Below are 53,616 nucleotides of genomic sequence, written 5' to 3' on the forward strand. Positions count from 1 at the left end.
GCGCCCGTGTACTCGCGGCCGGCCCCCGTCTACTACGAGCCGGCGCCGCCGGTGCGCTACCAGCCGCCCGCCTACGTTGCACCGGCACCCGTCTACTACGAGCCGGGACCGAGCTGGGAAGAACGGCGCGCAGCGCGCCGTGAATGGCGCCGCCGCGAATGGGAGCGCCGCGAGCACTACCGCCACTATCGCGAAGACCGGGACTGATCGCAGCCGCGCGAGCGGCTACAGTCGCCCTCGATGCCATTCAATTCCCGAGGAGCGGATATGCAGATTCGCGCTGCTGCGGCTTCCGATGCCGATGCGGTCCATCGCCTTCTTTCCGCCAGCGGATGGGCGCACCGGATCGCCGATGCCGCACACCTCGGCCGGCTGATCTCGGCATCGCGGCAGGCGGTGGTCGCGTTGTCGGCGGACGGCGAGATCGTCGGCTTTGCGCGCGCCATCGGCGATGGCATCTCCAACGGCTACCTGTCGATGGTGGTGGTCGCCGAGCCGTTGCGCCGGCAGGGCATCGGGCAAGCGCTGGTCCGGCACATCCTGGGTTCGGAGAAGGGCATCACATGGGTGCTGCGGGCCGGCCGGCCGGGTGCCGCCGAGTTCTTTGCCAGGCTGGGCTTCAGCCCCTCGTCGGCCGCGATGGAACGGCCGCGGGAGCAACAACTGCGGACGGCGCCTTGAGCCGAGGAATCACGCGCATGGCGAAACCGATGCTGATTGTTCTCGGCGGATTGCCCGGCACCGGCAAGACCACCATTGCGCGCGAACTCGCTGCCGGCTTCCCCTGCGCCTATCTGCGCATCGACACCATCGAGCAAGCGCTCATCCGATCGAGGGCGCTCGATGAACCGGGCCCCGCCGGCTACGCTGTTGCCTGCGAGCTTGCCCGGTCCAATCTCGCGCTTGGCATGTCGGTGATCGCTGATTGCGTCAATCCGCTCCCGGTCACCCGCGAAGCATGGCGTGCGGTGGCAGCCGACACATCCTCGGGCTTGCTCGAGCTCGAGATCGTGTGTTCCGACCCCGCAGCGCACCGCAGGCGCGTGGAGGGCCGGAAGGCCGACATTCCGGGCCACGTTCCGCCGACCTGGGAGGCGGTCGCGCGCCATGAATACGCGGCCTGGACCACAAGTCGCCTCGTCATCGATTCGGCATTCGTCAGCGCGAGCGAGGCGGCCACCCTGATCCTGGAACGGTTGCGCAGCGAGGCCGCAGGCGAGTAAGTAAACGGCCTACATCCGGCTGCGGACGAGGCTGATCAGCACGGGCTTCGCGAGGGATACGGTGCTTCTCGAAGGAGCACGCACCCATGGCCCGCGAATCCACGCTTTCGATCGATGGCTTGACCCTTTCCTACCGCTGTGCCGGCGACCCGCGCTCGCCGTGGCTCGTGCTGCTGCACGGCTGGCCGCAATCGAAGTCGATCTACGACCCGGTGCTGGACGAACTGGGAAGTGATGCCCACGCCATTGCCTTCGACCTGCCCGGCATCGGCGGATCGCTTGGCATGCCGCCAGCCGCATCGCCGTGCGAACTGCATGTGCTCGCCGGCCTCCTGCTCCGCGCGGCCGAATCGCTGGGTGCGCATTCGATCGTGTTCGCGGGCGTGGACATCGGCGGCATGCTCGCCTTTGCGGCGGCCCGCGAGCATGGCGCACGCATTGCCGGCGCGGTGGTCATGAACACCGTCATCCCGGGCGTTGCGCCGTGGTCGAGGCTCATCGCCGAGCCGCGCATCTGGCACTTCGCGTTCCATGCGATACCGCAGCTGCCCGAACTGCTGGTGAGCGGACGCGAACGCGCCTATTTCGACTACTTCTACGACCTGCTCGCGGGCGACAAGCATGCGCTGACGAACGAGATCCGGAACGACTGGACGCGCGCCTACCAGCGGCCCGAAGCGTTGAAGGCCGGCTTCGACTGGTACCGGGCACTCGAGAGCGCCGCGCAACGCAATGCGAGCCCCGTTCGCATCGACACGCCCATCCTGTACCTGCGCGGCGACGCCGGCGGCCGCGACATCGACGACTATGCCGACGGCCTGCGCAAGGCCGGCGCCGCGAATCTTCGATCGCAGCTCATCAGCGGCAGCGGCGAGTTCCTTCCCATTGAGGCGCCCGCCGCAACCTGCGAGGCACTGCGCGCATTTCGCGCAGAACTCGGGCATGCAGCCTGATCCGGGCCACATCGCCTTTTCTTCGGAGACCTCCATGCAACCAAGAATCACCGTCATCACCCTCGGCGTCGAGGACCTGGAGAGAGCCGTCGCCTTCTATCGCGACGGACTCGGCCTGCCGACCAAGGGCATCGTGGGCAGGGAGTTCGAGCATGGCGCCGTCGCCTTCTTCGAGCTGCAGGACGGGCTCAAGCTGGCCGTGTGGCCGCGCTCGAGCATCGCGGCCGATGCCGGCCTTCCGCTGCGCGCGGGCGGGTCCCTCGAATTCACGCTCGGGCACAACGTCATGTCGAAGGCCGAAGTGGACGCCGTGATGCAGCAAGCCGCGAGGGCCGGTGCCAAGGTGGTGAAAACCGCAGCGGACACCTTCTACGGCGGGTACGCCGGTTACTTCATGGACCCGGACGGGCACCTGTGGGAGGCGATCTACAACCCGCAACTGCTGCCAGGGGCTGAAGCTGCATAGGCGCTTCGGGCCGGGGCCGCGCGTCAAGGCCTGTCGGGCCTGATGTCGGGCGCAGGGGTCGAAGAGACACCCTGCGCCTCGGCCGCTCGCGATTGCACAGCCATGGCCGCCTTGAAGCCCGGTCGCGCCTGCAAGCGCTCCCAGTAGGCCGCCACCGCCGGTGTGAAGCGTTCGGCCAGGCCCAGATGCTCGGCCAGCAGCAATGCGTAGCCGACCGACACGTCCGCCGCAGTGAAGCGGCCCGCACAAAGATAGTCGCGCTCGGCGAGCAATGGCTCCAGCGTTCGCAGGCGCGCGAGGAACCACTTGGCATAGTCGTCGGCCACCTGCGGCTGCTTCCGCTGCGCCGGCTCGAAGTGCGCATACCGCAACACGAGCGTCTGCGGAAAGGTCAAGGTCGCCTCGCCGAAATGGAGGTAGTTGAGGTACGGGCCGAAGTCAGCCTCGTCGCAACCTACATCCAGCTGGCCCGCCGAGAACCGCGCAGCCAGGTACTGGCAGATCGCGGCCGACTCGGTCATTCGCATGGCGCCGTCGGACAGCATCGGCACGGTGCCAAGCGGGTTCACCTCGAGATACGGCCGCGACAGCACGCGCGGCGGAAAGGGCAGCATCCTGAGGTCGTAGGAAAGCCCGATCTCTTCAAGCATCCAGAGAGGGCGGAACGAGCGTGCGCTGAGGCAGTGGTGCAGGGTGATCATGGTTCGGCGGCTTGTGGCCCGCCATGAAGCCGAGGCCGGGGTTGGGGTCCGAACGCGTCAGCCGCGCCGGGCCGTTTCGATCGCGGCGATGTCGATCTTTGTCATTTCCATCATGGCTTCGAACGCGCGCTTGGCTGCCGCCGGGTCGGGATCGGTGATCGCGGCCGTCAGGGCGCGCGGCGTGATCTGCCACGACAGTCCCCACTTGTCCTTGCACCAGCCGCATGCGCTTGCCTGCCCGCCGTTGCCGATGACCGCGTTCCACAAGCGGTCCGTTTCGGCCTGGTCGTCGGTTGCGACCTGGAACGAGAAGGCCTCGCTGTGCTTGAACGCCGGTCCCCCATTCAGGCCCAGGCAAGGGATGCCCATCACCGTGAACTCGACCGTCAGCACATCGCCTTCCTTGCCCGAGGGATAGTCGCCGGGTGCGCGATGCACGGCGCCCACCGCGCTGTCGGGGAAGGTCTCGGCGTAGAACTTGGCGGCATCGAGGGCGGTGCCGTCGTACCAGAGGCAAATCGTGTTCTTGCTGATCATCTTGGGTCTCCTGAATTGGACAGATACGAACGCCAGTTGCGATCCCCGGCAGGATAGCGCCTCCAGCCGCTGCACGGCGCGTCCCCGATAATTTGCGATGGCCATCAACTCGATCAACCAGGATCCCGCGCTGCTGCGGCGGCTGCTGCGCGCCAAAGACCGGATGGACGCCGCATCGCACGAGGAGTGGCCGGTCGAACGGCTGGCGCAGGTGAGCGGCGTGTCGGAGGCCCACTTCGCGCGTTCGTTCAAGCAGGCCTTCGGTACGCCGCCGCACCGGTACCTGCTCACGCGCCGCATCGAGCGCGCGATGGCGCTGCTGCGCGAGACCGACCGGCCCATCACCGACATCGCCTTCGAGACGGGCTGGGCGAGCCTGGGCACCTTCGGGCGCACCTTCCGCGACATCACCGGCAGCAGCCCGAGCGCGATCCGCGCGCGCGGCAAGGCCACGCCGCGCGAGCTCGGCCGGGTGCCCGTCTGCATCGTCAATGCCGCCCACCGGCCTCATCTGACGACCGCAGTTTCGGAGAAGCGGCGCCTCGCGGCAGACGGTACAAACGAGCCCGAACAACCACAGGAGATCCCATGAATCAGGGCATTGAAGTCGCCGGTCTGTACGTGCACGATCAGGACGAGGCGCTGGCGTTCTATGTTGAGAAGCTCGGCTTCCGCGTCCACACCGACGTGGGAAACGGCGACTACCGCTGGCTCACGGTGCAGCACCCCGAGCAGCCGTCGTTTCAGCTCGGCCTGTTCAGGCCCGGGCCGCCGGTGCTCGACGCGGCCACGGCGCAGGCGGCGAGCGCTATGGTGGCCAAGGGCGCGATGCCGCCGCTGGTGCTGCGGGTGGACGACTGCCGCGCCGCCTATGAGCGGATGCGCGGCCTGGGCGTGGAGTTCACGCAGGAGCCGGTGGAGCGCTACGGCACCGTGGACGCGGGCTTTCGCGATCCGTCGGGGAATGGCTGGAAGATGATCCAGGCGCGCGGCTGAGCCGGCGCCGAGCTGGCCTCAGGCCGGCGCCATGCCGTGGCGGCGCTTGGCCTCGGCGCTGTCGGCCGAGCACATGAATTCGAGCAGCGCGCGCACCGCGGCCGGCTGCGCGCAGCCGACCACCGGCGCCGCGGAAAAGACCGTGGTGATCTGAACCTCCGGCGGCAAGGGACCGAGCAGGTCGCGACTTTCGGCTCGACGAGACGCGGCGCGAGATCGGCCTGAGCCAGCGCCTCGGCGCGTTCCCCTCGCCCGGCGCACGCGCGCTGATGCAGGAAATCCGCGCGGTGGTCGCCCGCTCGCCCGACTTCCACGCGAAGGCCGGAAACCGCGGCCCGTGAAATGCGGACGGCCGCCGGCGCTCAGCGCCGGGCCAGCAGGTCAGCCAGTTCGGGCACCAGGGCCTCGGGCGCCAGACCCTGCGCATGCTGCAGCGTCTGCAGCACCGCCGCCGCAATGTCGCGGTGCGCACCGGCATCGCCCGCCATGGTGTTGTAGTAGCCGAGGTCCTTGCTCGCATTGGCGATCGAAAAGCGCAGGCTCGATGTGTCCTTGGCCGTCAGGTAGGGCCGCAGCCGCTCCAGCGCCACGCCGCCGCCGCCGCCCTTGGCCAGGATCTCCACGAACATCTCGGGCGCCACGCCGTGCTGGCCGGCGCAGGCGGCCGCCTCGGCGATCAGCGCCACCGTGCCCAGCGAGACGAAGTTGTGCAGCAGCTTCATGCCATGGCCCGCGCCCACCGGGCCCGCGTGCAGGATGTTCTCGGCAAAGCACGACAGCAGCGGGCGGCATTCCTCGAGCAGGGCCGCATCGCCGCCCACCAGCAGGTTGAGCCGGCCTTCGGCCGCTTCCTTGGGCGTACGCGTCATCGGCGTGTCCAGGAAGCGGCTGCCCGCGGCCTGCACGGCCTGGGCCATGCGCAGCGTGGAGGCCGGAATCGCGGTGGAGCAGTCGATGACGATGCTGCCCGGGCGCAAGCCCTGCAGCACGCCGCCTTCGCCCGTGAGCACGGCCTCGACCTGGGGCGAGCCCGTGAGCACGAGGATGACGATGTCGGACTGCGCAGCCAGGTCGGCCGCCCGCGCGAAGCTGCGCGCGCCGGCGGCCTTGAGCGCGTCCAGCGGCTGGTTGCCGGCGTGCTCGAGCACGGCCAGCGGGTAGCCGTGTTTGGCGATGTTGGTGGCAATGCCATGGCCCATCATGCCGATGCCGATCATGCCGATGTTTTTTTTCAAGGGAATCTCCTGGTTGCGATGTGTAGGGGATGCAGGGGCAACCGTCCGAGTCGAGGACTGCGTTGCGCTTCGGGTCAGGCTTCCGTCGGCAAGCACCGATCGTGCGACGAAGTGGCTCGGATGGGCCTGCAGGCAGGCGCAGCGTACCAAACTCGAGTACTTCGTCCCGACAAGCGATGCCCATGCTCACCGAGCAGTTCGAGCAATCGCTCGCCTCTCTCCCGGCGCAGAAAACCACAGGATCAGGCCGCAGCCGGCGAACGGTTCTTGCGATAGGAGTTCTTCAGAAGAATCTTGCCGGCACGAAAAGTAAACAGATCGCAGCCTTGGACTTCGACGCGGGTTCCGTCGGTGCGTGTTCCCGTGAACGTCCACTCCGACACTCCGCGGTCCCCATGGACGAAATGGCGCGCGTTCCCCCAGTGGGCATCGGGAAAGACCGCCCAGACTTCTGCAAAAGCAGCTCGCACCGCCGCGCCGCCGGCGTATCGGGTGCCGCAGGCCTCGGCGCCGGCGGAGGCTTCGAAGATGCAATCGGGTGTCATGAACGACATGAGTGCATCCACATCGTGCCGATTCCACGCATCGGCAAATGCCTGCAACACTTCCGCGGTCACTTCGGGATTCGGCGTTTGCATGATCGGGCACCTCCGGCCGGCGGGCGGCTTGGATGCCGAGATTAGTCCGATCGAATCCGGCCAGCAAGCTCATCGGGGACCGGTTGGCTGCACGCCGTTGGCATCGCGCATTGCACGCGATCCCGATCCGTCCTCACTCCGCCTGGATCCCCGCCTCCTTCACCACCCTGCCCCACTTGGCAAGGTCGGACCTGATCAGCGCGGCGTATTCCTGCGGCGTGCCGCCCTGTATCTCGATGCCGGCAGCCTCCAGCCTGGTCCGCACGTCCGGCAGCTTGAGCGCCGCGTTGATCTCGGCATTCAGCTTGGCGACGATGGCCTTGGGCGTGCCGGCCGGCGCCAGGAACCCGCCGTTCGTGTTGGCGTCGTAGCCCTTCAATCCCTGCTCGTCCGCAGTCGGCACGTCGGGCAGCGAGCTTGTCCGCTTGCGCGTCGACACCGCCACGGCGCGCACGTTGCCGGCCTTCACCTGCGGCTGGATGGCACTGAGGGTGTCGATGAAGAGCGCGGTGCGTCCGGCCAGCAGGTCCGGGTGCGCGGCGGACGAGCCCTTGTAGGGCACCAGAAGCATCGGCGCGCCGCTGGCCATGCGGAACATCTCGGCCGCCATTTCCTGCGCGCTGCCGCGGCCGGAGGTGGCAACCTTGGCCTCGTCCGGATGGGCCTTCATCCACGCCACCAATTCGGGCAGCGTCCTGGCCGGAAGCTGCGGATAGATGGCGAACACCAGTGAAACCTCGTGGCTGTAGACGATGGGTTCGAAGCTTTTTTCCGGATCCCAGCCGAGGTTCTTGAACAGGAACTTGTTGATGTTGTGGCTGCCGCCGACGATGCCGATCGTGTAGCCGTCGGGCGACGACTTGGCAAGAACGTCGGTGCCGAGATTGTTGGAAGCGCCGGGCCTGTTGTCGACGATCACCGGCTGCCCCATCGACACCGCAAGCTTGTCGCCGACGACGCGGGCGATGGTGTCGATCGCACCGCCGGGCGGCGCAGGCACGATGATCTTGATGGCGCGTGCCGGATAAGCCGCCTCGGCCGATGCGGCGAACGGCATCGCCGCCAGCGACGCCGAGACGGCAAGGATCTTGACCAGGGATGCGAGCTGCATGGATGTCTCCTCTTCGGGGTGGGTCTGTGTCTCTTTTGAAAGGCCGCGCGCCGCGCTCACTCGATCGTGATCTTGCGGCTTCGGATGATCTGGGCGTAGCGGCGCTTGTCGTCGTCGATCAGCCGCGCGAACTCCTGCGGCGATGTGGCGCGCGGCACGCCGCCCAGCCCCACGAAGCGCGCCTTGACCGATTCGTCGGCCAGCACGGCGCGCAGGTCGGCGGCGATCTTCTCCACCAGTTCGGGCGGCGTGCCCGCCGGTGCGAGCAGGCCGATCCAGGAGATCGCGTTGAAGCCGGGCGCCACGCTTTCGGCGAGCGTGGGCACGTCGGGAAACGCCGGCACGCGCTTGTCGCCGGTCACGGCCAGCGCACGCAGTTTGCCCGCCTTGATGTGGCCGGAGGCCTCCAGCACGGTCATGAACGACAGCTGCACATGGCCCGCAAGCAGGTCGGCGATGGCCGGACCGCCGCCGCGGTAGGGCACATGCACGATGAAGGCACCCGTCTGGTCCTTGAACATCTCGGCCGCCAGGTGCGGCGCGCCGCCGGCGCCCGAACTGCTGTAGCTCATCTGGCCCGGCCTGGACCTGGCCAGCGCCACGAAGTCGGCCGCCGTCTTCGCGGGGACCGCCGGATTGACCATCATCGCCAGCGGCAACTCGGCCACCAGGGAGACCGGCGCAAAGGCCTTGTCGGCGTCGTAGGGCAGCTTGGAATACAGCAAGGGATTGATCGCCTGCGTCCCGATGTTGCCCAGCAGCAGCGTGTAGCCGTCCGGCCTGGACTTGGCGACGAAGTCGGCGCCGATCTGCCCGGCGGCGCCGCCCTTGTTCTCCACGATCACAGGCTGGCCCCAGCGCCGGCCCAACTGCTCGGCGATGACGCGGCCGCCGGTGTCCGTCCCGCCGCCCGGCGGGAACGGCACCACCAGCGTGACGGGGCGCGAAGGAAAAGTCTGCGCGAAGCCCGGTGTTTGGATGGCGCAGAGGGCAAGGGCCAGGGGAACGGCAAGGTGTCGAATGAACAAGGGTGTCTCCATTTATAGGTTTGATGTGCGGCCGCTGGCCGCGCGCGCAGGGACTCAGGTGGTCAGGCTCATGGCCGGGCGCTCGCCGGCCAGGGCCTGGGCGACGCTCGCCAGCACCATCTCGGCCATGGCGGTGCGGGTCTCCCAGGTGGCACTGGCACGGTGGGCCTGCAAGGTCGCGCGCTCGGACCGGCGCAGCGCCAGCGGCACGCGCGGCTCGTCGACGAACACGTCGAGCCCCGCACCCGCGATGCGGCCGTCAAGCAGCGCCTGCGTGAGATCGGCTTCGTTCACGAGCCGGCCGCGCGCCACGTTGACCAGGAAGCCGCGCGGCCCCAGCGCATCGAGCACGGCCGCATCGACGATGCCTTCGGCGCGGTCCGCGGCGGCGCACAGCACCAGCGCGTCCGACTCGCGCGCCAGGTCCACCAGGCGCGGTGTGAAGCCGTACGCGACGTCGTCCATGGCATGCAGGTCGGTGTAGCGGATGGGGCAGCCGAAAGCCGCCGCCCGCACCGCGACGGCGCGGCCCACCCGGCCCATTCCGACGATGCCGAGGCGCATGCCGCTGAACCTGCGGGCGAGCGGAATGGCACTGGGCTGCGGATGAAGTTCCCACTGGCCGTCCCGCACAAAGCGGTCGCCGGCACACAGGTTCCGGCAGGCCGCGATCAGCAGGCCGATGGCCAGGTCGGCCACGTCTTCGGTGAGCGCACCCAGCGTCGCGGTGACGGGCAGGCCGCGCTCCCGGCAGTACGCCAGGTCCACGGCGTCGGTGCCCACGCCATTGACGGCCACCACCTTCAGGCTGGGCAGCTGCTCCAGCATCGCGCGCGAGATGCCCGTGTGCCCGCCGGTGATCACGGCGTCGACCGACGCGCCATGCTGGCGCAGCCAGCCCTCCGGATCGGGCAGCTCGAAGTGCTTGTGCACGGTGTAGAGCGAGGCGAGCGTGTCGTTGATCGCGGGAATCAGGATCGGATTGAGTTGAAGGACTTGGGGTTTCATATCGCTGTTCGGGAACGCTCTTCACGGAGCTGGGCCTATGCTATGAATAGATTGATAGTACGGTCAATCTTGATACATATAATCAATAGAAATCGACTCTGACGACCTGCCCATGGCTTCCTGGATTTCAATGACCGAGGCGTGCAAGCTGCTGGGTGTGCAGCCCCAGACGATCTACGCGTACGTGAGCCGCGGCAAGCTCGAGGTCGTGCCCGACCCGGCCGACACGCGGCGCAGGCTCTACCGCGCCGAGGACGTGGCCGGCCTGGCCAGGCGCAAGCAGGCCGGCCGCAAGCACGAGACGCTGGCCGCCAACACGCTGTTCGGGTCGGAGCCCAGCATTCCCACGGCCCTGTGCGCGTTCTCCCGCGGGCGGCCGTACTACCGCGGCCGGGATGCCGTGCGCATGGCCCGCACCGCCACGCTCGAAGATGCGGCTCAGCTCCTGTGGGGCGCCGAGCATGCCGTCGATTTCGCCTGCATGGCGTCCCTGCGTTCCGGCAAGCCGGGGCGAGGCGCGGCCTTCGCCGCCTTGGCCAGCCTGGCGGCCGCCGGCCATTCCACCGGGGGCCGCCTGACCCGGGTGCTGCATGCCGAGGGCCAGGACCTGGTGGGCCGGCTGGCCAACGCGTTCGGGGCTTCACCCGGCCACGAACCGCTGCATCTGCGCTTTGCGAAAGGATGGAAGCAACCTGCCAAGGTGGCCGATCTGCTGCGAACGGCCCTGGTGCTCCTGGCCGATCACGAGCTGACCAGTTCGGCCTTTGCCGCGCGCATTGCGGCTTCGACGGGCGCCTCGTTGCCCGCATGCCTGCTGGCCGGATTGACCACCCTCTCCGGCCCCTTGCATGGCGACGCCTCGGGCCGCGTCCGCGCATTGTTCAGCGAGGTGGAGCGGCTGGGGGACGACCAGGTGCTGGCCCACCACCTCTCGAACGGCCTGTCGCTGGCCGGATTCGGCCATCACCTCTACCCCGACGGCGATCCGCGCGCGGCCGCGCTGCTGGCCTTGTTCGAGCCTCCCAAGGTGATCGCGCGCTTCATCGCAAAGGTGGCGAAGCTGACCGGCTTGCAGCCCAACATCGACGTCGCGCTGGCCGCCATGGCCGCCCACCATCGGCTGCCTGCCGATGCGGCCTTTGGCCTGTTCGCTACCGCGCGCAGCGTCGGGCTCCTGGCGCACAGCCTGGAGCAGCTGGGCACGGCGCAGGTGATCCGCCCGCGCGGGCGCTATGTGGGGCCGGCGCCAGAGCCCGTGTGAGCTGCCCGCATCGATGCAACCGTCCCGAGTCAAGCCTCGCCCGGCCAGGCGTCAAACCGGCGCGTAGCTCCCTGTGCCTCCCGGCCAGGCCGTCAGCACTTCATATCCCTCGGACGTGACGGCCACCATGTGCTCCCACTGGGCGGACAGCGACCGGTCCCTGGTCACGACGGTCCACCCGTCGGGCAATTGCCTGGTTTCGCGCTTGCCTGCGTTGAGCATCGGCTCGATGGTGAAGACCATTCCCGGTTCCAGCTTGAGACCTTCACCGCGCTGCCCGTAGTGCAGCACGTTCGGTTCGTCGTGGTAGATCCGGCCGATGCCGTGGCCGCAGTATTCGCGCACCACGCTGAACTGCTCCCGGTGAGCGACCGACTGGATGGCATGGCCGATATCGCCCAAGGTCGCTCCGGGCCTGACCTGCCGGATTCCGGCCAGCATGGCCTCGTACGTCGTCTCCACCAGGCGCCGAGCCAGCACGCTGGGCGCGCCGACGAAGTACATGCGGCTGGTGTCGCCGAACCAGCCGTCCTTGATGACGGCGACGTCGATGTTGACGATGTCGCCCTTCTTCAGGATCTTGGCCGGAGAGGGAATGCCGTGGCAGACCACCTGGTTGACGGAGGTGAGGATGGTCTTGGGATATCCCTGATATCCCACGTTGGCGGGAATGGCGCCTTGCACATTCACGATATGGTCGTGGCAGATCCGGTCGAGCGTCTCCGTGCTCACCCCGGGCACCACGTGGGGCCCGACCATGTCCAGAACCTCCGCGGCAAGCCTGCCGGCGCGCCGTGCCATCGCGAGTTCCTCGGCGGGCCTGATGGGAACGCCGTGCGCCACTAGTGCTTCCCAGTCGCGGATCCGCGGGGCTTGCCAGGCTGGCTGGTGACAGCCGCGGCAATGTCCAGCCCCCCCGCGAGTTCGGCCTGTATCAGCAGCTGGCAGATTTCCCGGTAGTCCAGTTCCGGATGCATCTCGGTCAGCATCCCGACCCGCATCCAGTGCTCTGCCTGTGCATTGATGGACCTGCTCAGGGCATTCCCCGCCACCCGCAGGTTCTCATGCATCAGGTCCGAAATCTTCACGATGCCCATTGCTTGCCCTCTATACGAAATATACCTGTATTGTATATGTTTCGTATGGTCTCGCAAATGATCCGAGCGAATGAAATCGACGACACCCGCGGGCGGCGCGCTCGCTGCGCAGCAATACCTGAAAGCCAACCTGGTCGACGAAATGCAGCTTCACCTCGTTCCGACGCTGCTCGGCGGTGGCGAGCGCCTGTTCGACGGCGTCGAAGCCCTGCATGCCCTCGCGATGGTGAAAGCGGTCGTGGCGCCGGACGTGATCCACCTGCAATTTGCGAGAAAGTAAAGGCGTGCGGTGCAGTCCCTTGCTGCAGGCAGCGCTTGGACCTCGCACTGCCGTCCGGTCTCCCGCTACAGCAGGCCCTTGGCGGACGCTTTCAGCGTTGCGGCCGCGCGGGTCGAGCAGCCAAGCTTGCGGAACACACGTTCGACATGGGTCCGTACCGTGCTCGGGCTGATGCTCAGCGCGCGAGCGACCTGCTTCGTGTTGTCGCCCCGGCTGATGCAGCGCAGGACTTCGAGTTCGCGCTGGGAAAGCGACGGGTCACCCGGCGCAGGTGCGGCGGGCTTCGCAGGCGTTCCCGACAGGGCACAGGCGAGCAGCGCGGTGACGACCTCCTGGTCGAAGCGGCCCGCCTCGACGTCCTCGTGCATGCGAGCGAGCGACTGTGCCTCGGTCAGTTCCGGCCGCCACGGACGGCGGGTGCGATGCGAAACCCACTGCTCGGCCGCCGCGACGATCTGTCCTTCGAGCGGCATCGACATGCCGGAGCGGCCGCGGAAGTAGCCGGAGCCATCGCGCCGCTCGAAGGCGAACGATGCGATCTCTGCCTCGGCCGCAAGGCCGTCGATCTGCCCGGCGGCGCGGGAAGTCCAGTACGGCACGAGCCGCAGGCGCTCCATCGACGAGGCCGGCAACGGTTCGGGCGCGTTCCAGATGGCGTTGGGAACCGCTGCGCGCCCGATGCCATGGATCAAGCCGGCCTTGTACATGCGTTGGCGCAACGGTTCGTTCATTCCCAGTTGCGTGCCGCAATCGCGCGCCAACTTCGCCACGCGGCGCGAGTACCCCGTCATCCAGGGAAGCTTGAGGTCGCTCACGTCGCCCACGAGTTCCAGCCCGACGCGCCGAAGCATCGAAGCCGGCTGGTCGGCGACGCCGGTCCACGGCGCGACGGGAGAATCCAGCAGCTTCATCCACTCCCGGGCATGCGGTGAGCTCGCCTCGACGAGGAATTCCGGGTAGAGGCTGTTCGCGCGCCCCCGCGCCAGCGCGAGGGCTTCGTCGAGCCCATAGAGGCGGCTGAAGATCTCCAGATCGCTCGCCAGGGCCACGACGTAAGTCGCAAGGGGCACGTCCTTGCCCCGGAGGACGCCGGGAATGCCGCTGCCGTCGTAGGCCTCGAAAATGGCGCGCAGCGCCGCTTCCACATCGGGACTCAGGCCGAGCATGCCCGCGATGTCGCCGGCGATCTCGCAATGAATATGGGCCATGGCAACCACTGGCCCAGGGATGGGCGCGCGGTGCGGCCGATGCAGCCGCGGCTGCGGGGACGCCAGAAGGGCTCGCCGACCGAGCACGTCGTCCTCCAGGAAGTCCGCGAACTCCTGCGCATTGGCCGTGCAACCCGACCAGCGCAGCAGCGCAACGTGCCGCGCGACCTCGACCTGTGGCGCGTTGCAACCGGCTTCCCTCGAAATCATCCCCGCCAGCCAGGCTGTACGCAGGGAATGGTCGATCGGCTGGCCCATGCTCAGATCGCCGATGAAGGCCAGCGCGCGGGCCGCGTCAAAAACGGTGATGGTCGTGTCTTCAGGCATGGGATCACTGTGGCGGGCGCACAGCATCGCACAGTCCTCGTCCGGCGCCTGTCGGTCATCCGACCGATACCGCAACCGGCGGCGCAGGACAAGAATCGTTGCATCCGCCTCGCTCGATGCGCGGAAAGCTCTCATCCCCACGACCTTCGCCCCACATCCATGTCCGACATCATCCAGCCTCATCTTCAGCGGGCCGCCTGGCTGCGCAAGCTCTACTTCATCCGTGCGGCCTTCTCCTTCGCATGGGTCGCGCTGGCCTTCGCCACGGCCGGCCAATCGGCCGTCGCGACGGCCGCCCTGCTGATCGTCTACCCTGCATGGGACGCGCTGGCGAACCTGCTGGACGCCAGGATGGCGGGCGGCACCAAAGCCAATCCGACTCAAGTGTTGAACGCCTGGATCAGCACGATCGTCGCAGCTGCGGTCACGGGCTCGCTCGTGCTCGGGCACCAGATCGTCCTGGTCATCTTCGGGATCTGGGCCATTGCTTCAGGTCTCCTGCAGCTGGCGACGGCCATTCGCCGCCGCAAGAGCGATCGTGGACAATGGGCCATGATGCTGAGCGGCGCGCAGTCTGCGCTTGCCGGCGGCTTCTTCATCGCACAGCAAGGCGCCGGTACACCGGTCGTCCGGACGCTCAGCGGCTATGCGACGGTTGGCGCCGTGTACTTCCTGATCTCCGGACTTGTGATCCTATTTCGCAAACCGGATGAGGGGCCCGTCAGCTCGCCCGGTTGATGGCCTTGTGGCTTGCCTGCACATACTTCAGGAGAATCCTCCACGCGCAGTCAAAGACCCAACCGCGTCAAGGCCCAGGCTACCGTGCCCAATTGCGCCACGTTGAGCATCATCCCGGCGACGTGGAGCCGGCGGAACCTGAAGATCGAAGTGTCGGCGACCGGGATCGTGTGCCGCAGCATGTCCATGCGCGGGATGATGATCCAGCGGCGCAGCGCAAACGCCAAGGCTGCGATGAATGCCATGCCGAGGGCAAAGGCGGGCTTGCCGGCCCACGCGTAGCTGAGTGCTGCCGCGCTCGCGGTCAGCACCACGGCAACGTAGTAGACGTTGAAAAGACCTCGGATGAAGCGCGAATCCAGCGGCGTGTCGTGCTTGAGCACCAGCAGTGGCAGCGAGCCCATCATGAAGAATCCCATCCAGACGAGCAGGACGACGGTCGCTATGAGCGCAATGACCATGGGGAGCATCTGAACCCTCCTCGGTCTCGAAGCATACGCCGGCGGCAGGCCGCGCGATGGCGCTCCCTGACGCTTTTCGCCAATCGCGCGGAGCAGTGCTGCCATTGCCGCGGGCTCCCGCGCCGCCTAGATTGCAGCCCACATGACCTCTTCTCCCGAACCCATGGCAGGCGCAGCTAAAGGCGCGCCGCTCGCCGGTGTGCGCGTGCTCGACCTGAAACATGCGCAAGGACGCAAACATCCGCCTGGCGCAGTGAGCGCGAGCCGTTGCAGCGCGGCGTCAAGTGGCGCAAGATGCCGCACGGCAGCCTCGACGCAGGCTTGAGATTCGCCGCTCCGTCGTGGCGCTCGTCGCCGTTCGCCGCCATGCGGCTGGTTCGGGACGGCGAGGTCCCTTTCATTCGCTGGACAACGCCAACAGGTACTGGAGGATTTCTATGCCGAATCGGATCAACGAAGCCATCCAGACGCATTACGGCCGCCCGGATGTGGGAAGCGTCATCCTGGCGGCCCTGGAAAAGGCGGGCAAAGACCTGGACCGCCTCACGCCGGAAGACCTGGCACCTGTCGACGAGTTTCATATCCGGGGCCGGGCAGCGACGCTTGAGCTTGCCCGGGCCGCGGGTCTCGATGCGAACAAGCGTGTGCTCGATGTCGGCAGCGGTGTTGGCGGGACTTCGCGCTGTCTTGCAAGGGAAATCGGTTGCCACGTCACTGGCATTGACCTCACGGACGAATACTGCCGTGCCGCTGCAATGCTCTCTGCCAGGGTCGGCCTCGCGGACCTGGTCGACTATCGCCAGGGTGATGCCACCAACCTGCCGTTCGACGACGGCGTGTTCGACGTCGTCTGGACGGAGCACGTGGCCATGAACATTCCAGACAAGCTCCGGCTGTACGAGGAGATGCACCGGGTTCTGAAGCCGGGCGGCACGCTCGCCATCTACGACGTGTTGGCCGGCCCTTCTGGACCGGTCCTGTTTCCCGTCCCATGGGCACGCACGCCGGATACGAGCTTCCTCGTGCAGCCGGACGAGTTGCGCAGGCTTCTCGAGAACGCGGGATTCACGATTTCTGACTGGATGGACACGACCGAGGCCGCGCGCACGTGGTTTGTGTCCCTGGTCGAGAAGATCCGCAAGGAAGGCTTTCCGCCCCTTGGATTCCATCTGCTTCTGGGGGCTGATTTTCAGGCGATGGCACAAAACCAAGGGCGAAATCTCCAGGAAGGGCGGATTGTTCTTGGACAAGTTGTCGCAAGAAAATAGGCGGCGCCCAACAATGGGTGCAGCCGCCCGGCATCCGACATACCGTCATGGCCTGGCCGGACCACTGCGAGCTGATCGAGATCGTGCGGCCTGCGGTGCACGAGACGGTCAACGGCGCGTGAACACGGCCGCTGCGGCTACGCCGGTGCCGTGCCCTTGACGGCCCAGGCCAGCGCCGCGTAGGAGCGAGTGCCATCGGCTTCGCCGTCGAGATAGGCCGCCTCGACGGCATCGCGCAGCCGTGAGCGCGCGGCCGCGTCGAGCGTGGCGACGTACTCCGCGCCGGGACCGTCCTTGCCCTCGAAGGGTGCCCAGTAATCCGCGAACGAGGCGAACTCCATCCGGATGGCGAGCGTCGTTTCTTCCACGCCCTTGAACCCGGCGTCGCGCCAGGCCCGCGCCAGTTCGCCGGGCCGCGTCAGGGGCCGCGTGTAGTTGCGGGCGCGGCGCGCCCCGGCCTCCGGGTCGAGCACGGCGGCAGTGTCGAAGAACATGCGGTTGGCGATCCAGCCGCCGCGCGCGTCCCACACCGCCGCGCCGATCACCGCGCCGGGCCTGGCGACGCGGCGCATCTCGGCAATGGCCTTGCCCGGCTCCGGCACGAAGTGCAGCACCAGCAGCGAGAGCACGCGGTCGAAGCTTTGCGCCGGGTACGGCAGCGCGCAGGCGTCGGCCACCTCGAAAACGATGCGCGCATCCTCGTTGTGGCGCCGGGCCTGTTCGATGTAGGGCTGCGCGATGTCCACGCCCCGCATTTCGCCGGCGCCGGTGCGCCGGGCCACGGCGAAAGTCAGGTGGCCGGTGCCGCAGCCGACATCGAGGATGCGGTCGCCGTCCGCGGTGCCGACGAAGTCGAGAAAAGGCAGCGCGAGGAGTCGGCTCCAGCGGCCCATCAGCCGTTCATAGCCATCGCCGTCGGCGGCGACGAAGGTCGAGGACGTGGTGCTCATGGCAATTCCTCCGCACGGCCGGGCGCATGGAAGAGTGCCGCGCAGGCAGATGCTATGCCTCGGCCGATGGCGGCGTCAACGCCGGCGCGCCTGCCGGTTTTCGGGCCGGCCGGAGTTCATGCTTCCTGGGAGCGCGTCGGCTACAACCCTTGTCGTGGCGCTTTTTGCAGCAACTCCGCAAGCTGTGCCTTCCACCACGCTGCCTGGCCTGTGGTTCCGTGCCCGGTGGTCCGGTCGCTGGCTGGAATCAGGTAGTAGCGGCCATTTTTCACGCGCTTCATTTCACGTTCCATGATGCCGGTCTCGGGCGGGTTGCGCTCGTCGTCAGCCGCGTTGATGGCGAGCACGGCAGCCTGAATGCGCTCCAGCCCGGGGGACGGGTTGTAGTCGGCGGACGCTTCCCATTGGTAGAGGATGTCGTTTGCATCCGCGGTGAAGGGCGCACCCAGTCGCGCCTCCAGCAGCTTGTCGGCCTGGGCGCGCGTCGGCGCGGCCTTGTACATCGCCAGGTTGCCGCCGTTGGTGGCGGTGGCGAAGAACACGGAGGCCAGCTGGGCGCTGCGGGGCTGGGTGGCGTAGTTGCCGTTGTTCCACTCCGGATCCCTGCGGATGGACTCGGTCAGCAGCCGGCGCATCATCCAGTTGCGGCTGGCCATCTCGGTGGGCTGGCACGCCATCGGCACCAGCGCGTCCATGGCGCCAGGGTGCTTCACGCCCCACATCCAGGCATGCATGCCCCCCATGGAGTTGCCGATGATTGCGCGCAGGTGCTTGACGCCGAGGTGTTCGGTGACGAGCCGGTACTGCGCGTCCACCATGTCGTCGTAGTTGTAGCGGGGAAAGTTGGCGCGCAGGCCATCGGAGGGGCGGGCCGACTTGCCTGTTCCCAGACCGTCGGGAATGATGATGTAGTAGCGGGTGGCATCCAGCGGCTGGCCCACGCCGAACAGCTCGCCGGCAAAAGCGGGCGTCAGCATGCTTGCCGCCGAGCCGGCCGTTCCATGCAGGATCAGCACCGGCTCGCCACCGGGCGCGCCAATGGTCACGTAGTTCAGGCGCAGTTCCGGCATGACCTGGCCGGTATGAAAGCGAAAGTCCTTGGCGATCCAGCTGCCCTCCTTGGGCGCCGGGTAATCGGCGGCCCGGCTCGTCAAGGCGAGCATCGCCAGGCAGGAGTACAAAGCGGCTCGCAGGGCGAACCGGTTGAAGCGTGGAACAGCGGGCATGCAGTCTCCTATGGTTTGAGCACAATTTACCGCGAATGCCACATCTGCCGCGCCATGAACTCTCTTCTGGACACTCACCATGACCATCACCATCACCGCCTTTGAACGCTCGCCCGACGGCGGCAAAGGCCTGGCGCGCGACACGCGCGTGCGCTGGGCATTGGAGGAAGCCGGCCTGCCCTACGAGGTGCGCCTGGTGTCCTTCCGCGCGATGAAGGAGGCCGCTCATCTGGCGCTGAATCCCTTCGGCCAGATCCCCACCTACGAGGAGGACGAGCTCGCGCTGTTCGAGACCGGCGCCATCGTGCTGCACATTGCCGAGCGCCGCCCGGGCCTGTTCCCGGCCGATGCCAACGCAAGGGCGCGCGCCATCGCGTGGATGTTTGCAGCGGTCAATACGATCGAGCCGCCCATCCTCGAACTCGTCACGGTCAAGCTGACGGAAGGCGACAAGCCCTGGAAGGCCGAGCGCATGCCTCTCGTGGAGGACCGAGTGCGCGCCCGACTGAACCAACTGGCCGCCCGCCTCGGCGAGGCCGACTGGCTGGACGGCGGCTTCAGCGCGGGCGACCTGCTGATGGTGTCGGTGCTGCTGCGGCTTCGGCCCTCCGGCCTGCTGGAGGAGTTTCCCAGCCTGGCTGCCTATGTCGCGCGCGGTGAAGCGCGGCCGGCCTACCAGCGGGCGTTTGCCGCTCAGCTGGCGATCAACGCCGCTCCCGCTCCATAGCAGACATTCCCGGAGATCGCGTGGATGAGCGCTTCGCATGGGGACAGCAGTTTTCGCCCCGCGGCCCACGCCACCGAACGTCTGTGTCTGTATTCGCCGTTGCGCTACCCATGACAAAGCGCCCAGGAAGAAATGGGACAAAGCGCCCATGCGCGGCTTGGCACGGATCGCTACCGTGGTGCCATGTCTACTTCGACATGAACGCCAAGCCCGGGAGCCAGCCAATGAAGAATCGCATGAACTCACATGCCGCTCTGACGGCTCACCTGCTTCGCCGCGTCGCGCGCACCAGCGCCGTGTTGACCGTCCTCCTGTCCTCCGCCCTGGCAGGGGCGCAAACAGGCAGCAGCCAGAAGGCGAACAAGGACGAGATTCAGCGCGGCCGCTACCTGGTGATGATCGCGGGCTGCAATGATTGCCACACGCCCGGCTACGCCGCGAAGAACGGTGAGGTCGATGAGAAGCTGTGGTTGACTGGCGACGCCCTGGGCTGGTCCGGCCCGTGGGGCACTACGTATGCGGTCAATCTGCGCTTGCTCATGGCTGACATGAGCAAGCAGCAGTGGGTGAAGCATGCGCGCACCATGACACCCCGCCCGCCCATGCCATGGTTCAACGTGCGCCCGATGACCGACGCGGACTTGAAGGCCATCTACGCCTACACCCGCTCGCTGGGTCGCGGCGGTGACCCGGCGCCCGCTTTTGTACCGCCGGGTACCAAGCCTGGCGGCCCGGTGGTGCAGTTCCCCGGCTGATCATCATGCAACGCGGTTCGCAGCGGCGGGCGAAGAATCCCCTCAGGCCTTCTCGAAAGCAGGCCTGAAAACCGTGGCCGCGAAATCCGCGAGCGTCGTCGGGGTGATCTCGGTCGGGCCTTTGTCGTACTCGCCATCGAGGCGTCCCGTGGAGAAGGCCGTGCTCATTTCTGCGAGCTGCGCGGCGGCGTCCGCAGAGAAGCCCTGCTGCATCAGCGCTGCCCTGCCCTCTTCCGGCTCGGACTGGACATACGCGAGATCCGGCTTGCCGATGGCCGCGCCGAGCAGCGCCGTGGCTTCTTTCATCGTGTAAAGGCCTGGCGCGCGCAGATGGAGCACGCGCTTGCCCTTGCCTGAAGGCGTACGCAGCTCGCGCGCCACGACTCGCGCGATGTCCCCGGTGGCCACCATCGGCAGCGGTGCATCGGGCGCAGTCATGTCCGCATACACACCGATGGTCCGGATCATCTCTATCGCGATCAGGAGGTTCTCGAAGAAGTAACCCGGCCGCAGGTGCAGCACGTCCACACCGGCGAGTTCATCCAGGCGCCGCTCCTGCCGATGCAGCCCCGCAATCGGGCCCGTCCCCGAGCCCAGGTGCGCGCCGACGCTGCTCAGATTCACAACGCGTGTCAGGCCAGCCGCAGCGATGGCGCGCGTGATTGCATGGCCCAGCCGATCCTGCTCGGCCGCCATGTCGTGCGCTGCGTAGTCGGTAGGGATCATCGTGTAGACGGCCGTCGCGCCGGCGAATGCCTGGGCCAGGAAGCCCGCATCGCCGATGTCGCCGGCCGCGATATCCGCACCCGCAGCCTTGACAGAAGCAAGCGATCCCGCATTGCGACCGACGACGCGTACCGGTGTCCCTTGTCCAAGCAGCAGTGCCGCGACCTTGGACGTGATGTTGCCGTTGGAGCCGAGGAGCACGTACATGGCAGTTCCCTTCATGGGTGATGTTGCGATGGGTGCCATGGTGCGCGTCGCGGTTGTTTTCAGAAAGCGCCTGCGAGAGAATTCATTGTCCAGTTCTGGAGAACAATTGCATGAAGGCTCCTGCCATCTCCTTTGCCCGCCTGGCGGCCTTCGTTGCAGTTGCCGAGGCTGGAAGCTTCACTGCGGCTGCCGAACGTCTGAACACGGCCAAGTCCGCAGTCAGCCAGGCGGTGGCGGTGCTCGAGCGGGAGTTGGGCACGCAGCTGCTGCGGCGATCCACGCGCAAGCTCGCGATCACCGAAGCTGGGGAAGCATTTCTCTCCGACTGCCGTCAGCTGCTGGCCGGCGCCGAGGCCGCAATGGAGCGGGCACGCACCGGGCACGCGCAACCTTCGGGGACCTTGCGGCTCACCAGCCCCCAGGGATCGGCCGGCATGGTGGCCCGCTGGATCGCGACTTACAGCGAACGCTATCCCGCCATGCGCGTGGACTATGTGCCCACGGACCGCAGGCTCGACCTGATCGCCGAGCACTTCGATCTCGCGATCCGCGTCGGACCGATGGCTGATTCCGGCCTTCGCGCGGTGGTGCTCGAGGAGCTCGGGCTCTGGACGGTCGCGGCGGCCAGCTACCTTGCCCGGCATGGCACGCCGCGCAAGCCCGCGGAGCTTGCGGGCCATGAGTGGATCGCGCTGTCGCTGCTGCCCGCGCCGTGGTCGATCGATTTCGAGCGCGGCGGCCGCAAGCTGCGTGTGAAGCTGCGCGGCTCGATATCAGCGGCGAGCACGGACGCCGTGCTGCAACTGGTGAGCCAAGGCGCAGGTATCTCCTTTTTCCCCAGTACGGCAGACCTGCGTGCTGAGGTGGAAGCCGGGCGCCTCGTTCGCCTCTTTCCCGGCTGGGCGTCGGGGCGCATGTTTCTCTACGCGGCGTATCCGGGCAACATCGCACCTCCCGCGAAGACGCGCGCGTTCATCGATCTTGCGAAGGAAGCGGTGCGGTCTGCGGGGCCCTAGGGTGCGGCAAGGCCGGGGACCGCGCATTGTTCACGACGTGTTCGTTTGCCAAGCCCATCTCGAGGCGACCTTCTTCGGATCGAGAACGTCAAGCTCCTGAGCGCCTGTGGCCGCTGGCCCTCACTCTGCCTTGATGCCTTGCACACGGATCAACTCCGCCCAGCGTGTGTATTCGCTGCGAATCAGGCGACCGAGCACGTCGGGCGCGCCGCCCGCCGGTGTAATGCCCATGGCGACCATCCTGTCGCGCACCGCCGGTTGATTCAGCGCGTTGTTGAACGCGGTGTTGAGTCGCCGGATCGCCGGCTCAGGCGTGCCCGCCGGGGCCGCGAAGGCGTACCACGGCTCGATGACGAAGCCGGCAAAACCCAGTTCTTCCATCGTCGGAACGTCCGGCAGATTGGCCGAGCGCGTCTTGCCCGTCACCGCCAGCGCACGCACCTTGCCCTGCTTGACGAAGGGCAGGATGGAAGGCTCGTTGTCGAAGAATACCGGGACCTGGCCGCCGATGAGGTCGGTGATGGCAGGCCCCGATCCCTTGTATGGCACATGCGTCATCTCGATGCCCGCCATCTTCTTGAGCAACTCGGCGGCGAGGTGGTTGGACGCGCCCACGCCCGAAGACGCGTAGGCCGTGGGCTGGCGCCTGGCCTGGTCGACCAGGTCCTTCACGCTGCGGATGTCCGCATCGTTGTTGACGACGAGCACATTGATCGATGCGCCCAGCAGGATCACCGGCGCCACGTCCTTGAACAGGTCGTAGCCGATGTTCTTGTACAGGCTCGCATTGATGGCGCAGCTGCCAATGCTGCACTGGACCAGCGTGTAGCCATCGGGGGGCGCCTTCAGCGCCGACGCCGTTCCCACGCTGCCGGCGGCGCCGGCACGGTTGTCGACGATGACGGGCCGCCCCAGCTCCGCCGACGCCGCATTGGCAAGCAGGCGCCCGACCACGTCCGCGCTGCCACCGGGCGGAACCGGGATGACCAGCTTCACCGGGTGGGCTGGATAAGTCTGTGCGGCAACAGGCCCGCCCGCAGCAGCGATGAGGCCGAACAGGACGGCGGTGAAGAAGCGGCGTTCCATGCTATTGCCAGCCGTCGACCAGCCGCTTGAGCTGCGCCAGGTCCGCTTCGGGCAGCGGCCAGGTGCTGGGCGGCCGGGCCGCGCCGCAGTCTCGCCCGGCGTATTGCAGCGCCGCTTTCACTACGCTCACGTTCGAGCCGTTGCGCTCATGCGTGCGCAATTCCTCGAAGGCCGCGATGCCGCCGATCAATTCCATCGCCAGCTGGTGATCCCCCTTCGCCAACGCGGCGTGAATGCGCACGGACAGGTCGGGCCGCACGTTGATCAGCCCCGAGGTGAAGCCGCGGGCGCCCACCGCATACATCGGCGGGGCCCAGGGCTCGGCCAGTCCGCACACCCAGGCCAGGCCGCGATCGGCCACCTGCGCCATAGCCTGCACCAGGCGCAAGGGCGTGGGCGACGCCCATTTCACACCGATGACCTGCGGGATTCGGCACAAGGCTTCGATCACCGGCAGGCCGATGGCGTCGTCGCGCAGATAAAGCACGACAGGCAGGCCGTCCGCCGCGTCGGCAACCCGGCGCACATACGTGACCACACCGCTGGGCGCGACGAAGGGGTCCGTCAGTTGATGCACCATCAGGGCAGCGGCACCTGCCTTGCGTGAGGCGCGCGCCAGGGCGCAGGCGTCGTGGACGCTGCGCCCCACGCCACCCAGCAAGGGCACGCGGCCACGGACTTGTTCCGCCGCGGCATGCACCATGCGCTCGGCCTCCGACATGGTCAGGCCGAAGAATTCGCTGGTGTTGCCATTGGCCACCAGCACATGGACGCCCGCCTCGATGGCGCGGTCGACGACGGGGCCCAGGCGATCGGGCGCGATGTGGTCCGCATCGTCGAAGGGCGTCACCAGGATGCCTGAGATGCCGTCCAGGGCGGTCCTGAGGGGCGTTATCGGTTCAGTCATGTCGTCGGTCTCTTGTAGTTGCGCGGGTGTTGTCATTGGCCTGCCTCGACAGGGAAGAGACGGACAGGCGCAGGCTGCATGTCATCGCCTCGCCGGGCGCGAGCACCCGCCAGCCAGTGTCGGCGCGCGCCGCGGCCAGGTTGGCGGCGTCCGCGACATGCGAGACCGGTTCCACGCAGAAGTACGCTCCCGGACCCGGCCGATGCAGCACCAGGTGCTGCAGCGCGGAGCTGGCCAGCAGTTCGATGGCGGGACCATCGGCCGCCGCCATCCGCGCTTGTCCGTTCCACCCGCCGTAGTAGCGGGTGCATTCGACATCGGGCAAGGCGCTCGCCGACGCGTAGTCGTCCGCCGGACCGCTCGGCACCGGCGTGCTCGCGAGGAATTCGGCATCCGCCGGCCAGACGGTGCGCGCATCGAACTGCAGGCTGTGCGCGAAGCGGGCCGGGAAATAGGGATGGAAACCGCAACCGCCTGGCATCGGCTCCCGGTCGTCGTTGGTGACCCGCAGGCTCAGCGTGATGCCCGCGGCGTCGAGCGCCACACCCTGCTCGGCCCGGAAAGCCCAGGGCCAGCCGTGATCCCCCGGCACATGGACATAGGTCATGGTGGCGCGGTCCGCTGCGTGCTGCTCGAGGTGCCATGGACGCTGCTGGCTGACGCCGTGCAGCGCGTGCCGTTCGCCCGGATGAAGCGGCAACTGCACCCTGCCCTGCGTGCCGGCGATGCGGCCATCGCGGATGCGGTTCGAGAACGGAACCAGGGGGTAGCAGCCGGCCTTGGGCCACTGGGTGGATTCGAAACCGCCGGCGCGGACGGCGTCGTCGAGCGGCACCAGCCAGTCGATTCGTTCGCCCGCGGTTGCGCGGGAGCTGAGGCTGGTGGTGCGTCCGCCGGCAGCCGGCGCCAGCGTCGCCGTCAGCGCTGCGCTGCGCAGCGTGGTGTCGGGCGTCACGTTCAGATGCATCGCCATCCGCTCACGACTTCGAACTGCGGATGGTGACGTCAGGCCGCTGCAGCAGCGCTGGCGACAGCGCCAAGCCCAGGCCCGCGCCGGGCGGAACCGTCGCATGGCCGGCGCGGACATCGGGCAATTGCGTCACGAGCTCGCGATACCAGCCCCCCAGGTAAGCGCGCACCACTTCCTGCAGCACCACGTTGGTCGTGCTCATCGCCAGGTGGAGCGATGCCGCGAGCACGACCGGTCCGGTGCAGTCATGCGGCGCCACCGGCTTGTGAAAGGCCTTCGCAAGGGCCGCGATCTTTCTGGCTTCGGAGAGACCCCCGACCCAGCCCAGGTCCAGCATCACATAGTCCACCGCATTGTTCTTGAGCAGATGGATGAATGGCTGGACGGTGCCCAGCGTCTCGCTGCCGCAGACCGGAATGCGGGTGCGCGAACGGAATTCGGCGATCGTGTCCAGGTTGGACATCTGGATCGGGTCCTCGATCCAGTAGGGCTTGAACTCCTCGAGCGCCTGCGCGATCCGCACGGCCATCGGCAGGTTCCACATCGAATGGAGCTCCACCATGATGTCCATCTCATGGCCGACAGCGCGCCGGATTTCGCGGAATGGCTCGAGCGCGGTGTCCAGGTCGCGGGCCGAGATCGACTGCCCGCCGCTGGCCTGGGCGAAGGGATCAAAGGGCCAGATCTTCATCGCCTTGTAGCCTTCGGACAGCAGGCTTTCGGCCAACGCCGCCGGTCGCTTGACGAATGCAACCTGGTCCTCGTAAGGCCCTTCCGGCGCGACGTCCGCGCTGGCCTGCGTCACCGAGCGACGCTGTGGGGCCTTGTTGTAGGTGTAGCCCGCACAGGTGTTGTAGACCGGGACGCGTTCGCGCACGGCGCCGCCGAGCAACTGGTAGAGCGGCTGTTGCGTGACCTGGCCGAACAGATCCCATAGCGCGATGTCGACCGCCGAAGCGGCGCGCGTTTCGGCACCGCTGCTGGCAAAGCCGACATAGCCGTACAGCAGGTACTGGCTGTGGGCTTCGATGGCGAGCGGATCCTTTCCCATCAGGTAGGGCGCGACCAGTTCATGGATCTGCGCCTGCACGGCCTGAGCGCCACGAAAGGTTTCCCCCAGGCCCACCAGGCCGGTGTCGGTGTGGATCTGCACCCACAGGATGTTGGGATAGGCGGCCGCGTGGACCGTATCGACCTGCGTGATCTTCATGGGGGTCGGCCTCAAGCCGTCTTTGGATGTTCCTTGACGCGGCTGACCAGCTGCGTCGGGTTGACGAATTGCAGCGCGATCAGCAGCCAGGCCAGCGTGACCGCCATGTAGACCATCGCCATTGCATCGACCGACTGCGGCGCACGAACGCCCGCCGCGAAAACCGCGTAGTACAGGGCCACCACCAGCGTCTGCGAATCCGGGCCGGCCGTCAGGAAGGTCAGCTCGAACATGCCGATGGTGCGCACCAGCACCAGCAGGGAAGCCGCCAGGATGCCTGGCGCCAGCAGCGGGAGCAGCACGTGCCAGAACAGCTTGAAGGTGTTGGCGCCGAACACGCGGGCGGCGGATTCGAGGTTGGCATCGATCTGCTCGATGAACGGCGTCATCACCAGGATCATGAACGGCACCGCCGGAATCATGTTCGCGAGGATCACGCCGAAGATGGTGCCCGCGATGTGCGCCTGGTACATCACGGTCGCCAGCGGAATGCCGTAGGTGATTGGCGGGATCATCAGCGGCAGCAGGAACAGGCCCATCAGCAGGTTCTTGCCGCGGAAGTTGCGCCGCGCCAGCGCGTAGGCCGCCGGCACGCCGATCAGGATCGACAGGAACACGACGGCGGCGACCACCTCGATCGTGACCCACAGCACGCTGTCGAGCTGGAACTCCTTCCAGGCGGTCTGGTACCAGTTGAACGTGTAGCCGTCGGGCAGCCAGGTGCCGAGCCAGCGGCGGGCCACTGAGCTGGTGCCGACCGCGGCCACCATGAGTGCGACATTGACGATGAAGAAGCCCATCACCAGTGCAACCAGCGACTTCCAGAGTTTCATCAGCAGGCGATGCGTATCCATGGTCAACCTTTGCCGCCGGAGACGGGGCCCCGATAGAACATCCCGCGCGCCCCCAGGACCGCGGCAACGACGAACAGCTGCACCACGCCCATCAGCATCGCGACGGCCGAAGCCATGGAATAGTCGTAGCGCTCGAAGGCGGCCTCATACGCCGCGATCGAGATCACCCGGGTGGCACCGGCCGGCGATCCGAGCAGGACCGCCGACGGAAACACCGAGAAGGCCTGCACGAACGACAGCGCGAAGGCCATTGCCAGTCCCGGGACCAGCAGCGGCAGATAGATGTGCCGGAACTGGTTCCACGGCGTTGCACCCAGGGTCGAGGCAGCGCGCGGCAGGTTGGGGTCGATGCCGGTGATGTACGACAGCGTGAGCAGGAACGCGAACGGGAAACCCGAAATGACGAGCGAAATCAGGACGCCCCAGTAGTTGTGCGTCAGCCGGATCGGGCCTTCGTAGATGTGCAGCCACTGGAGCGACTGCGACAGCCAGCCTTTGGGGCCGAAGTAGCCGAGCATGCCTTCGGCGATCAGGACGGTGCCCAGCGTCAACGGAATGACCAGCAACGTGGTGATCAATTTCTGGAAGCGGCCGCTACGGCGCATCTGGTAGGCGATCGGCAGCGCCACGCCGACGTTGATCACGGTGGCGGGAATGGCCAGCTTGAGCGTGGTCCACACCGTGTCGCGTAGGTTGTCTGTGGTGAAGAACTGCGTGTAGTTCGCCAGCCAGTTGCCTTCCATCGGACGGAACGACAGCTGCAAGCCGTAGAGGAACGGATAGACGAACAGCACCACCATGAACAGCGTCGCCGGCACCAGCAGCAGCAGGGACCGGTCGAACGAAGACGGGCTGGCGCTGGTCATGGCACCATGCCCGCGGCTGCATCGACGGGATAGGCCAGCGCCTTGTCCGGCGCAATGGCCAGCGTGACCGGGTCGCCGACTCGCAGGCGCGCCGTCGTGCGCACGATCAGCTTGAGCCCGCCGGCCACCTCGACGTCGACGATGTTGTCGTGGCCGCAGTATTCGACATTGAGCACCCGGGCGGCGAAGCTGTTGTCCACCGGTGAAGAGACGACGTCGAATTCCTCGGGCCGGATCGCGAGCATCGCCTTGCCGCTGGCGAGTGGCTGCATCGCCCGCGCGGTGAGCGCCAGGCCGCTGCCGGCGAGTTGCACCGACGCGCCGCCCTCCGAGCGCACGTTCAGCTCCACCAGGTTGCGATAGCCCATGAAACGGGCCACGTCCAGGTTGGCCGGCTCCGCGTAGATGCGCTGTGGTTCGGCAATCTGCTGTGCCACGCCGTCCTTCATGACGACGACGCGATCGGCCAGCGACAGCGCCTCGTCCTGGTCGTGGGTGACGTAGATCGTCGATCGTCCCAGTTCGCGGTGAATGCGCCGGATCTCGGCGCGCATCTCCAGCCGCAACTTGGCGTCGAGGTTCGACAAGGGCTCGTCCATCAACACCAGGGGCGGCTCGATAACGATCGCCCGGGCGATCGCGACCCGCTGCTGCTGTCCGCCGGACAACTGGCCGGGCAGCTTGTGCGCCTGCGAGTTCAGCTGCACCAAGTCCAGCGCCCGCTTCACGCGCTGCGCCGACTCGGCGGCCGGCACGCCGCGCATCGCCAGCCCGAACGCGACATTGCGCGCCACGCTCATGTGCGGAAAGAGCGCATAGTTCTGGAAGACCATGCCGAAGCCCCGTTTTTCAGGCGGCAGTACGTCGATGCGGGTGTCGTCGAGCCAGATGCCTCCATCCGTCAAGGGCAGCAGCCCGGCCAGGCAATTGAGGGCCGTTGACTTGCCGCAGCCCGAGGGTCCAAGCAGCGCGATGAACTCGCCGCGCTTGACCGTCATGGTCAGGGCATTGAGCGCGGTGAAGCTCTGCACGCCCTTGCCCCCGGCAAAGCGGCGCGTGACGCCATCGAGGCGCAACTCGGAAAAGTCTGAAGTCATGGAGACACGATCCTGGAAAAGATGCAGCCTGCGAGCGCCCGCATGGGCGCTTGCAGCATCGGTCGGGCGCGCAGTGCGCGCCGCGAATCACTTGGTCTTGCGGGTACCGATGTCCTGGTCCCAGCGGCGGAATGCATCGACCATCGCCTTGGTCTCGAGCGGCACGGCATGAGGGAACTGGGCCAGCCACTTGTCGTAGTCAGGCCGTCCGAACTCCTTGATCACGTCCTGGCTGTCCTTGGGTGCCAGCGACAGCGGGACGTCCTTGACCGCCGGGCCCGGATAGAAGTAGCCCTTGTCATAGGTCATCGCCTGCTGCTGCGGCTTGAGCAGGAACGCCATCAGGTCGAGAACCACCGCTTGCTTCTCCGGCGGGACGCCCTTGGGAATCACGATGTAGTGCGCGTCGTTGACCCACGTCATGCCCTTGAACGGCAGCACCTGAAAGTTCTTCGGCACAATGCCCAGCGCCCTGGGGTTGATGTCCCAACCCGTCACCGTCAGCGTCATGTCGCGCGAGCCTTCGCCCAGTTCCTTCATCACGGCTGCGGTCCCCGTCGGGTAGTACTCGATACAGGTATCGAGTTCCTTCAGGTAGGCCCAGGTCTTGTCCCAGCCGTTGATCGGGTCGGCAGGATTCTTGTCGCCCAGCAGATAGGGCAGCCCCATCAGGAAGGTGCGCCCCGGACCGGAGTTGGCGGGCCGTGCATAGATCAGCTTGTTGGGATTGGCCTTGCACCAGGCCAGCAGGTCCTGCGGCGTCGTCGGCGGCGTCTTGACCTTGTCGGGGTTGAACTCGACCAGGGGGCCGGCAGGCATGAAGACGATGGCCAGGCCATGGTCCTTCGCGAGCGCGTGCATCTTGTAGGCGTTGGGAAGGTAGTTCTCCTGCAGCTTGGGGAACTTGGCCGCGTAGTCGGGAAACAACTTGACCCACAGGTTCATCTCGAGGCCGGCGGCGAGCGCATCGGTGCCGACAATGATCATGTCGATGTCGCTGCGGCCCGCGTTCTGCATCGCCTTGATCTTGGCCGGGATCTCGGGGGCAGGCGCCTTGGTGAAAGTGAACTTGGAGACCAGCTTGGGGTTCTGCGCCTGGTAGGCCTCGAACGCCCCCTGCGTCAGCGCCAGGTTGCCGGCGGCGTCGATCACGTTGATCACCACCGGCGACTTTGGCAGCTCCTGTGCCTGGACCAGGCCGATGCCGGCACAGCTCGCCGCCCCGAGAACGGCCGCAATGATGGCGTGGCGATGCCGCGAGAAGGAAACTTGGCACATTCGGAATCTCCTGATGGATGGGCTTGGCAGGCGGGATCTTGTAAGACAACTTTCGAGTTGTCATCCGGGTTTTTGCTGAGCCCGCGGACATGCGCCTACCTCTGGGTGGAGCAACGATGCTGTGGGAGAGCTACTCGCTGCGTTCGTCAAGCTCCGAAGGTTTGCTATAGTTGTCTGACAAAGATTTTCGAGTATCGGTTCGATGGCGGAACACTTGCTAGACGTCAATGGCGGCACACTGCCCGACCAGATCTACGCCCGGATGGTCGAAGCCATCCTGCGCGGGGACTACGTCGACTCGAAGAAGCTGCCGACGGAAAGCGAACTGGCCTCGCAATTCGGGGTCTCGCGGCCGACCGTCCGGGAGGCACTGTCGAGGCTGCGATCGGACGGGATCATCGAGTCCCGCCGCGGCTCCGGCAGCCAGGTCGTGCGCGCCCCCGGCACACCGGCATCGAGCATGCCCCCCATCAGGAACTATTCGGACATCGAGCGGTATTACGCCTACCGCACAGTTGTTGAATCGGGGGCGGCGGCGGCTGCTGCGGAGTTCCGCACTGCCGACGACCTGGCGACGATCCGAGCCTGCCTGGAAGCGCAGACCCTGGCCATGGAGGGTGGAAACAAGGGCATCGAAGACGACGTCCGTTTCCACAGGGCGATCGCAAAGGCCTCGCACAACCAGTTCTTCGTGGCCGCCGTCGAAACGAGTGTCGCGCCCATCAGGCAATTCATGGAACTGGCGCGCAGCGTGCGATCGAAGATGACCGCCGAGCGCGCCCGGCTGGTCCAGATGGAGCACCAGCAGATCCTCGACTCCATCGAGAAGCGATCCCCGACCGATGCCGCCGAGGCAACGCGGCTCCATATCCTCAACGCCAAGCGACGAATCTTCGACGCAGCGAAATTGCGGTAGAGCGCGGCGGCCTGGCCGCCCACAAGGTTTACGCCATCCCTACCCGCGCGGCAGGCATGAGCGATCGCCGACATCCCTCGGCCTTGCGCGAATGGGTACTATCGGGCCACGACCAGACATTCACCACATGTTCCCAGTTGCCCTTGCAATGGGTGGTGCGACGGCGATTACGGGCTCCGCCCCGTCGCAAGTCGCCGCGTCAGCGGACGACGGCAGCAACGCGACGCTGAGAACGGGGACCTACTGACCGGAGGCCGGCGAAATCATTGATTCCGCCGACTCGCGCCATCACCAGGGCTGGTCGGTCGGCAGCACGAACAGCTCGGCCACATTGACGTGGGCCGGCGCTTGCAGCGCGAACATCACGGTGTCGGCGATGTTGTCGCAGCTCAGGAATGACATCTGGTCGCGCAGCCCCTCCATCTGATCGCGGTAGCCCTCGTCGGAGATGTGATTGAACAGCTCCGTGTCGACCGCGCCTGGCTGGATGCTGGTGACCCGGATGTTGTGCTTCTTGCCGACTTCCAGGCGCAGGCCTTCGGTGAATGCGGAGACAGCGTGCTTGGTCGCGCAATAGACGGCAAGGCCGGCAAATACCTTGCGGCCGGCAATCGACGACGTATTGACGATGTGGCCGGATCCCCGCTCGATCAGATGAGGTAGCGCTGCAGCCGTGCTGTTCATCAGGCCCTTCACGTTGACGTCCACCATGCGATGCCATTCGCCGACCTTCAAGGCTTCGACGTCCGAGATCGGCATGAGGCCGGCATTGTTGAAAACGATGTCCAGTCCGCCGTAGGCTTGCACCAGCTTTGCCACGCCCGCTTCCACGGATGCACGGTCGACGACATCCATCTCGATGGCGATGGCTTCGCCCCCGGTCGTCCTGATCTGGTCGGCCAGCTTGTCGAGGCGGACGACGCGGCGAGCGGCGAGTCCGACCTTCGCTCCCGCTGCCGCCAGCTTGAGCGCCGCAGCGGCGCCGATGCCGCTCGATGCACCAGTGACCAAAGCGATTTTTCCATTGAGTTCCATGACAGCTCCTTACGGTAGTTAAGTTGAAGGCGCGGCGGCTGCAGACTCGGGTTTGTCTGTGCAGCTGCCACGGTTGTCATGGTGCCGAGCGGGGTCCGAGCGGTCGCTCGTCGATTTGCTGCCGATATCGAAGATTTGCTGCGAAGGCCAGGTGCCGGTCAGCGCCCATGCCGGTAGTCGCTTGGGAGCACGCCTACCTCCTTGCGAAACACCTGCGCAAAGTGGCTGGGGCTCCCGTACCCAACCTCCAGCCCGATCTCCACAATGGGCGTCTGTGTCTCCCTCAGAAGACGCCGTGCACGCTCCATGCGCAGCCGTGTCAGGTATTGAGAGGGGGAGAAGCCGGTGCTCTTCTTGAAAGATCGCGAAAAATGGGACTCGCTGAGCTGCACCGCCTTTGCAAGGTGCTTGAGATCGAGTTCCTGATCGATGCGCTCCTGCATCGCTGCGAGCACCCGGTGGATCTTGAAAGCCGGCAGTCCCCCGTGCGGGGTTGCCGGATGCCGCGTGTCGCTTGCGTAGGTTCTCACCAGATGAACGGCAAGGCTGCTCGCGAGGCCTTGCACAAGCATCGTGCTCGGCGTACGGCGCTCCAGCAGCTCGCAGCAAAGGACGCCCAGCTGGTTGGCGATGACCTCGTCCGCGGCGCCGGAGACCTCTCTGAGCGGGACGAGTGGGCTCTCCGGTCCATGGACATCGGTGGCCGCCCTTTTCATCAACGGAAGCCCCAGATAGACGTGCATCACCCGAAACGGCTCGCTTGTCAGCGTGCGCCACCGCAGCTCGCATGGGCGCGGCGATGTCTGCAGAAAGAACTCTCCTGCGCGCACCTTGTTGGCCATCCATTCGCCTTCAAGCTGCCGCTCCTCCACCAGCGCCGAACCGGAGACGATCCATACGATGAGCGGCTCCGGAACAGCCGGAATGAGCAAGCTTTCCTGGACCGGCCGCCTCGTGAAAATCTGGACCAGAAGGTCTCGCCAGGGCTTGCCCTTGCTTGTCGCAACGAGGTCCCCGGGCACACGCTCGTCGAGCGCTTCGGCGGTACTGAGTTGAAGGTCCATGGTTCAGCGTATCAATACCCCAAGATTCTCCAGTCTGTCGGTTTGTGCAAGCCCTCGCCAGAAACAGGCATGTGACGCGGGGCCCTGGTTCCTACGATCACTCCATGTTCAACCGGCGTGTGAATCACGCAGCAACTTGGAGAGTAATCAAATGAGCAAGGTCTGGTTCATCACGGGTGCTGGCCGCGGAATTGGTGCACAAATCGCCACGGCGGTACTGGCAGCTGGCGACAAGGTCGTGGCAACTGGCCGGAACCCCGCGCAGCTTGAAGAGCTGTACGGCGAATTCGGCAGCCGCGCCATGTGCCTTCCACTGGATGCCACGCGCGAACAAGATGCCATTGCAGCCACCCAGGCGGCCGTTTCCCGCTTCGGCAGCATTGACGTGCTCGTGAACAACGCGGGCTACGGCCAGCTTGGTTTGTTCGAAGAAGTCTCCGGCGAGGACGTCGAGCGCCAGTTTCACACGAACGTCTTCGGCATGATGCACGTGACCCGTGCCGTGTTGCCGGCAATGCGCAAGCAGCGCCGGGGCCACATCCTGAACCTGGCGTCGGTGGGAGGCTTCATGGGCTTCGACGGGGCTTCCATCTACTGTGCCGCCAAGTTTGCCGTGGAAGGCTTTTCCGAATCTCTCGCTCTCGAAGTTGCACCCTTCGGAATCAAGGTCACCATCGTCGAGCCGGGATTCTTCCGTACCGACTTCCTGGACAAGAAGTCGGTCCAGTACGGCTCTCGCAGGATTGCCGACTATGCGGAGTTCTCGAGCAACTCGCGTTCCGCCTACGAAAGCTACAACCACAAGCAGCCCGGTGATCCGGCAAAGCTGGGCCGCGCCATCGTGGAACTGGCCGAAATGCCGCAGCCTCCGCTTCACTTTCTAGCGGGCACCGACGCCGTCGACTTTGCGGCGGAGACTTTCGAACGCCGGCGTGCCGAGATCGAGACCTACGCCGGGCTGTCGGTCACGACGGACGGGGACTTCTGATGCCATGGGTGCCGGCGGGCGGCACCCTACCCCATGCTAGCCGGCCATCATCTCGAAGCGGGAGACATCCTTGGATGGAGGCACGCCGAACAGCCGGCTGTATTCGCGGCTGAACTGGGAGGCGCTCTCGTAGCCCACCGAATAGCCCGCCTTCGAGACCTCCATACCCTCGCTCAGCAGCAAGCGCCGGGCCTCCTGCAGGCGAAGTTGCTTCTGGTATTGCAGTGGGCTCATGGCGGTAACGGCCCGGAAGTGATGGTGCAAGGAAGACGTGCTCATGCAGCATTCGCGCGCCAGCTCGTCCAGCTTCAGGGGCTCTGCAAAGTTCGACTTGAGCCGGGAGACCGCTCGCATCACGCGGTTTGCATGGCTGTCGGCCCTTGCCACCTGGGCAAGCCGCTCCCCTTGCTCGCTGCGCAAAAGCCTGTAGACAAGCTCGCGGGTAGCCAGCGGTGCGAGGGCCGCGGCATCTTCAGGCGAGTCCAGCAAATGCATGAGCCTGATTGCGGCGTCCAGCATGCCGTTCGAAACGCTGCTCAGGAACAGGCCGCGTTGCGTGGCCGCGCGCCGTGCCGGGGGAGGCCCTGCCTGGAGAACCAGCTCGGAGATCTCCGCAGGGTCCAGATCCAACCTGAAGCACAAGTACGGCTCGCTGGATTTCGCATGAGTGACCTGCGCGCTGATGGGCAGGTCGGTGGAAAAGACCAGGAACCGCGAGGCGTCGTAGTCATAAACCTCATCCCTCAGCATGACCCGCTTCGCGCCTTGCGCAATGATGCAGACGGCCGGTTGATGAAGGGCGTGGACCAGTTCGTCGCTGGGTGCCGAAAGCTTGATGGCCGAGACGCGCGGAATCGATGTCGGGCAAATGCCCTCCCTTGGGGCATGCCGCGCGACGAGCGAAGCCAACTCCCGAACCCGTGCGGCGTCGGGCGGCGAAAAATGGGGCACGGCCGAAGAACCGGGGACTGCGGCTGTGGAATTCAGGTTCAAGGAATCCATGCGGGGCATTGCATCGGTCGATTGAAGACCCGAAATCCTAACAACCAGAGAGGCCCCCAGCCGCATGCCGACGCTTCATCGAACAGCGCCCAGCGCGACCGGGAGCTCGGCGTGACGCTCATCCAGACTGAAGCTGCCGGCGCCGAAGGCAACCACCTGCAGCAGGCCGCCGGCCATTGCCAGGTTCTTCAGGAAATGGAACAACTGGTTCTGGTCGCCCAGCGCGTTGTGGAAGATCACCGCGGAAACCACCGAGAACAGCGCCAGCGCGGCAGCCACCCAGCGGGTGCGGTACCCCGCCACGAGCAGCAGGGCGCCACCGAGCTCCATGGCAAGAGCGCCGGCGTACGCCAGCTCCGGCAGCGGAATGCCCACCGATGCGATATAGCCGATGGTGCCGCCCGGGGCCATGAGCTTGCCCACGCCGCTGATCAGGAAGATGGCAGCCATGAGCAGTCGCCCGATAAATGGCGCCGCGGAGGTCGACGAGAGGATGGAAGAGGTGTTTGCGGATTGCATGACGAGGTACTCCTAAAAGTTTGAGACAGGGTGGAAAGAACGGTGGGCAAGCCGGGTAAGCCCGTGCGCATCCAACCGCTGGGACGAACTTTAGGAACTTCCTGTGTAGCTGAAAAGCCAATATTTTTAGATGCAATCCATCTGATTCAACGATATGGCACCGGCGCCCGCAAAACTCCTCTCATCGTTGCTTATATATCGGTCTAGCCGATGCTTTCCATCTAAACAAATAGGCTATCGCAATCGATGGCGTTTCCCTACTCTTCAGGTCATGCAGCAATGAGCTGAACAACACCAAGGAGTAGCAATTGGAACTTAAGGACTTTGACAACAAAGTGGTGCTGGTCACCGGCGCAGGCTCCGGGATAGGCCGCGAGGCCGCCCGGGCGTTTGCCGGACGCGGTGCAATCGTTGTCGCTGCGGACCTGAACGAAGGTGGACTGGCCGAAACCACGCGCCTGATTGCCGGTCCCGGCGGGCGAGCGCTTGCCGTCACAACAGACGTTTCCGACGAGTCGCAGGTGCGCAACCTGATGACACGTTTGAAGAAGGATTTCGGCCGATTGGACGTTGCCTTCAACAACGCGGGAATCACCGGCCAGGCGCATCGCATTGAGGACTACCCGACAGACGACTTCGACCGCGTGATTGCGGTGAACCTCAGGAGCGTTTTCCTCGGCATGAAGCACCAGATCCCACTCTTGCGCCGTGCCGGGCGGGGCGCCATCGTGAATACGGCCTCCGTGGCGGCCTTGACCGGGCCGGGGGGCATGAGCGCGTATGCGGCATCGAAGCACGGGGTGCACGGGCTGACCCGCGTTGCAGCAATGGAAAACGCCGCCCACGGCCTGCGCATCAACGCATTGGCGCCAGGCTGGACTGAAACCCCCATGGTCGCCGCGGCGAGCGCACAGAACCCCGGCTTCGCCCAACTGGCCACTTCGGCCATTCCGGCGAAACGAGGTGCCCAGCCGTCCGAGATTGCTGCGGCTGCGGTATGGCTCGCTTCTGAAGCGTCCTCCTACGTCATGGGTCAGATGCTTGTCGTGGACGGCGGAATGACCATCGGCGGATTCGAACTCTGAAACACATCACGAAAGAACATCATGGCTGACATCGACATCGATATTGGCGAAGCAGCAAAGGCCGTCATTCGCCGCAATACGGACGAAGTTCAAGGCCAGGGCAACTGGGCCCTGTTCGATGAGCTTTTCTCCGACGCGTTTCTGGACCACACCCCGCAGCCGAACTGCACGCCAGACAAGGCGGGCGCGCTAGGCCTCTACAAGAAACTCCGGGAAGCTTTTCCTGATTTCCACGCCGTCATCCATTGGCAGCGTGCGGACGGCGACGTGGTGACTACCTACAAGACGTACCACGGCACACACCGTGGTGACTTCCTGGGGGTTCACGCGACCGGCAAAGCCATCCAGTTCGAGACCGTCGACGCCATGCGCGTGCAAGACGGAAAGATTACCGAGCACTGGGGCGTTGCGAACCTGTACTCGGTCCTGGAACAGCTGAATGCCCTTTCTCACTAAGGAGTTCCACATGAACACGAACATTCTGCAGAACAAGGTCATCGTGGTAACGGGTGCCGCAAGCGGCATCGGCAGGGCCATTGCGGTCAATGCCGCCAGGCATGGCGCCAAAGCGGTCATCGTCTCGGACATCAGCCGCGAACCACGCGAAGGCGGCACCCCGACCACCGACGAGATCGAAGCCCTGGGTGTTGCCACCGCTTTCGTCAAGGCGGACGTGAGCAAGAAGGAAGAAGTCGACGCGCTGGTAGACGCATCGGCCCCGTTTGGCGGCGTGGATGTGATGGTCGCCAATGCGGGCATTACCCTTCGCTCCGATGGTTTCGACGTCTCTTCGGACGACTTGCGCAAGCTGATGGCCGTCAACCTGGACGGTACGCTGTTCAGCGCCCAGGCCGCGGCCCGCCAGATGAAGGCCAATGGCAAGCAGGGAAGCATCATTCTCATGGCCAGCATGGGTGGGCTGGCGGGGGCCGGCATCACGGTGGCGTACTCGACAAGCAAGGGCGGCGTCGTCCTGATGGCCAAATCGCTTGCCGACGCGCTCGGGCCCGACGGTATCCGCGTGAACGCGGTAGCGCCAGGAACCATCGACACCCATCTTCTGCGAACCAGTCCGGGCATTGCTGAAGCGGCCGAGGGCTTTCGCCAGCGCACACCGCTGCGGCGGCTGGGCCAGCCTTCGGAGATCGGCGATGCGGTGGCTTTCCTCGGCTCCGATCTATCCAGCTACATCACCGGGACCGCCTTGCTGGTCGATGGGGGCTTGCTGGCCGTCATCTGAAATACAAGCATTTTTTCTTCTCGAACTCTGAAACCCATCATGAACACCACCATTCGCTTTCATTCCTACGGAGGCCCCGAAGTTCTCCAGGCCGAGAACCAGGCCGATGTCGGGGCGCCGTCCGAAGGACAGGTGCGCCTGCGCCACCTGGCCATTGGCGTGAACTTCATCGATACGATGTTCCGCCGGGGCATCGTCCCCGTTCCGCTGCCTGCAGTTCCTGGCGTCGAGGGCGTCGGCATCGTCGAGGCTCTCGGAGCAGGCGTCGGCGCCCTGAAGGTAGGCCAGCGCGTTGCCTACTATCTCGCTCCGGGCAGCTACACCCAGGTGCGCCTGATCGACGCAAGTGCATTGGTGCCGGTGCCCGACGATCTCGGCGCGGGGCAGATTGCGGCCGTCCTGACCAAGGGCTTGACCGCCTGGGCCGGGCTGAACGGCTACCACCAGATCCAGCCCGGCGAGACGATCCTCGTCCAGGGCGCCTCGAGCAGCGTTGGCAGCCTGCTCGCGCGCTGGGCAAAAGCGCGCGGCGCCACAGTCATCGGCACCGCGGGAAGCCCCGAGAAACGCCGGGCGCTGGAAGGCACCATCGACCATGTGCTGCCATCGGATGCGCAAGACCTGGCGCAACGGGTGCGGGAGATCGCGCCCGGCGGCGTCGACGTGGTGTATGAGTTCGTCGGAAAGACGACGTTCGATGCAACGCTTGCTTCGGTAAAGGATGGCGGCGTGGTCGTTTCCATCGGCGCCGCATCTGGCGCTCCGGCCTTCGACAAGGAAGCGGCCGCAAAGCGGGAGCTCAAGATGGTCGGCGGTCCGATGGCGCCTTATCTGACAGGCCGGGTGTCGCAGGCCGTGAATGACGTTTTCGAAGCTTTCAGGACGGGCGTATTGGGAGAAGTTCCGTTCACGGAGTATGCCCTGCGCAATGCATCCGAGGCGCATGCAGCCATTGCGGCGCGCACCAAGAATGGAGCGCTCGTGCTGGTGCCTTGAGACGGGCGCCAGCCCATGAAGAAGAGATGCCCAGGCAGGCATCTTTTTTTTAGTGCAGCAGTTGTCCGAGCCAGAACGCCAGCACCGCTGCGGCCATGGTCACCACGAGACACGGAAGGATGAACAGGCCGGCTCCCAACTCTTCGTGGTGCGCTTCGATGTACTTCCAGATCTTCATTAAAAAGCTCCTGACAAGATGGTCACCCGCCGCCGGCGGTATGCGCCCTTCGTGCCGAAGACGGCGGTCGCTCGACGGGCTGGCGTCGTGCCATACCCCGCCTCCCGCACGCATCCGCTCGATGCTTCCGCCGGACAAGGTTCCGGCCGCACCCGTGGTGTCCTCGTAGCGCAGATCGCCGGAGAACAGCACGGCGGGGGTCGCGATGCCCGAATGCGGATGCAACGGAAACAGCGACCCCCGCTTCGGCACCATGTCGAAATGGTCGACAAACACAAGAGGCTTGGTCAGCTCTCCAATGTCGGAAGGGCTGACGAGGCGTGCCACGGGTCCATGCGTGCGCCCGCTGGTGCGAGCCACCACGCCGCGGTTGCGGCTTGCAGGCGAGCGCTGCAGCTCGGGCGGAACGGAAGTCGTCGAGGTCATTGGGATTTCCTTGGATTCATAGAACGAACCAAAGGTTAAAGGCTGGACTTCTCTCTGCGAAGCCTATATCTTTCGATGTGAACCATCTATGGAGGAGATACATGCTCGACGGCGTCTCAATGGATCAGCTGCGCACTTTCATCGCCGCGGCGGACGAAGGCAGCTTCTCGGCCGCAGGTCGCCGCTTGCGGCGCGCCCAGTCCGTCGTGAGCCAGACCCTGGCAAACCTCGAAGGCCAGATCGATGTTCAGCTGTTCGACCGGAGCGCCCGGTATCCACAACTGACCGAAGCCGGCATTGCCCTTCTGGCAGAGGCACGCCGGGTGGTGTCTGGCATGGACGGTTTCAAGGCAAAGGCTCGCACCATGGCCGAGGGGCTGGAGCCGGAGCTTTCAGTGGTCGTCGACGTCATGTATCCGATGGAGTCGCTGACGACGGCGGTGGGCCTCTTTCATGCGGCTTTCCCGCACACCCCGCTCAGGCTGTACGTGGAGGCGCTTGGCGCTGTTGTTCAGCCAGTGCTGAATGGCAGTTGCCGCATCGGCATCATGGGTTCGATGCCAACGGTACCCGAAGGCCTGGATACCGAGAAACTGCTGGACGTCCCCATGATCACTGTTGTGGCGCCGTTCCACCCGTTGGCCAAGAGCAAGGGGGTCATCTCTTCGGCCGAACTGTCGCAGCATGTGCAGCTGGTGCTCACTGATCGCACGGCCATGACGGAAGGAAAGAGCTTTGGGGTGTTTTCCGCGCTCACCTGGAAGCTGGCCGATCTGGGTGCGAAGCATGCTTTTCTGCGTGCCGGGTTCGGCTGGGGGCACATGCCCGCCGCGATGGTGCGCGCCGACCTGGAAGCTGACGCCCTGGTGCCGATCACGCTGGAGATGTTCCACCCGAAAACGCCGCCCATCGCCATGCTCGCGGCCTACAGAAAGGACATGCCTCCAGGGCCAGCTGGGCGATGGTTCCTGGAGCAGCTGAGAGATGCCGGCCAGCTGGGCCGCCGCAGCTGATCCCGCTCGGCCAGCGACGCGCCTCCTCCGGTCTCAGCCGTGCAGCCTGGCCGCCGTACGTGCCACCAACTCGCCCTGGTGCTGGGCACCAGCCAGGTCGATGGCCGTAGGCTGCCGCGAGCCGTCGCCACCCGCGACGGTGGTCGCCCCATAAGGCGCGCCGCCAACGATCTCGTCGACGCTCATCTGGCCCGCATGGCTATAGGGCAGCCCGACGATAGTCATGCCGAAGTGCAGCAGGTTGGTGATGATCGAGAACAGCGTTGTCTCCTGGCCGCCATGCTGCGTGGCGCTCGACGTGAATGCCGCACCTACCTTCCCGTTCAACGCGCCGCGCGCCCAGAGCCCGCCCGCCTGGTCCAGGAATGCTGCCATTTGCGAGGACATACGTCCGAACCGGGTACCCGTGCCAATCACGATAGCGTCGTAGTTTTCGAGCTCGGCCACCGTTGCCACGGGCGCGGCCTGGTCCAGCTTGAAATGAGCGTTTCGCGCGATCGCTTCCGGCACGGTTTCCGGAACGCGCTTGACGTCGACTTGCGCACCGGTGCTGCGGGCACCTTCGGCAATGGCTTGCGCGAGCGTCTCGACGTGTCCGTAGGACGAGTAATAAAGAACAAGAACCTTGGTCATTTGATGAAGCTCCTTTGGGTTTTTGGCAACTCGGCGAGTTGCAGTGCACAAAGAATAGCTTCGCTGGAGCCATCAAAATAGCCTCTAAATTTCGATGGAAAGCATCGTCAGATCAGATAGATGATGACGTTTGGATCTGGTTAGACCACCTGAAAACAGGCTACGCACGACCGGTCGTTTCAGCGCCTGCGCCCACGTCCGGCGGTTCGGCCGCCTGCCACACCGCGTCGATACGGATCGCCGCTCCGGCAAAATTCGGCTGAAAGAAGCCGCTTGAAAAGCCATCGACAAAAAGGCTCATGGCGGCATTGCGCCCCCTGAAGGAGTTCCCCGCCCATGACCTGGTCACTGTTCTACCGCTTCGACAACGACGTGCCCACGGACTTTCACGAACTGCGCCAATTCGGCAGTTCGCTGTGGAGTGCAAACGGAAAGGTGATAACCATGGGGCACTCCATGGTCACCGAGTTCGCAAGTCCCCAAGCCGCAAAGGATGCCCTCGTGCAGCGCGGCAAAGAAATCGAGGCGCAGGGCTACAAACGGGTGCGCCAAGGCATACACGATCCCGCTCGCATCGACTTTCCTTTGCTCACCACTGAGATCCGCGAAGGTGCTCGCCGCGCCTTCCAGGCCATCCGCGCGGCCCATCCTGACGAGACCATCCGCCTTTTCGCGCTTGGCAGCGATGACGGTGCAATGACCATCGTCCACGCTGCCGGCAATCTCGCCTTGAGCGCTCTGGGTGACATGGACGATGAAAGCGAGGTCTGGCACTTCGCCGAGTGGCCCTACGAGGAGGGCGGTGAGTTCCTCGATATCGCTTACCGCATGATCCTGGCATGCCACCGCAGCGACTTGCCTTGCGACGTTGAGTTCGACGTCCTGCACGCAGGCCTCTTCGAGGCTTGCATTGCCGCGATGGAACAGCTCGACCGTGAAGGTTTCTTCGGCACCGGCGAGGCGCGTGAAGAGGTTGTGCTGCTGTGCCAAAGCGAAGGCACCGAGGACATGGAAGGCTCGATCGGCCGACTCAATACTTCTCGCGTGGTGAGTCGACTCGAACGCTGGATCAAGCTCTGCGAATGAGCTTCGGCCCGACCGGATTCCGGTTCGCCCGATGGGGCTGCCATGTGATCCTCCCATTCAATCCGGTGCCCCCCGCATTCGGAACGGGTTCGCACCGAGGCTGCGCCTGTGCCTTGCGCTGCGGCTTGGTGGAGAAGGACTCAGGTCGGGCGTTCCGACAATCCTTCGATCCGCCGGGTCAGGGCGCGCACCGCGTCGGTCAGCGCCAGCAGTTCGCGTTCCTTCAGGAGGTCGATCTTCTCGTGCAGCAGTTCGATCTCCAACTCCGCCTTGACATTGATCTCGTAGTCGGTTTCGGCGTGGCGCCGGTCCTGCTCGGACTGCCGGTTCTGGCTCATCATGATTGCCGGCGCGGTGTAGGCCGCCTGGAACGACAGGAGCAGGTTCAGGAGGATGAACGGATACGGGTCCCAAGCGCCCTTCCCGGTCATCGCGTTGCCGACGATCCACAGCACGATGGCCGTGCTCTGGAAGATGATGAAGCGCCACGACCCGACGGTTGCGGCCACCGCGTCGGCCAGGCGTTGACCGCGGGTCGGCTCGGGTGGCAAGAGATGCTCGGGAGCCGTCGGCGGTTTGGCCGATTTGGCTTGCCGGTGGGCGCGCCGGCGCATGCGAAGCGATTCCAGCCGAAGCCGATCTTCGGCTGCCAGGGTCGTCGCAATCTGGGTGGGGTGTTTGTCGTTCATAGGGGCTCCGATGCTGAGGTCAAGGGCGATGTCGATGGCCCGCGTCCGCCAAACGCCGCAAGCCCGGTTGCATCATGGGGCAGACAGCATGCGGATGCTTGACGACACCAAGAAGCGTTGCACCTGTGCCCACGCCAGCGCGTTCCCAGCCGCAGCTGGGTGCGTCGGCGCGCGGCTTGCGGGCGCATCAAACCGTCGATCGAAATCGACTGGACGTTGACTTCTTGACCCGCCGAGTTCCACCGGCAGCTGTGCGGCGCCAATTCGGTCGGTCATTTCAGTGCACGCCTCCTCCGCCTGCGATGCGGTTGCAGATGCTTTGCCTTCTCCGCCTGCTCGCCTGATCTAGGGCCTCTGCTGGATCAAGGTTCTCATGAACGCCAGGCTGGCCGGGGCCAGGGTGCGGCCGATCCGGGTGACGATACCCACCGACCGGAAGGTCGCCGGCTGTCCGAGCGGGATGGCCGCCAGATCGCGCATATCGGCCAATCCGAGCGAAAGCCGCGGCAGCGCAGCGATGCCGAGACCTTCCTTCACCAACGCGCAGCACGCGGCCACACTCGGCGCGTCAAATGCCGCGCGCACCGCGAGCCTTTTCCGGACGAAGACACTGTCGATGATCGGGCGAATGCTGCTGCCAGATTGGATGCCTATGTAAGGCCTTTCGGCCAGGATGGACCACGGCGCATTGGCGCGGGCTGCGACCGGGTCGTCTTCACGGCACACCAGCATCATCGGATCGTCCTGCAGCGGCTGGTAGCGCAGCCGCTGATCCGGCGCCGGCTTCGCGCACAGGCCGAAATCGGCCCTGCCCTCTTCCACCGCGGCCAGCAACGCCTCGGCCGCCAGTTCCTGCAGCTTGAACTCCACCTGCGGGTGCTGCTGCCTGAAGGTGGCGACGGCCGAGGGCAAGAGCGCAACGCTCATGGACGGCAGCGCGGCCACGTTGACTTGCCCGCGGTACCCCTTCATGAAGTGCCCGAGTTCACTCAGCGCGCTGTCGAAGTCACCCAGCACGCGGCGGGCAATGTGCAGCAACTCCTGCCCGGCCGGGGTGATCGTCACGCGCCGGGTGTCACGGTCGAACAGCCGTGTGCCAAGCGCCTCTTCCGCCAGCCGCAGCGTGCGGCTGAGTGCAGGCTGGGAAACGCCCAGCTTGCGCGCCGCCGCCCGGAAGCTCCCCGCCTCGTCGACTTCGACGATGACTTCCAGTTGGCGAAGACTCAGGTTCAGGCGCATGCACGGTCCCAGTGATCCAATTAAGTTATCACAGAAAACCTCTCTTGAGCATTCCCATATCAGTGCCGGCTGCCTAGACTGGCCCCACAAGGAGACAGAAATGAACACTGCGGCAGCGGCCCCCCTTGCGGGCGTGCGTGTGGTCGAACTCGGCCAAGTGCTGGCGGGCCCGTTTGCCGGCGCCATCCTGGCGGACCTGGGCGCGGAGGTCGTGAAGGTCGAGCGTGTCGAAGGTGGCGACGATGCACGCCGCATGGGCCCGGCCTATCGCCACGGCGACGCACTGATCTTCCACATCTTCAATCGCGGCAAGCGCTCCGTTGCACTGGACCTGCGGTCGAAGGCGGGTCGCGCCAGCCTCGAACAACTGCTCGCGCAGACCGATGTCTGCATCCACAACCTGCGGCCGGACGTGCCCAAGGCGCTGGGCATCGACGGCCCGTCGCTGTGCGCGCGCCATCCGCGCTTGATCTACGGCGAAATTTCCGCCTTCGGCCACCGGGGGCCCATGGCAATGCACCCTGGCTACGAACCCTTGATCCAGGCGTTCAGCGGTCTCTCGAGCACCAATGGCGGACCGGATGATCCGCCGCTTCGCTCCGGCGCCTCGGTGTGCGACCAGGGCAGCGGCATGTGGCTCGTGATCGGCGTGCTGGCCATGCTGCACCGGCGTGCGCAGACCGGACGCGGCGGCATGCTGCAGACGTCGCTGCTCGAAACGGCCCTGGTCTGGAACGGGCAGAAGAGCGATGCCTACCTGAACGAAGGACGCCTGCCCGAGCGCCACCGGTCGGGCCATCCCGGCTTCGTCCCCTACGAGGCCTTCGACACGGCCGACGGGCCGCTGCTCATCTGCTGTGGCAACGACCGGCTCTTCGCCAAGCTGGCCGAGGTCCTGGACCAGCGTCAATGGCTGGACGACGAGCGATTCGCAACGAACAGGGCGCGCCTGGCGCACAAGGCGGAAATGCTGGCGGAACTGGCGCCCCTGCTGAAGATGCGTCCGCTTGCGGAATGGGTCGAGCGCCTCGAGGCCGCGGGCGTGCCCTGCGCGCCCATCAACAGCGTTCCGCAAGCGCTGGACGATCCGCAGGTGCAAGCGCTGGACCTGTTGGCACACGTGCCCGGCGAGGACTTCCGCCTCACGGCATCTCCGCTGTCCTTCGATGGGCAGCGTCCCGCCATCACCGCATCCGCGCCGCGCCTGGGCGAGCACAACGCCCACTACGGCCTGCCGGAATTCGTACCTGTCTGATCGCCGGCCCCATCGAACAAAAGGAGACCACATGATTCATCCCCGCCACCGAATCGGGCTGCTGCTTGCAGCGGCCACCTGCGCCCTGGGCCTGCCAGCCGCGCAGGCGGACACCTTTCCGAGCAAGCCGATCACGCTGGTGGTGCCTTTCGCAGCCGGCAGCGGCACCGACCAGATGGCCCGCGTGTTCGCCCAGGCGATGGGTGACGAAGTCAAGGTGCCCATCGTGGTGGACAACCGCGCCGGTGCCAGCGGCTTCCTTGCGGCCCAGTACGTGGCCAAGGCGCCGCCGGACGGCTACACGGTGCTGATCACGACCAACACCACCCAGTCGGCCAATGAGCACCTCTTCAAGAAGCTGCCCTACGACCCGGTGAAGGACTTTGCGCCGGTGAGCCTGCTGTCCAAGGGCTACATGCTGCTGCTGGTGCGCCCGGATTCGCCGTACAAGTCGGTGGGCGACCTCATCGCCGCCGCCAGGAAGTCGCCGGGCAAGCTGAACTTCGGCAGCGGCTCGTCGTCCAGCCGCGTGGCCAGCGAGTTGCTCAAGCAAATGGCGGGCGTGGACATGGTCAACGTGCCGTACAAGAGCAACCCGATGGCCATCACCGACCTCATGGGCGGACAGGTGGACTTCATGTTCGCCGATGCCCCCACGGCGCTGCCCCAGGTGGAAGGCGGCAAGCTGCGTGCGCTGGCCGTGAGCGGCCCCAGGCGCATTGCCGCTGCCCCCAACATCCCGACGGTGGACGAAGCCGGCGTGAAAGGCTACGACATGTCGTATTGGACGGCGGTCTACCTGCCGGCCCGCACCCCGCAGGCCATCGTGCAGAAATTCAATGGCTGGCTGGCGAAGGCTTCGGCCACGCCGCTTGCCAAAGAGTTTCTGGTCAAGACCAGCGGGGAGGAGGCCTTGAGCACGCCCGAGCAGCTGGCGCAGTTCCAGGCGAACGAGTCCGGCAAATGGGGTCGCGTCATCAAGGCCGCAGGCATTCAGCCCGAATGAACCAAACCGCATCCGCCAACCGTTGGAGAGTCAGATCGTGAACAAGACCATCCGCATCGGGGGCGCCTCCGGCTTCTGGGGCGACAGCAGCGTGGGCGCCACGCAACTCGTGCAAAGCGGCCAGATCGACTACCTGGTGTTCGACTATCTGGCCGAACTCACCATGTCCATTCTGGCCGCCGCGCGCATCAAGAAGCCAGAGCTCGGCTATGCCACGGACTTCGTGTCCGTTGCCATGAAAAGCGTTCTCAAGGACGTGGTGGCCAGGAACATCCGCGTGGTCAGCAACGCCGGTGGCGTGAATCCGCAGGGCTGCGCGGATGCTGTGGCCACACTGGCCAAGGAGCTCGGGGTTGATGTGCGAATCGCCGTGGTCACCGGCGATGACGTGATGCCTTTGCTGCCCGAGCTGCGCAACGCCCAGCCACCCGTCGCCGAGCTGCAAAGCGGCGCGCCGCTACCCGCCCAGGTCGTCACCGCCAATGCCTATCTGGGCGCCGTTCCCATCAAGGCAGCGCTGGATGCTGGCGCGCAAATCGTCATCACCGGCCGCTGTGTCGATTCGGCCGTGACACTGGGCGTGCTGATGCACGAGTTCGCCTGGACGCCGCACCAATACGACGAACTCGCCGGCGCCAGCTTGGCCGGCCACATCATCGAATGCGGCTGCCAGGGCACCGGCGGGCTTCACACCGATTGGCAGTCGGTGCCCGACTGGGCCCACATCGGCTACCCCATCGTCGAATGTTCGGCGGACGGAAGCTTCAGCGTCACCAAGCCCAAGGGCACCGGGGGACTGATTGCGCCGCAATGCGTGGCCGAGCAATTGCTGTACGAAGTTCACGACCCGGCCAGCTACTTGCTGCCCGACGTGGTGTGCGACTTCACGCAGGTGCAGATCACTCGGACAGGCCCGGAGCATGTGCGGGTGACGGGTGCGCGCGGCCGCCCACCCACCGACAGCTACAAGGTCTGCGCCACCTGTCTGGACGGCTACAAGACCTCGGCGCAACTGACCATCGTCGGCTTCGACGCCGTGGCCAAGGCGCGGCGCACGGGCGAGGCAATCCTCACGCGTGTGGATGAGCTGCTGAAAGCACAAGGACTACCGCCCTTCAGCGCGACCCACCTCGAGGTGCTCGGCGCCGAGTCCTGCTACGGCCCACTCGCCAACCCCGCGGTGGCGCAGACCCGTGAAGCGATCTTGCGCCTGACGGCGCGCCACACCGACAAGGCGGCCCTGCAACTTCTCGCATCCGAGGTGGCGTCCGCCGGCACGTCCTGGGCGCCCGGTACGACGGGCATCGGTGGGCGGCCGGGTGTTTCACCATTGATCCGGCAATACGCCTTCCTGCTGGACAAGCGCAAATTGAAGCCCGCCGTGGTTCTGAACGGCACAGCGATTTCAATACCCGAGGACTCATCAGAGCGCGACATTCCATCGCGGGTAGCTGGCGAACCAGTAGCACAAGCGGTCGTGGAGCCGGCTGCGCTTGCCGCCAGCGAGACGGTCGAAGTTCCGCTGATCGCGGTCGCCTGGGCGCGGTCGGGAGACAAGGGAGACATCTCCAACATCGGCGTGATCGCGCGCAAGCCCGACTGGCTGCCCGTGCTGCGTCAGCAACTGAGCGAAGCGCGCGTGGCCGAGCACCTGTCGCACTTGATCGAGGGAAAGGTCGTGCGCTACGAGCTGCCAGGCATCGCGGCCTTCAACTTTGTCTGCGAGCAGGCGCTGGCGGGCGGCGGCATGGCGTCGCTGCGCAACGACCCGCTGGGCAAGGGCATGGGGCAGATCCTTCTGGCGATGCCGGTGAGGGTGCCCAAAGCGTGGTTCGCGGAAGCATCGTAGAAGCCTCCGTAAGACGCCTATGGCATCTACGACATACACCTCGTTCAAGACTAGCAACACAGTTTTCGGTTTTGATCTTGTAGCCTCTTCGCGCTTTTCGCGCCGCCGGCAGGCCGATTAGGCTCAACCGGGCTGCCTCGTGCTGCTTTGCGAGGCGCAAAGCGCGCGCCGCAGTCACTGTCGCAGTCTCACGCCTCCAGCCGCAGATCGAAGGCTTTCCGTGCCTCCTCGACCTGCGTGATATTGGCCAATGTCCAGCCATGCAGCGCCTTGAACGGCCGCTCCAGCGTGCGGCCGAGCGGCGTGACTGCGTACTCCACGGCTACGGGCGACACCGGAATCGCGCGGCGCAGGATAAGCCCGTTGCGTTCGAACCGCCGCAGGCACTGGGTGAGCGCTTTCTGCCGTTTCGGGCAGCAGTTTCTGGGAGTCGGCTGTGCTCCTGCACTCCCCCTGCATCTCTTGGCGATGCGCTTCGCACGGCCGGATTGCCGCAGTAGTGTTCGACGGCGGCGGAGAGTGCCGCAACTATATGACGGACCTTATCCAGGCCAGGAATGCTTCGATCGCCCCGGCCCGCGGACTGTGAGGCGTCGAGACGACATAGAAGCCATACCCTGGCAGCGCCAATGGATGCGCCTTCACGAGCGTCCCGCTCTCCAATTCCCGGCTGATGACGATGTCGCTGCAGATCGCCACCCCTTGCCCGGCGACGACCGCATCGATCGCATGAATCTCTTCGCGAAAGCTCAGATCCCAAACCTTGTCGGTGGCCAAGGCGGGATCGATCGAACGCGCCATCGCCAGCCATTGCCGCCAATTGGGAGCCTCGGGATCGCGGCTCATCCAATCGAAGTGGATCAACGGCAAACGCAGAAGATCAGCCACGCGTTGGATGGGGCCGCCTTGGTCTGCCAACAAGCCCGGACTGCAGACTGGAAAGAACCTGTCGCGACAAATCTCATGCACGGTGAATTCGAGTGGCGGCCGGCGTGCGTAGCGGATCGCGACGTCGGCAGCGCCGGAGCGCAAATCCAGCACGGCGTCCGTTCCGATGATCTCGAGCGGCACAATAGGGTTGGCCTCTCGCCACTTCGGCAGGCGCGGAACGAGCCATCGACTGGCGAAGGCACTCGGGCTGGTGACCCGTAAAGGCTTTTGCACCTCGGCCTCGGAAAGCGAGGCGATCGCGCCGGCAAGGACATCGAACCCATTGCGCAAGGCAGGGTACAAGCTGGCGCCAGCGCTCGTCAGCACCAGAGGTCGTGGGCGCCGCTGAAACAGCTGCCGGCCGCACGCCTCTTCCAACAAGCGGATCTGGTGGCTGATCGCCGTCGGCGTCACGCTGAGCTCCACAGCGGCCGCCTTGAAACTGCCATGGCGTGCAGCCGCCTCGAAGGCGTGCAGCGAGCGCAGAGGCGGCAGCTTTCTCATGCGGCCACTTTAGATGAATTTTCCTCACCTCGCAGCTGAGATCTTAGAGTTTGCGGCAGGCCCCGCCCCATGAAATCATCGCTTGCAAGAACGCGGAGGTCATGTCGATGGAACAGAAACTGCAAATGATGGATCGGTTCCGGCACAGCCTGAAGGGTGAACTGATCCAGCCCGGCGATCCCACTTACGACGAAGCACGCAAGGTCTGGAATGCGGTGGTCGACAAGCGACCGAGCGCGATCGTCTATTGCACCACCGCCGCCGATGTGATCCAAGCCGTGAGCATCGCCAGGGCCGCCAACTGTCCCGTTGCCATCCGAAGCGGCGGCCACAACATCGCCGGTCTCTCCATGTGCGACGACGGAATCGTCATCGACCTTTCCCGCATGAAGGCGATCGAGATCGACCCGGTGCGGCGCGTGGCACGGGCCGAGGCAGGTCTCAGTCTCGGCGAGTTCGACGCGGCGACGCAGGCGCATGGCCTGGCCACGACGATGGGTGTCAACAGCGACACCGGCATTGCCGGGCTGACGCTGGGCGGCGGCTTCGGAAAGCTCGGCCGCAAATATGGCCTGACTTGCGACAATCTCCTTGCTGCCGACATCGTGACCGCCGATGGCCGGCTGCTGCACGCCAGCGCGTCCGAGCATCCCGACCTGTTCTGGGGTTTGCGCGGCGGAGGCGGCAATTTCGGCATCGTCACGGCCTTCGAATACCAGCTTCACCGGATCGGCTCCGCTCTGCTGGTCGGCTCCGCTCTCCACCGCTACGAGCACGCGCGCGGCGCGCTCAAGTTCTATCACGAGTTTTCTCGCCGGGCCGGCGATGACCTCAGCGTCGACGCAGCCCTCGTCACGCTTCCCACCGGCGAGCGGGCCTTCAGCATGACGGCCTGCCACTTCGGCGACGCGAGCGGCGCCAAGGACGCGCTCGATCCGCTCGTGAAGTTCGGCTCGCCCATCGACAGCAGCATCGCGACCTGCCCATACCTCCAGGTTCAGTCCGCCGGCGACAGCCTCTTTCCACGCGGGCGCCGCTATTACTGGAAAGCGCAGTTCCTGCGCGAGATCGGGGACGGCGCCATCGACGCGCTGCTGGAGATCTATCCCAAGGCGCCGTCCCCTTCCGCACTGCTGGTGTTCCAGCAAGTCGGCGGTGCGATCGCGCGCGTCCCGCCCTCCCATTCCGCCTATGCGAACCGCGATGCCTTGTATGACTGCTTTCCGCTCGCGATCTGGGACAACCCGGCGGATGACGACGCCAATATCCGCTGGGCGCGCGAACTCTGGAGCGCTGTTCGGCCCTATTCGACCGGCGGCGTCTACGCCAACAATCTGGGCGACGAAGGCGAGGATCGGGTCCGCGCCGCCTATGGCGACAACCATGCGCGGCTCGTCGCGTTGAAGAACAAATACGATCCGACCAATTTCTTCCGCCTCAATCAAAACATCGGGCCAACGGCCTGATTCGCGGCGCGGAGGGCAGGCGCGATGCGCAGTCGCTGGACCATTCTTGCGATTCTGTTCATCACGCGCGCGACGATGGCTTTCCAATTCCAGAGCGTGGCCTCGGTTTCCTCGCAATACAGCCAGAGCTTCGGTGCGAGCCTGTCGGACATCGGCGTCCTGATCGGGGTGTACTTCGCGCCCGGCGCCGCACTCGCCCTGCCCGGTGGCGCGATCGGGCGCCGTCTGGGTGACAAACCGACGGTCCTCGCCGGGCTCGCGATGATGCTCGCCGGTGAACTTTTAATGGCCATCTCGACCGCCTGGAGCGCCCAGATAGCGGGCAGGCTCTTGGCAGGCATCGGCGGCGTTCTCATCAACGTGCTGATGACGCAGATGCTCACCGACTGGTTCACAGGCCGCGAAATCGCCACTGCGATGGCGATCTTCGTCAACTCCTGGCCGGTGGGCATTGCGCTGTCCTTGATGCTGCTTCCGGCGGTGGCAACGACGTTAGGGCTCATCGCAGTCGACCTGACGATCGCTGCGCTGGTCGTCGTCAGCCTCGGGCTCATTGCCTTCGCTTATCGCCCACCGGAGGCAGGACCTGTTGCCATGATCGGCGACCGCGGCAGGTTGAGCCTCGCAGCAATCCGAGCGGCATCCGCCGCCGGCTTGATCTGGTGCTTCTACAACGTCGGGTTCGCGATGATCTTCAGCTTCGGGCCGTCGATGCTCGTCGCGCGAGGCTGGACCGCCGCCGCTGCGGGATCGGCGATCAGCCTCGTGATGTGGTTCGCCGCGCTGTCGGTCCCTCTCGGCGGGCTGCTGGCTGATCGAAGCCAACGCAGCGGGGCCGTTCTCGTCGGAGGTTGCGTCGCGTTTGCACTGCTTGCGCTCGCACTGTCGCGAGCTGGTCCGGTGCTGCCGATCGTCATTGCACTGGGGCTCGTTTCCGGTTTGCCGGCCGGCCCGATCATGAGCTTGCCTGCGCGCGTGCTCGAGCACAAGACTCGCCCGATCGGAATGGGCATCTTCTACACCCTGTATTACGTCGGCATGCTGGTTGCGCCGGCGATCGGTGGAAGGCTCTCGACGATGGTGGGAGCGGCAAGCGCCGCGATCGACCTAGGCGCCCTCGCACTTCTGCTTTGCCCGGTCATCTTGTGGCTGTTCCGCATGATCGCCGCCGGTCCCGGCCATCGCCCTGGTTCGAGTGCGGATGTCTTCACTGGTCAAGGGCGAACAAACTAGTCGACACCTGAAGCGTTCCCTACCCGCAGAGCCGGCGCGAGCCACGGTTTCGCCAGCGACCCGTTGATCGCGGGCGAATCGGCGCCTATCGACGGCACCTATGGACCGTTCAGGGCTGGAAGCCCGAGCGGCGCACCACCGGCTCCCATTGCTGGCGGAAGGCCTTGAGCATCTGCACGGTCTCGGCCTGCGTGCTCACGACGGGCGTGATGTAGGCGGCGTTGGCGGCCTTCTGCAGCGCCGGTTCCTCCATGACCTCGCGGATCCTGGTGGCCAGCAGCTGCACCTTGGCCGGCGGCATCGAGGCCGGGGCAAAGAAGGTGTTCCAGCCGTCGGCGTCGATCTTCATGCCGGCCTCGCGGAAGGTGGGGATGGTCGGCGCGAAGCTCACGCGCTTCTTGCCCGACACGGCCAGGATGCGGATCTTGCCGGCCACGTGCTGGCCGTAGAGCGAGTCGAGCGTGTCGATGGCGATCGGCAGGCTGCCGCCGCTCAGGTCGGCCGACAGCGGCGCCGAGCCGCCGTAGCCCTTGATCTGCGGCTGCACGCTCAGCGCGTCGCCCACCATCAGGCCGAAGAAGTGCGGCAGGCTGCCGGTGGCCGGCACGCCGAAGACGGCCTCCTCCGGATGCGCCCAGAGCCGGCCGACCAGGAACATCGCGCGGTCGAGCTGCAGCTTGTTGCCCACGGCCAGCGCGAAGTCGTAGCTGCTGACCTGCGACACGGGCACGAAGTCTTTCTCGGCGTCGTAGCCCGCATCCTTGAAGACCAGCGGCGCCACCACCATCACCGCGGGGTTGCCGAGCATCAGCACGTTCTGCGACGCGGGCGCGCGCCTGAGCTCCTTGGCCGC

62 protein-coding genes (2 of these 62 only partly in view) are annotated in these 53,616 nt (G+C 65.8%); 27 read left to right on the forward strand and 35 right to left on the reverse strand.

The annotated features are described in order from the left end of the window. The 5 genes from FB547_RS24845 to FB547_RS24865 all read left to right on the forward strand — a co-directional run. A protein-coding gene (locus FB547_RS24845) for a hypothetical protein (RefSeq protein WP_145746323.1) crosses the window boundary here: on the forward strand, positions 1–207 show its 3' portion. Its footprint begins 162 nt before the window's first position; the window shows 207 of its 369 coding nt (coding positions 163–369); its start codon lies off the left edge, out of view; its stop codon occupies positions 205–207. Positions 208–267: 60 nt separating this feature from the next. Then, positions 268–681 (forward strand): GNAT family N-acetyltransferase, encoded by a 414-nt coding sequence (locus FB547_RS24850; protein WP_145746324.1) that lies wholly within the window; start codon positions 268–270, stop codon positions 679–681. Positions 682–710: 29 nt separating this feature from the next. Beyond that, the gene (locus tag FB547_RS24855) at positions 711–1,223 is read left to right on the forward strand and encodes an AAA family ATPase (RefSeq protein WP_145746504.1); all 513 of its coding nucleotides are present in this window, start codon (positions 711–713) and stop codon (positions 1,221–1,223) included. Positions 1,224–1,309: 86 nt separating this feature from the next. Continuing rightward, positions 1,310–2,176 (forward strand): alpha/beta fold hydrolase, encoded by an 867-nt coding sequence (locus FB547_RS24860; protein ID WP_145746325.1) that lies wholly within the window; start codon positions 1,310–1,312, stop codon positions 2,174–2,176. Between the two features lie 34 nt (positions 2,177–2,210). Beyond that, positions 2,211–2,642 (forward strand): VOC family protein, encoded by a 432-nt coding sequence (locus FB547_RS24865; protein ID WP_145746326.1) that lies wholly within the window; start codon positions 2,211–2,213, stop codon positions 2,640–2,642. Between the two features lie 23 nt (positions 2,643–2,665). On the opposite strand, the gene FB547_RS24870 is transcribed toward FB547_RS24865, so the two are convergent. Continuing rightward, positions 2,666–3,343, reverse strand: a complete 678-nt coding sequence (locus FB547_RS24870; protein ID WP_145746327.1) for a glutathione S-transferase family protein — start codon at positions 3,341–3,343, stop codon at positions 2,666–2,668. 57 nt (positions 3,344–3,400) lie between these two features. Then, a complete protein-coding gene (locus FB547_RS24875; RefSeq protein WP_145746328.1) occupies positions 3,401–3,880 on the reverse strand; it encodes a VOC family protein in 480 nt (159 codons plus the stop codon). 97 nt (positions 3,881–3,977) lie between these two features. Between FB547_RS24875 and FB547_RS24880 the strand changes: the two genes are divergently transcribed. Continuing rightward, on the forward strand, positions 3,978–4,472 hold the full coding sequence (locus FB547_RS24880; RefSeq protein ID WP_145746329.1) for a helix-turn-helix transcriptional regulator: 495 nt from the start codon (positions 3,978–3,980) through the stop codon (positions 4,470–4,472). Next, entirely contained in the window at positions 4,469–4,876 is a 408-nt protein-coding gene (locus FB547_RS24885) for a VOC family protein (protein WP_145746330.1), read from the forward strand. Before FB547_RS24880 ends, FB547_RS24885 begins: the two co-directional genes overlap by 4 nt. A gap of 18 nt (positions 4,877–4,894) precedes the next feature. Here the strand turns inward: FB547_RS24885 and FB547_RS24890 are convergent, their stop codons facing one another. From FB547_RS24890 to FB547_RS24920, 6 genes are all read right to left on the reverse strand, one after another. Further along, a complete protein-coding gene (locus FB547_RS24890) occupies positions 4,895–5,044 on the reverse strand; it encodes a substrate-binding domain-containing protein (protein WP_261380379.1) in 150 nt (49 codons plus the stop codon). Positions 5,045–5,238: 194 nt separating this feature from the next. Beyond that, on the reverse strand, positions 5,239–6,111 hold the full coding sequence (locus tag FB547_RS24900; protein ID WP_145746331.1) for an NAD(P)-dependent oxidoreductase: 873 nt from the start codon (positions 6,109–6,111) through the stop codon (positions 5,239–5,241). 242 nt (positions 6,112–6,353) lie between these two features. Further along, positions 6,354–6,749 carry a nuclear transport factor 2 family protein gene (locus FB547_RS24905; protein ID WP_145746332.1) on the reverse strand — a complete coding sequence of 132 codons (396 nt, stop codon included), beginning with the start codon at positions 6,747–6,749 and terminating at the stop codon, positions 6,354–6,356. Between the two features lie 133 nt (positions 6,750–6,882). After that, the gene (locus FB547_RS24910) at positions 6,883–7,860 is read right to left on the reverse strand and encodes a Bug family tripartite tricarboxylate transporter substrate binding protein (protein ID WP_145746333.1); all 978 of its coding nucleotides are present in this window, start codon (positions 7,858–7,860) and stop codon (positions 6,883–6,885) included. A gap of 56 nt (positions 7,861–7,916) precedes the next feature. Beyond that, entirely contained in the window at positions 7,917–8,900 is a 984-nt protein-coding gene (locus FB547_RS24915; RefSeq protein WP_145746334.1) for a Bug family tripartite tricarboxylate transporter substrate binding protein, read from the reverse strand. Between the two features lie 42 nt (positions 8,901–8,942). Beyond that, positions 8,943–9,896 (reverse strand): 2-hydroxyacid dehydrogenase, encoded by a 954-nt coding sequence (locus FB547_RS24920; RefSeq protein ID WP_145746335.1) that lies wholly within the window; start codon positions 9,894–9,896, stop codon positions 8,943–8,945. A gap of 112 nt (positions 9,897–10,008) precedes the next feature. Here FB547_RS24920 and FB547_RS24925 point away from each other — a divergent pair, with 112 nt between their 5' ends. After that, complete coding sequence (locus tag FB547_RS24925) at positions 10,009–11,157, forward strand: citrate/2-methylcitrate synthase (protein ID WP_145746336.1); 1,149 nt, start codon at positions 10,009–10,011, stop codon at positions 11,155–11,157. A 51-nt stretch (positions 11,158–11,208) separates the two neighbouring features. Here the strand turns inward: FB547_RS24925 and map are convergent, their stop codons facing one another. Together map and FB547_RS24935 are read right to left on the reverse strand one after the other, a co-directional pair. Further along, positions 11,209–12,000 carry a type I methionyl aminopeptidase gene (map, locus tag FB547_RS24930; RefSeq protein WP_145746337.1) on the reverse strand — a complete coding sequence of 264 codons (792 nt, stop codon included), beginning with the start codon at positions 11,998–12,000 and terminating at the stop codon, positions 11,209–11,211. Then, positions 12,000–12,254 carry a ParD-like family protein gene (locus FB547_RS24935; protein WP_125965980.1) on the reverse strand — a complete coding sequence of 85 codons (255 nt, stop codon included), beginning with the start codon at positions 12,252–12,254 and terminating at the stop codon, positions 12,000–12,002. The genes map and FB547_RS24935 overlap by 1 nt, the downstream gene beginning before the upstream one ends. 70 nt (positions 12,255–12,324) lie before the next feature. Here FB547_RS24935 and FB547_RS24940 point away from each other — a divergent pair, with 70 nt between their 5' ends. Beyond that, a complete protein-coding gene (locus tag FB547_RS24940; protein WP_145746338.1) occupies positions 12,325–12,534 on the forward strand; it encodes a dihydrofolate reductase family protein in 210 nt (69 codons plus the stop codon). 65 nt (positions 12,535–12,599) lie between these two features. On the opposite strand, the gene FB547_RS24945 is transcribed toward FB547_RS24940, so the two are convergent. Further along, entirely contained in the window at positions 12,600–14,069 is a 1,470-nt protein-coding gene (locus FB547_RS24945) for an HD domain-containing phosphohydrolase (RefSeq protein WP_145746339.1), read from the reverse strand. Between the two features lie 159 nt (positions 14,070–14,228). On the opposite strand from FB547_RS24945, the gene FB547_RS24950 reads away from it, so the two are divergent. After that, complete coding sequence (locus FB547_RS24950; protein ID WP_145746340.1) at positions 14,229–14,807, forward strand: DUF308 domain-containing protein; 579 nt, start codon at positions 14,229–14,231, stop codon at positions 14,805–14,807. Positions 14,808–14,857: 50 nt separating this feature from the next. On the opposite strand, the gene FB547_RS24955 is transcribed toward FB547_RS24950, so the two are convergent. Then, positions 14,858–15,277: a hypothetical protein gene (locus FB547_RS24955; protein ID WP_145746341.1), complete on the reverse strand. Its 420-nt coding sequence runs from the start codon at positions 15,275–15,277 to the stop codon at positions 14,858–14,860. A 428-nt stretch (positions 15,278–15,705) separates the two neighbouring features. On the opposite strand from FB547_RS24955, the gene FB547_RS24965 reads away from it, so the two are divergent. Beyond that, positions 15,706–16,536 (forward strand): class I SAM-dependent methyltransferase, encoded by an 831-nt coding sequence (locus FB547_RS24965; RefSeq protein WP_145746343.1) that lies wholly within the window; start codon positions 15,706–15,708, stop codon positions 16,534–16,536. A 137-nt stretch (positions 16,537–16,673) separates the two neighbouring features. Here the strand turns inward: FB547_RS24965 and FB547_RS24970 are convergent, their stop codons facing one another. Both FB547_RS24970 and FB547_RS24975 read right to left on the reverse strand, forming a co-directional pair. Further along, on the reverse strand, positions 16,674–17,486 hold the full coding sequence (locus tag FB547_RS24970) for a class I SAM-dependent methyltransferase (RefSeq protein WP_145746344.1): 813 nt from the start codon (positions 17,484–17,486) through the stop codon (positions 16,674–16,676). A 140-nt stretch (positions 17,487–17,626) separates the two neighbouring features. Next, positions 17,627–18,712: an alpha/beta fold hydrolase gene (locus FB547_RS24975; protein ID WP_145746345.1), complete on the reverse strand. Its 1,086-nt coding sequence runs from the start codon at positions 18,710–18,712 to the stop codon at positions 17,627–17,629. A gap of 79 nt (positions 18,713–18,791) precedes the next feature. Here FB547_RS24975 and FB547_RS24980 point away from each other — a divergent pair, with 79 nt between their 5' ends. Both FB547_RS24980 and FB547_RS24985 read left to right on the forward strand, forming a co-directional pair. Further along, a complete protein-coding gene (locus FB547_RS24980; RefSeq protein WP_145746346.1) occupies positions 18,792–19,439 on the forward strand; it encodes a glutathione S-transferase family protein in 648 nt (215 codons plus the stop codon). Positions 19,440–19,663: 224 nt separating this feature from the next. Further along, the gene (locus FB547_RS24985) at positions 19,664–20,194 is read left to right on the forward strand and encodes a cytochrome c (protein WP_225613152.1); all 531 of its coding nucleotides are present in this window, start codon (positions 19,664–19,666) and stop codon (positions 20,192–20,194) included. Between the two features lie 42 nt (positions 20,195–20,236). On the opposite strand, the gene FB547_RS24990 is transcribed toward FB547_RS24985, so the two are convergent. Then, entirely contained in the window at positions 20,237–21,127 is an 891-nt protein-coding gene (locus FB547_RS24990; protein WP_186454242.1) for an NmrA family NAD(P)-binding protein, read from the reverse strand. Positions 21,128–21,237: 110 nt separating this feature from the next. Between FB547_RS24990 and FB547_RS24995 the strand changes: the two genes are divergently transcribed. After that, a complete protein-coding gene (locus FB547_RS24995; protein WP_186454243.1) occupies positions 21,238–22,143 on the forward strand; it encodes a LysR family transcriptional regulator in 906 nt (301 codons plus the stop codon). A gap of 120 nt (positions 22,144–22,263) precedes the next feature. Here FB547_RS24995 and FB547_RS25000 read toward each other — a convergent pair whose 3' ends face one another. From FB547_RS25000 to FB547_RS25035, 8 genes are all read right to left on the reverse strand, one after another. Beyond that, positions 22,264–23,229 (reverse strand): Bug family tripartite tricarboxylate transporter substrate binding protein, encoded by a 966-nt coding sequence (locus FB547_RS25000; protein WP_145746349.1) that lies wholly within the window; start codon positions 23,227–23,229, stop codon positions 22,264–22,266. A 1-nt stretch (position 23,230) separates the two neighbouring features. Beyond that, positions 23,231–24,136 carry a dihydrodipicolinate synthase family protein gene (locus FB547_RS25005; RefSeq protein WP_145746350.1) on the reverse strand — a complete coding sequence of 302 codons (906 nt, stop codon included), beginning with the start codon at positions 24,134–24,136 and terminating at the stop codon, positions 23,231–23,233. Continuing rightward, positions 24,129–25,109, reverse strand: a complete 981-nt coding sequence (locus tag FB547_RS25010; protein ID WP_145746351.1) for an aldose 1-epimerase — start codon at positions 25,107–25,109, stop codon at positions 24,129–24,131. Before FB547_RS25010 ends, FB547_RS25005 begins: the two co-directional genes overlap by 8 nt. A 4-nt stretch (positions 25,110–25,113) precedes the next feature. Next, the gene (locus tag FB547_RS25015) at positions 25,114–26,316 is read right to left on the reverse strand and encodes a mandelate racemase/muconate lactonizing enzyme family protein (protein WP_145746352.1); all 1,203 of its coding nucleotides are present in this window, start codon (positions 26,314–26,316) and stop codon (positions 25,114–25,116) included. A gap of 11 nt (positions 26,317–26,327) precedes the next feature. Then, positions 26,328–27,170, reverse strand: coding sequence for an ABC transporter permease (locus FB547_RS25020; RefSeq protein WP_145746353.1), 843 nt, complete (start codon positions 27,168–27,170; stop codon positions 26,328–26,330). Between the two features lie 2 nt (positions 27,171–27,172). Next, the gene (locus FB547_RS25025; RefSeq protein ID WP_145746354.1) at positions 27,173–28,036 is read right to left on the reverse strand and encodes an ABC transporter permease; all 864 of its coding nucleotides are present in this window, start codon (positions 28,034–28,036) and stop codon (positions 27,173–27,175) included. Then, positions 28,033–29,133: an ABC transporter ATP-binding protein gene (locus FB547_RS25030; protein WP_145746355.1), complete on the reverse strand. Its 1,101-nt coding sequence runs from the start codon at positions 29,131–29,133 to the stop codon at positions 28,033–28,035. The genes FB547_RS25025 and FB547_RS25030 overlap by 4 nt, the downstream gene beginning before the upstream one ends. A gap of 87 nt (positions 29,134–29,220) precedes the next feature. Then, positions 29,221–30,411: an extracellular solute-binding protein gene (locus FB547_RS25035; protein ID WP_145746356.1), complete on the reverse strand. Its 1,191-nt coding sequence runs from the start codon at positions 30,409–30,411 to the stop codon at positions 29,221–29,223. Between the two features lie 202 nt (positions 30,412–30,613). Here FB547_RS25035 and FB547_RS25040 point away from each other — a divergent pair, with 202 nt between their 5' ends. Next, complete coding sequence (locus FB547_RS25040) at positions 30,614–31,327, forward strand: FadR/GntR family transcriptional regulator (RefSeq protein ID WP_145746357.1); 714 nt, start codon at positions 30,614–30,616, stop codon at positions 31,325–31,327. A 288-nt stretch (positions 31,328–31,615) separates the two neighbouring features. On the opposite strand, the gene FB547_RS25045 is transcribed toward FB547_RS25040, so the two are convergent. Together FB547_RS25045 and FB547_RS25050 are read right to left on the reverse strand one after the other, a co-directional pair. Further along, the gene (locus FB547_RS25045; protein ID WP_145746358.1) at positions 31,616–32,362 is read right to left on the reverse strand and encodes an SDR family oxidoreductase; all 747 of its coding nucleotides are present in this window, start codon (positions 32,360–32,362) and stop codon (positions 31,616–31,618) included. Between the two features lie 158 nt (positions 32,363–32,520). Beyond that, complete coding sequence (locus FB547_RS25050) at positions 32,521–33,426, reverse strand: helix-turn-helix domain-containing protein (protein ID WP_145746359.1); 906 nt, start codon at positions 33,424–33,426, stop codon at positions 32,521–32,523. Between the two features lie 151 nt (positions 33,427–33,577). On the opposite strand from FB547_RS25050, the gene FB547_RS25055 reads away from it, so the two are divergent. Beyond that, positions 33,578–34,414 (forward strand): oxidoreductase, encoded by an 837-nt coding sequence (locus tag FB547_RS25055; RefSeq protein ID WP_145746360.1) that lies wholly within the window; start codon positions 33,578–33,580, stop codon positions 34,412–34,414. A 36-nt stretch (positions 34,415–34,450) separates the two neighbouring features. On the opposite strand, the gene FB547_RS25060 is transcribed toward FB547_RS25055, so the two are convergent. Then, complete coding sequence (locus tag FB547_RS25060) at positions 34,451–35,416, reverse strand: AraC family transcriptional regulator (RefSeq protein ID WP_145746361.1); 966 nt, start codon at positions 35,414–35,416, stop codon at positions 34,451–34,453. A gap of 75 nt (positions 35,417–35,491) precedes the next feature. Beyond that, on the reverse strand, positions 35,492–35,935 hold the full coding sequence (locus FB547_RS25065; RefSeq protein WP_145746362.1) for a DoxX family protein: 444 nt from the start codon (positions 35,933–35,935) through the stop codon (positions 35,492–35,494). 308 nt (positions 35,936–36,243) lie between these two features. Between FB547_RS25065 and FB547_RS25070 the strand changes: the two genes are divergently transcribed. The 4 genes from FB547_RS25070 to FB547_RS25085 are packed head-to-tail and all read left to right on the forward strand — an operon-like array spanning position 36,244 to position 39,256. Further along, a complete protein-coding gene (locus FB547_RS25070) occupies positions 36,244–37,020 on the forward strand; it encodes an SDR family NAD(P)-dependent oxidoreductase (protein WP_145746363.1) in 777 nt (258 codons plus the stop codon). A gap of 21 nt (positions 37,021–37,041) precedes the next feature. Next, positions 37,042–37,476 (forward strand): ester cyclase, encoded by a 435-nt coding sequence (locus FB547_RS25075; RefSeq protein ID WP_145746364.1) that lies wholly within the window; start codon positions 37,042–37,044, stop codon positions 37,474–37,476. 10 nt (positions 37,477–37,486) lie between these two features. After that, positions 37,487–38,260, forward strand: coding sequence for an SDR family oxidoreductase (locus FB547_RS25080; protein ID WP_145746365.1), 774 nt, complete (start codon positions 37,487–37,489; stop codon positions 38,258–38,260). A gap of 39 nt (positions 38,261–38,299) precedes the next feature. Beyond that, positions 38,300–39,256 (forward strand): zinc-binding dehydrogenase, encoded by a 957-nt coding sequence (locus FB547_RS25085; protein ID WP_145746366.1) that lies wholly within the window; start codon positions 38,300–38,302, stop codon positions 39,254–39,256. 49 nt (positions 39,257–39,305) lie between these two features. Here the strand turns inward: FB547_RS25085 and FB547_RS25090 are convergent, their stop codons facing one another. Continuing rightward, positions 39,306–39,860 carry a pirin family protein gene (locus FB547_RS25090; protein WP_145746367.1) on the reverse strand — a complete coding sequence of 185 codons (555 nt, stop codon included), beginning with the start codon at positions 39,858–39,860 and terminating at the stop codon, positions 39,306–39,308. A gap of 101 nt (positions 39,861–39,961) precedes the next feature. On the opposite strand from FB547_RS25090, the gene FB547_RS25095 reads away from it, so the two are divergent. Continuing rightward, positions 39,962–40,873: a LysR family transcriptional regulator gene (locus tag FB547_RS25095; protein ID WP_145746368.1), complete on the forward strand. Its 912-nt coding sequence runs from the start codon at positions 39,962–39,964 to the stop codon at positions 40,871–40,873. Between the two features lie 33 nt (positions 40,874–40,906). On the opposite strand, the gene wrbA is transcribed toward FB547_RS25095, so the two are convergent. Next, on the reverse strand, positions 40,907–41,506 hold the full coding sequence (wrbA, locus tag FB547_RS25100; RefSeq protein WP_145746369.1) for an NAD(P)H:quinone oxidoreductase: 600 nt from the start codon (positions 41,504–41,506) through the stop codon (positions 40,907–40,909). Between the two features lie 160 nt (positions 41,507–41,666). Further along, positions 41,667–41,807: a hypothetical protein gene (locus FB547_RS33375; protein ID WP_186454244.1), complete on the reverse strand. Its 141-nt coding sequence runs from the start codon at positions 41,805–41,807 to the stop codon at positions 41,667–41,669. Between the two features lie 35 nt (positions 41,808–41,842). On the opposite strand from FB547_RS33375, the gene FB547_RS25105 reads away from it, so the two are divergent. Further along, the gene (locus FB547_RS25105; protein WP_225613151.1) at positions 41,843–42,592 is read left to right on the forward strand and encodes a DUF4303 domain-containing protein; all 750 of its coding nucleotides are present in this window, start codon (positions 41,843–41,845) and stop codon (positions 42,590–42,592) included. Positions 42,593–42,732: 140 nt separating this feature from the next. Here the strand turns inward: FB547_RS25105 and FB547_RS25110 are convergent, their stop codons facing one another. Together FB547_RS25110 and FB547_RS25115 are read right to left on the reverse strand one after the other, a co-directional pair. Continuing rightward, on the reverse strand, positions 42,733–43,281 hold the full coding sequence (locus tag FB547_RS25110; RefSeq protein WP_145746370.1) for a DUF1003 domain-containing protein: 549 nt from the start codon (positions 43,279–43,281) through the stop codon (positions 42,733–42,735). 345 nt (positions 43,282–43,626) lie between these two features. Continuing rightward, a complete protein-coding gene (locus FB547_RS25115) occupies positions 43,627–44,520 on the reverse strand; it encodes a LysR family transcriptional regulator (protein WP_186454245.1) in 894 nt (297 codons plus the stop codon). A 100-nt stretch (positions 44,521–44,620) separates the two neighbouring features. Between FB547_RS25115 and FB547_RS25120 the strand changes: the two genes are divergently transcribed. The 3 genes from FB547_RS25120 to FB547_RS25130 are packed head-to-tail and all read left to right on the forward strand — an operon-like array spanning position 44,621 to position 48,630. Then, on the forward strand, positions 44,621–45,775 hold the full coding sequence (locus tag FB547_RS25120; RefSeq protein WP_145746372.1) for a CaiB/BaiF CoA transferase family protein: 1,155 nt from the start codon (positions 44,621–44,623) through the stop codon (positions 45,773–45,775). Positions 45,776–45,806: 31 nt separating this feature from the next. Then, positions 45,807–46,781, forward strand: a complete 975-nt coding sequence (locus FB547_RS25125; RefSeq protein WP_145746373.1) for a Bug family tripartite tricarboxylate transporter substrate binding protein — start codon at positions 45,807–45,809, stop codon at positions 46,779–46,781. A 34-nt stretch (positions 46,782–46,815) separates the two neighbouring features. Then, positions 46,816–48,630 carry an acyclic terpene utilization AtuA family protein gene (locus FB547_RS25130; protein WP_145746507.1) on the forward strand — a complete coding sequence of 605 codons (1,815 nt, stop codon included), beginning with the start codon at positions 46,816–46,818 and terminating at the stop codon, positions 48,628–48,630. 188 nt (positions 48,631–48,818) lie between these two features. Here the strand turns inward: FB547_RS25130 and FB547_RS33810 are convergent, their stop codons facing one another. Both FB547_RS33810 and FB547_RS25140 read right to left on the reverse strand, forming a co-directional pair. Continuing rightward, a complete protein-coding gene (locus tag FB547_RS33810) occupies positions 48,819–49,127 on the reverse strand; it encodes a winged helix-turn-helix transcriptional regulator (RefSeq protein WP_145746374.1) in 309 nt (102 codons plus the stop codon). A gap of 31 nt (positions 49,128–49,158) precedes the next feature. Next, on the reverse strand, positions 49,159–50,064 hold the full coding sequence (locus tag FB547_RS25140; protein ID WP_145746375.1) for a LysR substrate-binding domain-containing protein: 906 nt from the start codon (positions 50,062–50,064) through the stop codon (positions 49,159–49,161). A 107-nt stretch (positions 50,065–50,171) separates the two neighbouring features. Between FB547_RS25140 and FB547_RS25145 the strand changes: the two genes are divergently transcribed. Together FB547_RS25145 and FB547_RS25150 are read left to right on the forward strand one after the other, a co-directional pair. Next, positions 50,172–51,530, forward strand: coding sequence for an FAD-binding oxidoreductase (locus FB547_RS25145; RefSeq protein ID WP_225613149.1), 1,359 nt, complete (start codon positions 50,172–50,174; stop codon positions 51,528–51,530). Positions 51,531–51,554: 24 nt separating this feature from the next. After that, positions 51,555–52,763 carry a CynX/NimT family MFS transporter gene (locus tag FB547_RS25150; protein ID WP_145746377.1) on the forward strand — a complete coding sequence of 403 codons (1,209 nt, stop codon included), beginning with the start codon at positions 51,555–51,557 and terminating at the stop codon, positions 52,761–52,763. Between the two features lie 109 nt (positions 52,764–52,872). Here the strand turns inward: FB547_RS25150 and FB547_RS25155 are convergent, their stop codons facing one another. Further along, on the reverse strand, positions 52,873–53,616 hold the 3' portion of the coding sequence (locus FB547_RS25155; protein ID WP_145746378.1) for a tripartite tricarboxylate transporter substrate-binding protein. Its footprint extends 237 nt past the window's final position; 744 of the gene's 981 nt are visible here — the last part of the coding sequence; its start codon lies off the right edge, out of view; it ends in the stop codon at positions 52,873–52,875.

Origin of the sequence: Variovorax beijingensis (genome assembly GCF_007828835.1) — a bacterium.
Lineage (GTDB): Bacteria > Pseudomonadota > Gammaproteobacteria > Burkholderiales > Burkholderiaceae_C > Variovorax > Variovorax beijingensis_A.

What these genes read in the sequence shown, in the direction of transcription:
- FB547_RS24850 (WP_145746324.1), top strand. Translation starts at nt 268, where the DNA reads ATGCAGATTCGCGCTGCTGCGGCTTCCGATGCCGATGCGGTCCATCGC.
- FB547_RS24855 (WP_145746504.1), top strand. Translation starts at nt 711, where the DNA reads ATGCTGATTGTTCTCGGCGGATTGCCCGGCACCGGCAAGACCACCATT.
- FB547_RS24860 (WP_145746325.1), top strand. Translation starts at nt 1,310, where the DNA reads ATGGCCCGCGAATCCACGCTTTCGATCGATGGCTTGACCCTTTCCTAC.
- FB547_RS24865 (WP_145746326.1), top strand. Translation starts at nt 2,211, where the DNA reads ATGCAACCAAGAATCACCGTCATCACCCTCGGCGTCGAGGACCTGGAG.
- FB547_RS24870 (WP_145746327.1), bottom strand. Translation starts at nt 3,343, where the DNA reads ATGATCACCCTGCACCACTGCCTCAGCGCACGCTCGTTCCGCCCTCTC.
- FB547_RS24875 (WP_145746328.1), bottom strand. Translation starts at nt 3,880, where the DNA reads ATGATCAGCAAGAACACGATTTGCCTCTGGTACGACGGCACCGCCCTC.
- FB547_RS24880 (WP_145746329.1), top strand. Translation starts at nt 3,978, where the DNA reads ATGGCCATCAACTCGATCAACCAGGATCCCGCGCTGCTGCGGCGGCTG.
- FB547_RS24885 (WP_145746330.1), top strand. Translation starts at nt 4,469, where the DNA reads ATGAATCAGGGCATTGAAGTCGCCGGTCTGTACGTGCACGATCAGGAC.
- FB547_RS24905 (WP_145746332.1), bottom strand. Translation starts at nt 6,749, where the DNA reads ATGCAAACGCCGAATCCCGAAGTGACCGCGGAAGTGTTGCAGGCATTT.
- FB547_RS24910 (WP_145746333.1), bottom strand. Translation starts at nt 7,860, where the DNA reads ATGCAGCTCGCATCCCTGGTCAAGATCCTTGCCGTCTCGGCGTCGCTG.
- FB547_RS24915 (WP_145746334.1), bottom strand. Translation starts at nt 8,900, where the DNA reads ATGGAGACACCCTTGTTCATTCGACACCTTGCCGTTCCCCTGGCCCTT.
- FB547_RS24920 (WP_145746335.1), bottom strand. Translation starts at nt 9,896, where the DNA reads ATGAAACCCCAAGTCCTTCAACTCAATCCGATCCTGATTCCCGCGATC.
- FB547_RS24925 (WP_145746336.1), top strand. Translation starts at nt 10,009, where the DNA reads ATGGCTTCCTGGATTTCAATGACCGAGGCGTGCAAGCTGCTGGGTGTG.
- FB547_RS24935 (WP_125965980.1), bottom strand. Translation starts at nt 12,254, where the DNA reads ATGGGCATCGTGAAGATTTCGGACCTGATGCATGAGAACCTGCGGGTG.
- FB547_RS24940 (WP_145746338.1), top strand. Translation starts at nt 12,325, where the DNA reads ATGAAATCGACGACACCCGCGGGCGGCGCGCTCGCTGCGCAGCAATAC.
- FB547_RS24945 (WP_145746339.1), bottom strand. Translation starts at nt 14,069, where the DNA reads ATGCCTGAAGACACGACCATCACCGTTTTTGACGCGGCCCGCGCGCTG.
- FB547_RS24950 (WP_145746340.1), top strand. Translation starts at nt 14,229, where the DNA reads ATGTCCGACATCATCCAGCCTCATCTTCAGCGGGCCGCCTGGCTGCGC.
- FB547_RS24955 (WP_145746341.1), bottom strand. Translation starts at nt 15,277, where the DNA reads ATGCTCCCCATGGTCATTGCGCTCATAGCGACCGTCGTCCTGCTCGTC.
- FB547_RS24965 (WP_145746343.1), top strand. Translation starts at nt 15,706, where the DNA reads ATGCCGAATCGGATCAACGAAGCCATCCAGACGCATTACGGCCGCCCG.
- FB547_RS24970 (WP_145746344.1), bottom strand. Translation starts at nt 17,486, where the DNA reads ATGAGCACCACGTCCTCGACCTTCGTCGCCGCCGACGGCGATGGCTAT.
- FB547_RS24975 (WP_145746345.1), bottom strand. Translation starts at nt 18,712, where the DNA reads ATGCCCGCTGTTCCACGCTTCAACCGGTTCGCCCTGCGAGCCGCTTTG.
- FB547_RS24980 (WP_145746346.1), top strand. Translation starts at nt 18,792, where the DNA reads ATGACCATCACCATCACCGCCTTTGAACGCTCGCCCGACGGCGGCAAA.
- FB547_RS24985 (WP_225613152.1), top strand. Translation starts at nt 19,664, where the DNA reads ATGAAGAATCGCATGAACTCACATGCCGCTCTGACGGCTCACCTGCTT.
- FB547_RS24990 (WP_186454242.1), bottom strand. Translation starts at nt 21,127, where the DNA reads ATGTACGTGCTCCTCGGCTCCAACGGCAACATCACGTCCAAGGTCGCG.
- FB547_RS24995 (WP_186454243.1), top strand. Translation starts at nt 21,238, where the DNA reads ATGAAGGCTCCTGCCATCTCCTTTGCCCGCCTGGCGGCCTTCGTTGCA.
- FB547_RS25000 (WP_145746349.1), bottom strand. Translation starts at nt 23,229, where the DNA reads ATGGAACGCCGCTTCTTCACCGCCGTCCTGTTCGGCCTCATCGCTGCT.
- FB547_RS25005 (WP_145746350.1), bottom strand. Translation starts at nt 24,136, where the DNA reads ATGACTGAACCGATAACGCCCCTCAGGACCGCCCTGGACGGCATCTCA.
- FB547_RS25010 (WP_145746351.1), bottom strand. Translation starts at nt 25,109, where the DNA reads ATGGCGATGCATCTGAACGTGACGCCCGACACCACGCTGCGCAGCGCA.
- FB547_RS25015 (WP_145746352.1), bottom strand. Translation starts at nt 26,316, where the DNA reads ATGAAGATCACGCAGGTCGATACGGTCCACGCGGCCGCCTATCCCAAC.
- FB547_RS25020 (WP_145746353.1), bottom strand. Translation starts at nt 27,170, where the DNA reads ATGGATACGCATCGCCTGCTGATGAAACTCTGGAAGTCGCTGGTTGCA.
- FB547_RS25025 (WP_145746354.1), bottom strand. Translation starts at nt 28,036, where the DNA reads ATGACCAGCGCCAGCCCGTCTTCGTTCGACCGGTCCCTGCTGCTGCTG.
- FB547_RS25030 (WP_145746355.1), bottom strand. Translation starts at nt 29,133, where the DNA reads ATGACTTCAGACTTTTCCGAGTTGCGCCTCGATGGCGTCACGCGCCGC.
- FB547_RS25035 (WP_145746356.1), bottom strand. Translation starts at nt 30,411, where the DNA reads ATGTGCCAAGTTTCCTTCTCGCGGCATCGCCACGCCATCATTGCGGCC.
- FB547_RS25040 (WP_145746357.1), top strand. Translation starts at nt 30,614, where the DNA reads ATGGCGGAACACTTGCTAGACGTCAATGGCGGCACACTGCCCGACCAG.
- FB547_RS25045 (WP_145746358.1), bottom strand. Translation starts at nt 32,362, where the DNA reads ATGGAACTCAATGGAAAAATCGCTTTGGTCACTGGTGCATCGAGCGGC.
- FB547_RS25050 (WP_145746359.1), bottom strand. Translation starts at nt 33,426, where the DNA reads ATGGACCTTCAACTCAGTACCGCCGAAGCGCTCGACGAGCGTGTGCCC.
- FB547_RS25055 (WP_145746360.1), top strand. Translation starts at nt 33,578, where the DNA reads ATGAGCAAGGTCTGGTTCATCACGGGTGCTGGCCGCGGAATTGGTGCA.
- FB547_RS25060 (WP_145746361.1), bottom strand. Translation starts at nt 35,416, where the DNA reads ATGGATTCCTTGAACCTGAATTCCACAGCCGCAGTCCCCGGTTCTTCG.
- FB547_RS25065 (WP_145746362.1), bottom strand. Translation starts at nt 35,935, where the DNA reads ATGCAATCCGCAAACACCTCTTCCATCCTCTCGTCGACCTCCGCGGCG.
- FB547_RS25075 (WP_145746364.1), top strand. Translation starts at nt 37,042, where the DNA reads ATGGCTGACATCGACATCGATATTGGCGAAGCAGCAAAGGCCGTCATT.
- FB547_RS25080 (WP_145746365.1), top strand. Translation starts at nt 37,487, where the DNA reads ATGAACACGAACATTCTGCAGAACAAGGTCATCGTGGTAACGGGTGCC.
- FB547_RS25085 (WP_145746366.1), top strand. Translation starts at nt 38,300, where the DNA reads ATGAACACCACCATTCGCTTTCATTCCTACGGAGGCCCCGAAGTTCTC.
- FB547_RS25090 (WP_145746367.1), bottom strand. Translation starts at nt 39,860, where the DNA reads ATGACCTCGACGACTTCCGTTCCGCCCGAGCTGCAGCGCTCGCCTGCA.
- FB547_RS25095 (WP_145746368.1), top strand. Translation starts at nt 39,962, where the DNA reads ATGCTCGACGGCGTCTCAATGGATCAGCTGCGCACTTTCATCGCCGCG.
- wrbA (WP_145746369.1), bottom strand. Translation starts at nt 41,506, where the DNA reads ATGACCAAGGTTCTTGTTCTTTATTACTCGTCCTACGGACACGTCGAG.
- FB547_RS33375 (WP_186454244.1), bottom strand. Translation starts at nt 41,807, where the DNA reads ATGAGCCTTTTTGTCGATGGCTTTTCAAGCGGCTTCTTTCAGCCGAAT.
- FB547_RS25105 (WP_225613151.1), top strand. Translation starts at nt 41,843, where the DNA reads ATGACCTGGTCACTGTTCTACCGCTTCGACAACGACGTGCCCACGGAC.
- FB547_RS25110 (WP_145746370.1), bottom strand. Translation starts at nt 43,281, where the DNA reads ATGAACGACAAACACCCCACCCAGATTGCGACGACCCTGGCAGCCGAA.
- FB547_RS25115 (WP_186454245.1), bottom strand. Translation starts at nt 44,520, where the DNA reads ATGCGCCTGAACCTGAGTCTTCGCCAACTGGAAGTCATCGTCGAAGTC.
- FB547_RS25120 (WP_145746372.1), top strand. Translation starts at nt 44,621, where the DNA reads ATGAACACTGCGGCAGCGGCCCCCCTTGCGGGCGTGCGTGTGGTCGAA.
- FB547_RS25125 (WP_145746373.1), top strand. Translation starts at nt 45,807, where the DNA reads ATGATTCATCCCCGCCACCGAATCGGGCTGCTGCTTGCAGCGGCCACC.
- FB547_RS25140 (WP_145746375.1), bottom strand. Translation starts at nt 50,064, where the DNA reads ATGAGAAAGCTGCCGCCTCTGCGCTCGCTGCACGCCTTCGAGGCGGCT.
- FB547_RS25145 (WP_225613149.1), top strand. Translation starts at nt 50,172, where the DNA reads ATGGAACAGAAACTGCAAATGATGGATCGGTTCCGGCACAGCCTGAAG.
- FB547_RS25150 (WP_145746377.1), top strand. Translation starts at nt 51,555, where the DNA reads ATGCGCAGTCGCTGGACCATTCTTGCGATTCTGTTCATCACGCGCGCG.